59 protein-coding genes and 1 pseudogene (2 of these 60 running past the window's edge) are annotated in these 54,473 nt (G+C 70.3%); 17 read left to right on the forward strand and 43 right to left on the reverse strand.

Annotation, left to right across the window (positions count from 1 at the left end; translation table 11 throughout):
- From EDF27_RS07185 to EDF27_RS07230, 10 genes are all read right to left on the reverse strand, one after another.
- Positions 1 to 1,015, reverse strand: the 5' portion of a protein-coding gene (locus tag EDF27_RS07185) for an NAD(P)/FAD-dependent oxidoreductase (protein WP_123702169.1). 788 nt of this gene lie to the left of the window's left edge; 1,015 of the gene's 1,803 nt are visible here — the first part of the coding sequence; its start codon is at positions 1,013 to 1,015; the stop codon falls past the left edge of the window.
- An 80-nt stretch (positions 1,016 to 1,095) separates the two neighbouring features.
- Entirely contained in the window at positions 1,096 to 1,290 is a 195-nt protein-coding gene (locus EDF27_RS07190) for a ferredoxin (protein WP_123293772.1), read from the reverse strand.
- Complete coding sequence (locus EDF27_RS07195) at positions 1,287 to 2,552, reverse strand: cytochrome P450 (RefSeq protein ID WP_132047940.1); 1,266 nt, start codon at positions 2,550 to 2,552, stop codon at positions 1,287 to 1,289. Before EDF27_RS07195 ends, EDF27_RS07190 begins: the two co-directional genes overlap by 4 nt.
- A gap of 22 nt (positions 2,553 to 2,574) precedes the next feature.
- Positions 2,575 to 3,774 carry an FAD-dependent oxidoreductase gene (locus tag EDF27_RS07200; RefSeq protein ID WP_123702165.1) on the reverse strand — a complete coding sequence of 400 codons (1,200 nt, stop codon included), beginning with the start codon at positions 3,772 to 3,774 and terminating at the stop codon, positions 2,575 to 2,577.
- Positions 3,775 to 3,935: 161 nt separating this feature from the next.
- On the reverse strand, positions 3,936 to 4,601 hold the full coding sequence (locus EDF27_RS07205; protein ID WP_123702163.1) for a TetR/AcrR family transcriptional regulator: 666 nt from the start codon (positions 4,599 to 4,601) through the stop codon (positions 3,936 to 3,938).
- A gap of 138 nt (positions 4,602 to 4,739) precedes the next feature.
- Positions 4,740 to 6,950 carry an MMPL family transporter gene (locus tag EDF27_RS07210; RefSeq protein ID WP_123340196.1) on the reverse strand — a complete coding sequence of 737 codons (2,211 nt, stop codon included), beginning with the start codon at positions 6,948 to 6,950 and terminating at the stop codon, positions 4,740 to 4,742.
- Between the two features lie 152 nt (positions 6,951 to 7,102).
- Positions 7,103 to 7,762, reverse strand: a complete 660-nt coding sequence (locus EDF27_RS07215; protein WP_207909577.1) for a response regulator transcription factor — start codon at positions 7,760 to 7,762, stop codon at positions 7,103 to 7,105.
- Positions 7,759 to 8,931, reverse strand: coding sequence for a histidine kinase (locus tag EDF27_RS07220; protein WP_132047942.1), 1,173 nt, complete (start codon positions 8,929 to 8,931; stop codon positions 7,759 to 7,761). The genes EDF27_RS07215 and EDF27_RS07220 overlap by 4 nt, the downstream gene beginning before the upstream one ends.
- 111 nt (positions 8,932 to 9,042) lie before the next feature.
- Entirely contained in the window at positions 9,043 to 9,291 is a 249-nt protein-coding gene (locus tag EDF27_RS07225; RefSeq protein WP_132047944.1) for a hypothetical protein, read from the reverse strand.
- Complete coding sequence (locus tag EDF27_RS07230; protein WP_123702157.1) at positions 9,288 to 9,494, reverse strand: hypothetical protein; 207 nt, start codon at positions 9,492 to 9,494, stop codon at positions 9,288 to 9,290. The genes EDF27_RS07225 and EDF27_RS07230 overlap by 4 nt, the downstream gene beginning before the upstream one ends.
- 611 nt (positions 9,495 to 10,105) lie before the next feature.
- Between EDF27_RS07230 and EDF27_RS07235 the strand changes: the two genes are divergently transcribed.
- Positions 10,106 to 10,633: a CPBP family intramembrane glutamic endopeptidase gene (locus EDF27_RS07235; protein WP_123702155.1), complete on the forward strand. Its 528-nt coding sequence runs from the start codon at positions 10,106 to 10,108 to the stop codon at positions 10,631 to 10,633.
- A 92-nt stretch (positions 10,634 to 10,725) separates the two neighbouring features.
- On the opposite strand, the gene EDF27_RS07240 is transcribed toward EDF27_RS07235, so the two are convergent.
- Positions 10,726 to 11,691 (reverse strand): hypothetical protein, encoded by a 966-nt coding sequence (locus tag EDF27_RS07240; RefSeq protein WP_132047946.1) that lies wholly within the window; start codon positions 11,689 to 11,691, stop codon positions 10,726 to 10,728.
- Between the two features lie 436 nt (positions 11,692 to 12,127).
- On the opposite strand from EDF27_RS07240, the pseudogene EDF27_RS07245 reads away from it, so the two are divergent.
- A pseudogene (locus EDF27_RS07245) lies at positions 12,128 to 12,445 on the forward strand (low temperature requirement protein A); the annotation flags it as partial.
- 337 nt (positions 12,446 to 12,782) lie between these two features.
- Here EDF27_RS07245 and EDF27_RS07250 read toward each other — a convergent pair.
- From EDF27_RS07250 to EDF27_RS07260, 3 genes are read right to left on the reverse strand one after another with little or no spacing between them, the layout of a single operon-like run.
- A complete protein-coding gene (locus EDF27_RS07250) occupies positions 12,783 to 13,088 on the reverse strand; it encodes a hypothetical protein (RefSeq protein WP_132047948.1) in 306 nt (101 codons plus the stop codon).
- Positions 13,085 to 13,735, reverse strand: coding sequence for an Asp23/Gls24 family envelope stress response protein (locus EDF27_RS07255; RefSeq protein WP_132047950.1), 651 nt, complete (start codon positions 13,733 to 13,735; stop codon positions 13,085 to 13,087). The genes EDF27_RS07250 and EDF27_RS07255 overlap by 4 nt, the downstream gene beginning before the upstream one ends.
- Entirely contained in the window at positions 13,732 to 14,298 is a 567-nt protein-coding gene (locus tag EDF27_RS07260; RefSeq protein WP_123655588.1) for an RNA polymerase sigma factor, read from the reverse strand. The genes EDF27_RS07255 and EDF27_RS07260 overlap by 4 nt, the downstream gene beginning before the upstream one ends.
- Before the next feature lie 141 nt (positions 14,299 to 14,439).
- Between EDF27_RS07260 and EDF27_RS07265 the strand changes: the two genes are divergently transcribed.
- The gene (locus tag EDF27_RS07265; RefSeq protein ID WP_123655589.1) at positions 14,440 to 15,093 is read left to right on the forward strand and encodes an MOSC domain-containing protein; all 654 of its coding nucleotides are present in this window, start codon (positions 14,440 to 14,442) and stop codon (positions 15,091 to 15,093) included.
- Between the two features lie 73 nt (positions 15,094 to 15,166).
- Here the strand turns inward: EDF27_RS07265 and EDF27_RS07270 are convergent, their stop codons facing one another.
- Both EDF27_RS07270 and EDF27_RS07275 read right to left on the reverse strand, forming a co-directional pair.
- Positions 15,167 to 15,913 carry an ASCH domain-containing protein gene (locus EDF27_RS07270; protein WP_207909578.1) on the reverse strand — a complete coding sequence of 249 codons (747 nt, stop codon included), beginning with the start codon at positions 15,911 to 15,913 and terminating at the stop codon, positions 15,167 to 15,169.
- A gap of 60 nt (positions 15,914 to 15,973) precedes the next feature.
- A complete protein-coding gene (locus tag EDF27_RS07275; protein ID WP_132047952.1) occupies positions 15,974 to 16,357 on the reverse strand; it encodes an MmcQ/YjbR family DNA-binding protein in 384 nt (127 codons plus the stop codon).
- A 114-nt stretch (positions 16,358 to 16,471) separates the two neighbouring features.
- Between EDF27_RS07275 and EDF27_RS07280 the strand changes: the two genes are divergently transcribed.
- Complete coding sequence (locus tag EDF27_RS07280) at positions 16,472 to 16,771, forward strand: excalibur calcium-binding domain-containing protein (RefSeq protein WP_123655591.1); 300 nt, start codon at positions 16,472 to 16,474, stop codon at positions 16,769 to 16,771.
- Positions 16,772 to 16,929: 158 nt separating this feature from the next.
- Here EDF27_RS07280 and epsC read toward each other — a convergent pair whose 3' ends face one another.
- Together epsC and cysK are read right to left on the reverse strand one after the other, a co-directional pair.
- Positions 16,930 to 17,511 (reverse strand): serine O-acetyltransferase EpsC, encoded by a 582-nt coding sequence (epsC, locus tag EDF27_RS07285; protein ID WP_243698248.1) that lies wholly within the window; start codon positions 17,509 to 17,511, stop codon positions 16,930 to 16,932.
- Positions 17,508 to 18,446 carry a cysteine synthase A gene (gene cysK / locus EDF27_RS07290; RefSeq protein ID WP_123655592.1) on the reverse strand — a complete coding sequence of 313 codons (939 nt, stop codon included), beginning with the start codon at positions 18,444 to 18,446 and terminating at the stop codon, positions 17,508 to 17,510. The genes epsC and cysK overlap by 4 nt, the downstream gene beginning before the upstream one ends.
- Before the next feature lie 289 nt (positions 18,447 to 18,735).
- Between cysK and EDF27_RS07295 the strand changes: the two genes are divergently transcribed.
- Positions 18,736 to 19,395 carry a DUF899 family protein gene (locus EDF27_RS07295; protein ID WP_123702616.1) on the forward strand — a complete coding sequence of 220 codons (660 nt, stop codon included), beginning with the start codon at positions 18,736 to 18,738 and terminating at the stop codon, positions 19,393 to 19,395.
- A 70-nt stretch (positions 19,396 to 19,465) separates the two neighbouring features.
- Here the strand turns inward: EDF27_RS07295 and EDF27_RS07300 are convergent, their stop codons facing one another.
- Positions 19,466 to 20,494 carry a dipeptidase gene (locus EDF27_RS07300; RefSeq protein WP_132047954.1) on the reverse strand — a complete coding sequence of 343 codons (1,029 nt, stop codon included), beginning with the start codon at positions 20,492 to 20,494 and terminating at the stop codon, positions 19,466 to 19,468.
- 35 nt (positions 20,495 to 20,529) lie between these two features.
- Between EDF27_RS07300 and EDF27_RS07305 the strand changes: the two genes are divergently transcribed.
- Positions 20,530 to 20,994, forward strand: a complete 465-nt coding sequence (locus EDF27_RS07305) for an SRPBCC family protein (protein WP_132047956.1) — start codon at positions 20,530 to 20,532, stop codon at positions 20,992 to 20,994.
- A gap of 333 nt (positions 20,995 to 21,327) precedes the next feature.
- Here the strand turns inward: EDF27_RS07305 and EDF27_RS07310 are convergent, their stop codons facing one another.
- From EDF27_RS07310 to EDF27_RS07350, 9 genes are all read right to left on the reverse strand, one after another.
- Positions 21,328 to 22,161 (reverse strand): MurR/RpiR family transcriptional regulator, encoded by an 834-nt coding sequence (locus EDF27_RS07310; RefSeq protein WP_123655595.1) that lies wholly within the window; start codon positions 22,159 to 22,161, stop codon positions 21,328 to 21,330.
- Positions 22,158 to 23,435: an allantoate amidohydrolase gene (locus EDF27_RS07315; protein WP_132047958.1), complete on the reverse strand. Its 1,278-nt coding sequence runs from the start codon at positions 23,433 to 23,435 to the stop codon at positions 22,158 to 22,160. The genes EDF27_RS07310 and EDF27_RS07315 overlap by 4 nt, the downstream gene beginning before the upstream one ends.
- On the reverse strand, positions 23,432 to 24,712 hold the full coding sequence (locus tag EDF27_RS07320) for an alanine--glyoxylate aminotransferase family protein (RefSeq protein WP_132047960.1): 1,281 nt from the start codon (positions 24,710 to 24,712) through the stop codon (positions 23,432 to 23,434). Before EDF27_RS07320 ends, EDF27_RS07315 begins: the two co-directional genes overlap by 4 nt.
- 40 nt (positions 24,713 to 24,752) lie before the next feature.
- On the reverse strand, positions 24,753 to 26,264 hold the full coding sequence (locus EDF27_RS07325; protein ID WP_243698249.1) for an AtzH-like domain-containing protein: 1,512 nt from the start codon (positions 26,262 to 26,264) through the stop codon (positions 24,753 to 24,755).
- Entirely contained in the window at positions 26,261 to 27,304 is a 1,044-nt protein-coding gene (locus EDF27_RS07330; RefSeq protein ID WP_123702131.1) for an acetamidase/formamidase family protein, read from the reverse strand. The genes EDF27_RS07325 and EDF27_RS07330 overlap by 4 nt, the downstream gene beginning before the upstream one ends.
- The gene (allB, locus tag EDF27_RS07335; RefSeq protein ID WP_132047962.1) at positions 27,297 to 28,628 is read right to left on the reverse strand and encodes an allantoinase AllB; all 1,332 of its coding nucleotides are present in this window, start codon (positions 28,626 to 28,628) and stop codon (positions 27,297 to 27,299) included. The genes EDF27_RS07330 and allB overlap by 8 nt, the downstream gene beginning before the upstream one ends.
- Positions 28,625 to 29,371 carry an aspartate/glutamate racemase family protein gene (locus tag EDF27_RS07340; RefSeq protein ID WP_132047964.1) on the reverse strand — a complete coding sequence of 249 codons (747 nt, stop codon included), beginning with the start codon at positions 29,369 to 29,371 and terminating at the stop codon, positions 28,625 to 28,627. Before EDF27_RS07340 ends, allB begins: the two co-directional genes overlap by 4 nt.
- 143 nt (positions 29,372 to 29,514) lie before the next feature.
- Positions 29,515 to 31,074 carry an NCS1 family nucleobase:cation symporter-1 gene (locus EDF27_RS07345; RefSeq protein WP_123655601.1) on the reverse strand — a complete coding sequence of 520 codons (1,560 nt, stop codon included), beginning with the start codon at positions 31,072 to 31,074 and terminating at the stop codon, positions 29,515 to 29,517.
- 174 nt (positions 31,075 to 31,248) lie between these two features.
- Positions 31,249 to 32,130: an NAD-dependent epimerase/dehydratase family protein gene (locus EDF27_RS07350; protein ID WP_123702123.1), complete on the reverse strand. Its 882-nt coding sequence runs from the start codon at positions 32,128 to 32,130 to the stop codon at positions 31,249 to 31,251.
- An 83-nt stretch (positions 32,131 to 32,213) separates the two neighbouring features.
- Between EDF27_RS07350 and EDF27_RS07355 the strand changes: the two genes are divergently transcribed.
- Positions 32,214 to 32,792 (forward strand): TetR/AcrR family transcriptional regulator, encoded by a 579-nt coding sequence (locus EDF27_RS07355; RefSeq protein ID WP_132047966.1) that lies wholly within the window; start codon positions 32,214 to 32,216, stop codon positions 32,790 to 32,792.
- 66 nt (positions 32,793 to 32,858) lie between these two features.
- Here EDF27_RS07355 and EDF27_RS07360 read toward each other — a convergent pair whose 3' ends face one another.
- The 4 genes from EDF27_RS07360 to EDF27_RS07375 all read right to left on the reverse strand — a co-directional run bounded on the left by EDF27_RS07360 (position 32,859) and on the right by EDF27_RS07375 (position 36,797).
- Positions 32,859 to 34,211, reverse strand: coding sequence for a fibronectin type III domain-containing protein (locus EDF27_RS07360; RefSeq protein WP_165931391.1), 1,353 nt, complete (start codon positions 34,209 to 34,211; stop codon positions 32,859 to 32,861).
- Between the two features lie 392 nt (positions 34,212 to 34,603).
- Entirely contained in the window at positions 34,604 to 35,098 is a 495-nt protein-coding gene (locus EDF27_RS07365) for an N-acetyltransferase (RefSeq protein ID WP_132047968.1), read from the reverse strand.
- A 4-nt stretch (positions 35,099 to 35,102) separates the two neighbouring features.
- The gene (locus tag EDF27_RS07370; protein WP_260233386.1) at positions 35,103 to 36,521 is read right to left on the reverse strand and encodes an LLM class flavin-dependent oxidoreductase; all 1,419 of its coding nucleotides are present in this window, start codon (positions 36,519 to 36,521) and stop codon (positions 35,103 to 35,105) included.
- 81 nt (positions 36,522 to 36,602) lie between these two features.
- Entirely contained in the window at positions 36,603 to 36,797 is a 195-nt protein-coding gene (locus EDF27_RS07375; RefSeq protein ID WP_132047970.1) for a hypothetical protein, read from the reverse strand.
- 150 nt (positions 36,798 to 36,947) lie between these two features.
- Here EDF27_RS07375 and EDF27_RS07380 point away from each other — a divergent pair, with 150 nt between their 5' ends.
- Together EDF27_RS07380 and EDF27_RS07385 are read left to right on the forward strand one after the other, a co-directional pair.
- Positions 36,948 to 37,586, forward strand: a complete 639-nt coding sequence (locus EDF27_RS07380; RefSeq protein ID WP_132047972.1) for a hypothetical protein — start codon at positions 36,948 to 36,950, stop codon at positions 37,584 to 37,586.
- 68 nt (positions 37,587 to 37,654) lie between these two features.
- Positions 37,655 to 38,611 carry an NADP-dependent oxidoreductase gene (locus tag EDF27_RS07385; RefSeq protein ID WP_207909579.1) on the forward strand — a complete coding sequence of 319 codons (957 nt, stop codon included), beginning with the start codon at positions 37,655 to 37,657 and terminating at the stop codon, positions 38,609 to 38,611.
- A gap of 29 nt (positions 38,612 to 38,640) precedes the next feature.
- On the opposite strand, the gene EDF27_RS07390 is transcribed toward EDF27_RS07385, so the two are convergent.
- Entirely contained in the window at positions 38,641 to 39,552 is a 912-nt protein-coding gene (locus EDF27_RS07390) for an aminoglycoside phosphotransferase family protein (protein WP_165931392.1), read from the reverse strand.
- 112 nt (positions 39,553 to 39,664) lie between these two features.
- Here EDF27_RS07390 and EDF27_RS07395 point away from each other — a divergent pair, with 112 nt between their 5' ends.
- Genes EDF27_RS07395 through EDF27_RS07410 form a run of 4 tightly spaced genes read left to right on the forward strand, consistent with a single transcriptional unit; the run spans position 39,665 to position 41,962 of the window.
- Positions 39,665 to 40,009, forward strand: coding sequence for a PadR family transcriptional regulator (locus tag EDF27_RS07395; protein ID WP_123702109.1), 345 nt, complete (start codon positions 39,665 to 39,667; stop codon positions 40,007 to 40,009).
- Between the two features lie 2 nt (positions 40,010 to 40,011).
- On the forward strand, positions 40,012 to 40,395 hold the full coding sequence (locus EDF27_RS07400; protein WP_123702107.1) for a DUF1048 domain-containing protein: 384 nt from the start codon (positions 40,012 to 40,014) through the stop codon (positions 40,393 to 40,395).
- A complete protein-coding gene (locus tag EDF27_RS07405; RefSeq protein WP_132047976.1) occupies positions 40,392 to 41,201 on the forward strand; it encodes an ATP-binding cassette domain-containing protein in 810 nt (269 codons plus the stop codon). The genes EDF27_RS07400 and EDF27_RS07405 overlap by 4 nt, the downstream gene beginning before the upstream one ends.
- Positions 41,201 to 41,962, forward strand: a complete 762-nt coding sequence (locus EDF27_RS07410) for an ABC transporter permease (RefSeq protein ID WP_132047978.1) — start codon at positions 41,201 to 41,203, stop codon at positions 41,960 to 41,962. The genes EDF27_RS07405 and EDF27_RS07410 overlap by 1 nt, the downstream gene beginning before the upstream one ends.
- A gap of 86 nt (positions 41,963 to 42,048) precedes the next feature.
- Here EDF27_RS07410 and EDF27_RS07415 read toward each other — a convergent pair whose 3' ends face one another.
- Genes EDF27_RS07415 through EDF27_RS07430 form a run of 4 tightly spaced genes read right to left on the reverse strand, consistent with a single transcriptional unit; the run spans position 42,049 to position 47,217 of the window.
- The gene (locus EDF27_RS07415) at positions 42,049 to 44,004 is read right to left on the reverse strand and encodes a beta-L-arabinofuranosidase domain-containing protein (protein WP_132047980.1); all 1,956 of its coding nucleotides are present in this window, start codon (positions 44,002 to 44,004) and stop codon (positions 42,049 to 42,051) included.
- A complete protein-coding gene (locus tag EDF27_RS07420) occupies positions 44,001 to 44,972 on the reverse strand; it encodes a carbohydrate ABC transporter permease (RefSeq protein WP_123655614.1) in 972 nt (323 codons plus the stop codon). The genes EDF27_RS07415 and EDF27_RS07420 overlap by 4 nt, the downstream gene beginning before the upstream one ends.
- Positions 44,969 to 45,919 carry a sugar ABC transporter permease gene (locus tag EDF27_RS07425; protein ID WP_123655615.1) on the reverse strand — a complete coding sequence of 317 codons (951 nt, stop codon included), beginning with the start codon at positions 45,917 to 45,919 and terminating at the stop codon, positions 44,969 to 44,971. Before EDF27_RS07425 ends, EDF27_RS07420 begins: the two co-directional genes overlap by 4 nt.
- The gene (locus EDF27_RS07430; RefSeq protein ID WP_123655616.1) at positions 45,916 to 47,217 is read right to left on the reverse strand and encodes a sugar ABC transporter substrate-binding protein; all 1,302 of its coding nucleotides are present in this window, start codon (positions 47,215 to 47,217) and stop codon (positions 45,916 to 45,918) included. Before EDF27_RS07430 ends, EDF27_RS07425 begins: the two co-directional genes overlap by 4 nt.
- 151 nt (positions 47,218 to 47,368) lie before the next feature.
- On the opposite strand from EDF27_RS07430, the gene EDF27_RS07435 reads away from it, so the two are divergent.
- Together EDF27_RS07435 and EDF27_RS07440 are read left to right on the forward strand one after the other, a co-directional pair.
- Positions 47,369 to 48,367, forward strand: coding sequence for a LacI family DNA-binding transcriptional regulator (locus EDF27_RS07435; protein WP_207909580.1), 999 nt, complete (start codon positions 47,369 to 47,371; stop codon positions 48,365 to 48,367).
- The gene (locus tag EDF27_RS07440; RefSeq protein ID WP_243698250.1) at positions 48,364 to 49,332 is read left to right on the forward strand and encodes an aminoglycoside phosphotransferase family protein; all 969 of its coding nucleotides are present in this window, start codon (positions 48,364 to 48,366) and stop codon (positions 49,330 to 49,332) included. The genes EDF27_RS07435 and EDF27_RS07440 overlap by 4 nt, the downstream gene beginning before the upstream one ends.
- A gap of 1 nt (position 49,333) precedes the next feature.
- Here EDF27_RS07440 and EDF27_RS07445 read toward each other — a convergent pair whose 3' ends face one another.
- Positions 49,334 to 50,047 carry an MBL fold metallo-hydrolase gene (locus EDF27_RS07445; RefSeq protein WP_123702089.1) on the reverse strand — a complete coding sequence of 238 codons (714 nt, stop codon included), beginning with the start codon at positions 50,045 to 50,047 and terminating at the stop codon, positions 49,334 to 49,336.
- 54 nt (positions 50,048 to 50,101) lie between these two features.
- Here EDF27_RS07445 and EDF27_RS07450 point away from each other — a divergent pair, with 54 nt between their 5' ends.
- Positions 50,102 to 50,638, forward strand: coding sequence for a TetR/AcrR family transcriptional regulator (locus EDF27_RS07450; RefSeq protein ID WP_123702087.1), 537 nt, complete (start codon positions 50,102 to 50,104; stop codon positions 50,636 to 50,638).
- A 43-nt stretch (positions 50,639 to 50,681) separates the two neighbouring features.
- Here the strand turns inward: EDF27_RS07450 and EDF27_RS07455 are convergent, their stop codons facing one another.
- A complete protein-coding gene (locus EDF27_RS07455; RefSeq protein WP_123655621.1) occupies positions 50,682 to 51,503 on the reverse strand; it encodes an ornithine carbamoyltransferase in 822 nt (273 codons plus the stop codon).
- Positions 51,504 to 51,598: 95 nt separating this feature from the next.
- On the opposite strand from EDF27_RS07455, the gene EDF27_RS07460 reads away from it, so the two are divergent.
- The gene (locus EDF27_RS07460; protein WP_123702082.1) at positions 51,599 to 51,871 is read left to right on the forward strand and encodes a hypothetical protein; all 273 of its coding nucleotides are present in this window, start codon (positions 51,599 to 51,601) and stop codon (positions 51,869 to 51,871) included.
- Between the two features lie 70 nt (positions 51,872 to 51,941).
- Here EDF27_RS07460 and sufU read toward each other — a convergent pair whose 3' ends face one another.
- From sufU to EDF27_RS07480, 4 genes are all read right to left on the reverse strand, one after another.
- Positions 51,942 to 52,391, reverse strand: coding sequence for a Fe-S cluster assembly sulfur transfer protein SufU (gene sufU, locus EDF27_RS07465; RefSeq protein ID WP_123702080.1), 450 nt, complete (start codon positions 52,389 to 52,391; stop codon positions 51,942 to 51,944).
- A complete protein-coding gene (locus EDF27_RS07470; protein WP_132048448.1) occupies positions 52,388 to 53,689 on the reverse strand; it encodes a SufS family cysteine desulfurase in 1,302 nt (433 codons plus the stop codon). The genes sufU and EDF27_RS07470 overlap by 4 nt, the downstream gene beginning before the upstream one ends.
- 182 nt (positions 53,690 to 53,871) lie before the next feature.
- Positions 53,872 to 54,084 (reverse strand): Rv0909 family putative TA system antitoxin, encoded by a 213-nt coding sequence (locus tag EDF27_RS07475; protein ID WP_123655625.1) that lies wholly within the window; start codon positions 54,082 to 54,084, stop codon positions 53,872 to 53,874.
- Between the two features lie 96 nt (positions 54,085 to 54,180).
- Positions 54,181 to 54,473 carry the final stretch of a chloride channel protein gene (locus tag EDF27_RS07480; RefSeq protein WP_123702076.1) on the reverse strand. It continues 991 nt past the right edge of the window, so 293 of the gene's 1,284 nt are visible here — the last part of the coding sequence; its start codon lies off the right edge, out of view; its stop codon occupies positions 54,181 to 54,183.

Here is a 54,473-nt window from a genome sequence, read left to right on the forward strand (position 1 = left end):
TATCGATCGTCTCGTCGCTCTGGCCGGTGAGCATCGTCCGTTGTATGGCAGCGGTGGAGGTCCACCCGTCCTGGACGAGGTCGACGTCTGTCTCCTCGCCGGACACGACCGCGAGGAAGTTCTCCATTCGTTCTTCCTGCCAGCCGGGCGGCAGCGACTGGGTCCAGCCAGGCGGCAGGTCTCGGTTGTCCCGGACATCGACGCTGGACGGGGTGCGCTGGAACACGAAGAGGTGCTCAGCGGAGCGAGCGACCTGAGGAATGACCTGAATCCCGGTGGCGCCGGTGCCGACGACCGCGACCCGCTTGTCACGCAGCCCTCCGAGGTCGCCGTCCTGCGTGCCCCCCGTGTAGCCGTAGTCCCAGCGGCTCGTGTGGAAGGTGTGACCGCGGAACGTCTCGATGCCAGGGATCGCGGGGAGCTTCGGCTGCGAGAGTGTCCCAGACGAGACGACGACGTACCGTGCACGGAAGCTGTCACCACGATCGGTTGCGACCTGCCACTCGGCGTCGTCCTCGTGCCATCGCAGTTCCGTCACGCGGGTGTGGAACAGGACGTCGTCGTACAGGTCGAACTTCCGGGCGATGGCCATCGCGTGCTTTCGGATCTCCTCACCCGGCGCGTAGCGCCTGGAGGGGATGGTGCCGACGTCCTCGAGCAGTGGCATGTAGATCGACGACTCGATGTCGCAGTGGACGCCGGGATATCGGTTCCAGTACCAGGTGCCACCGAAGTCGCCGCCCTCCTCGGACATGCGAATGGACGTGAAGCCGGCCTGCCGCAACTTCGACGCGGTGAGCAACCCACCGAACCCGCCTCCGACGACGAGCACTTGGACTGCACCGTGTTCCACGGTCCGTTCCTTGCGCGGCGTGTAGGGATCGGTCTCCCAGTATCCGAAGGACCCGCGGGTTCGTCGGTACTGCCGGAGCCCATCTGGCCGGATGCGACGGTCGCGCTCCTGCGCGTACCGCGCGCGGAGCGCAGGCATGTCGTTGGCGGTGGGGTCGGTCATGTTCCTCCAGAACGGGACGATTGGTGACGATGCGTGACCGCCTCGGTCGACGGCCGGTTGGTCGACGGTGAGTTCGCTCGTCAGTCTTCAAGCGCGATCGCGAGAGCCGGGCAGACCGCGACGGCGTCGCGGACTTCCTCGACTTCTTCTCCGGTCACGTCGTCCTTGAGGAGAAAGGCGATACCGTCCTCGTCTCGTTGGTCGAAGACGTTCATGGCAGCCATCACGCACTGACCGCTTGCGACGCACTTGTCTTGGTCGAGGATGACCTTCATCGGGCCTGCTCCTTCTCTTCCTTCTGGGGGTGAGCCGGGCACCAAGTGACCGGGAGTTCGTACACCCCGTAGACGGATCCGTCGTGCTTGAAGGGGATCGCGTCGAGGGTGGTGGCGAGTGTCAGCGTGGGGATACGTCGGAGCAGCGTGGCGTAGGCGACCTGCAGCTCCATTCGTGCCAGCGGTTGGCCGAGGCACTGGTGCACGCCGAACCCGAACGCAACGTGCGTTCTGGGGTTCCGTCCCACGTCGAGCCGGTTTGGGTCGCTGAACACGGCGTCGTCCCGGTTGCCGAGGTCGGTCGCCACGATGATCCCGTCGCCAGCGCGGATGGTGACGCCGTCGATTTCGATGTCCTCGACAGCGACTCGCTTACGCCCGTCGTGCGTGATGGTGAGGTAGCGCAGAAGCTCCTCTACCGCGGACGCCACGAGCGCGGGGTCGGGATCGTCGCGGAGTCGCGCCAACTCGTCAGGGTGTTCGATGAGCGCGAGGGTGCCGAGGGCGATCATGTTCGCCGTTGTCTCGTGACCGGCGATGAGGAGCAGGATGCCCATCTGCACAGCGTCAGCCATCTCCAGCTCGCCGTCGGTGACGCGGCGGCCGAGGTCCGAGAGCAGGTCCTCGCCTGGTTCGGCGATCTTTCGGTGCAGGAGCTGCGCGAGGTAGGCGCCGAGCGATTCGAAGGCGCGACGCTGTTCCTCACGAGCGACACCGCGCTTGATGATGGTTCGACTGTGCTCCTGGAAGTCGTCGTGATCGCCATAGGGCACGCCGAGCAGCTCGCAGATCACCAGCGACGGGAGCGGAAGCGCAAATTCTTCGACGAGGTCGACTGGTCCGGTGTGGGAGAGCATCGAGTCGATCAGGTCGTCTGCGATCCGTTGCACTGCCGGTCGCATGACCTCGATGCGCTTCACCGCGAACGGCGCCGTCACCATCCGGCGCAATCGCGCGTGGTCGGGATCGTCCATGAGGATGAAGCTCAGACCGGAACCGCCGCCGTCGACAGGAGCCGGGGATGGGTAGCCGGGTCGGCTGATGTCCGCGCTGATGCGGGCATCAGCAAGGATCGTCCGCGCTTCAGCATGTCGAGTCACGTACCACGGCGTGGAACCGTCCCAGAGGCGAACCCTTCGAATCGGTCCCTGCTGCTGTTCATGGGTTGCCGTTGGAGATGGGTCGAACGGACATGCGCTCGCTCGCCGCATGGGGAATGCTGGCGGTTCAACCTGCTGCGTCGATGCAATGACATCAGTCATCGGGTTTCCTTCCTCTCGGTGTTCAGATGACAGCGGCTTGACCGGCGAAGCGGTCAGTGAGCAGCGCGCTCGCGAGGCGTGCCTGCTTCGGCATCCCCCACCCCAGGACACCGACGGGTTGACCGGCCCGTGTGGCGAGCGCGACAAACCGACCTTCCTCGATCGATCCCTCGATGACTGCGCTGTCATCTGCGTCACCGGGGAAGCCGTACGCCTGGATCTTGGTCCCGTACTGATCAGACCAGAAGTACGGAACTGGCACGTAGGGTGCTGCCGCGTCCGCGTCCAGGATGTTTCGGGTCACTGCCGCCGCTTGTTCCGTTGCGTTGGTACGGTTCTCGAGTCGAAGGTCCCTGCCGAGGCCTTCGTGACGCCAGCGTGCGACATCACCAACTGCCCAGATCCCGGGTGCAGCGCGACAAAGACCATCACACAGGACGCCGTCAGACACATCGAGGCCGCTGTCGCTGAGCCACTCCGTGTTCGGTGTCGACCCGATCGTCACGATCACTCGACCAGCCTGAAGCTGTGTGCCGTCGTCGAGTACGGCGCCGGCCACGCTGCTGCGATCCTGCAGGAGTGATCTGACGCGGGACTCACCACGCAGGACGACGCCCGCGTCTTCATGGCGGCTGCTGAGCAGGGCGGAACCGACGGAGCCGAGCTGGGCGAGCATCGGAGTCGGCTCCGGGCCGACAAGTGTGGTTGCGGACCCAGAAGCGACTGTCGCCGCGGCGATCTCGCTGCCGAGGACCCCGTTCCCGACGACGAGTGTGGGCACCTTCGATCGGAGCGACTCGCGGAGTTCGCGCGCGTCATCGAGCGAGCGAAGGACATGGACGCCGAGGAGGTCGTGCTGGAGAGGAAGCTGACGAGCACGGACACCGGTCGCGATGACGATGTTGTCGGCAGCGATGGCCTCGTTGCCCACCGATACTGTTCGGCGCGCCACGTCAAGTCCGCTGGCGGAGTGCCCGAGACGGAAGACCGCGCCGAGGCCATCCAGCGACCGTTGCGGCCGGAGCATCACCTGCTCGAGGTCCCAGTGGCCGCTCAGGTACTGCTTCGACAGCGGCGGGCGGTCGTACGGGGTGTGCTGTTCGTTGTCGAGCAACGTCAGCGGGCCGCTGTGCCCTCGCCGTCGTAGACCTTCCGCAACAGCGATCCCCGCGGCGGACGCACCGACGATGAGCACGCTGCTGTCGATTGCAGATGTCGTCATGTATGCCTCCGCACGGAAGCCGAATCTGCGAGTCAGAGACGCTCCGTCAGGGGGTAGTCAACTCCGACGAGCAAGATTTTCAAACACGTGATTTAGATTCTCACCGCTTTCTCACCCGTCCTTGCCCCACGGTCCCCTCAACGGAGGACCCACGGCCCAGGTCACGGCAGACGGTCAGTCGTGGGCAGATCGACGAGCCACAGCGCGGAGATCGCGTTGGTGAGTGCTGCTGCGACATCGGACCAGTCGGACCAGATCCTGGGCCCTCCGCGCTCAAGGGACCGTTCGTGCTCCGCGATCATCTGCGTCAACAAGATCCGGCCCATGGCATTGCGTTCCGCCCGCACCTGCCGAGGGAGGTCGGGTAGGCAGCTCCTGATGCCTTCAGCGATGCGAAGGAGGCTCGGAGTCTCGCGCGCCTCGTCCATCGCGATGTCTGCCCACGCCGGGTCGGTGGCGACCTGTGCGCTGAACCGGCCGTACCAGGTAGGTGACCCGAGTGCTGCGAGATGTGTCGTTGTTGCTCGCACGAAGCATCCGATCCAGTCACGAACGTCGGTAGACCCGTCGATGCGCTCAAGTTCCAGGAGGCGCAGCTCGTTGATGCGCCGCTGGTGTCGTCCGAGGATGGCGCGGATGAGTTCATGCTTGCTGCCGAAGTGGTAGCTGACGACTGCGGTGTTTCCTTGGCCCGCAGCCTCTCCGATCTGCCTGTTCGAGATGTGTGCGATGCCGTACTCCGCGTAGAGACGCTCGGCGGCCGTCAGGATCAGTTCTCGCGTTGCTGTGACGCGCTTGCTCCGAGCGCCTTCTTCACCGGTGGTCATCGCGATTCCTCTCCGCGATGAGATCGTAGCGACTGCGCTCGTTGGGCTGTGCCCGAATGGGACCTGCCGGTCAATCGCAGGCAGACGACAGCGGGGGTACCGACGAAAGACTCGTCGATACCCCCGCTGGCGGGAATGTCAGGAGGCCTTGATCGCCTCTCGCTGCGGCTCAGTGTTGGCAGCCGTTTCGTCCTCGGTCAGGCTGTGACCCTCGGTGTCGAGATTCGGCACGATTCGCTCCAGCCACTTCGGCATCCACCATGCGGCGCGTCCGGCCAACGCCAGGAGCGCCGGCATCAGGACCATGCGGACGATGAACGCATCCGCTAGAACGCCGATCAGGAGTCCGAACGCGGTCTCCGACGCGAACGTCATCTCGCTCGACGCGAAGCCGCCGAACACGAAGGCCATGATCAGGGCTGCGGCGACGATCACCGGGCCGGACTTGCTGAAGCCCGCGAGGATGGCTTCCTTGGGCCGGAGCCCGGAGACGTACTCTTCGCGGATCCTGGAGACGAGGAAGACCTGGTAGTCCATGGCGAGTCCGAAGAGGACGCCGACGAGGATGATGGGGAGAATGCTGCCGAGGGGGTCGCCCTGGGGTGCGGCGATGATGAAGTCCAGCCACTTCCACTGGAACACCGCAGTGAGTGCACCGAGTGCGGCACCCAACGACAGCAGGTAGCCGAGGGTCGCGAACAGCGGTACGAGGAGTGACCGGAACATCACGACCAGCAGCAGGAACGACAAGACGACGATCACGACGACGTACTGGATCAGTGCCTTGTTCATCTGTGCGGTCGTGTCGAGACCGATTGCAGTTTCGCCGGTCACTTCGAGGTGCACACCACCGACAGAATCGGCTTGGTCGCGGATGTCGTGGACAAGGTCCTTCGTGCCGTCGTCGATCGGGCTGCCGTTCGGGATGACGGTGAACAGGGCCGTGTCACCGGAGGTGTCGATCTGGGCAGGGGTGACCATCCGAACGTGAGCGAGGTCATCGAGCGCGTTCTGCACGTCAGGAGCCTTGTCCTGAACGTCGTTGCCTTCGGCGAGGACGAGGAGCGGTGACTGCGTGCCACCGAACTTGTCCACGATGAGGTTGTACGCGTGGCGCTGTGTGGAGTCCGGGTTCGAGCCGCCCGGGATGTTTGCGGCGGTCTTCATGCTGAACAGCGGGATCGCAACGATGGCGAGAACTGCAACGCCTCCGATGAGCATGAGCAGGGGGTGCCGGGTGTTCGCCGTTCCCCAGCTGCGCAGGAACGAACGCTTCTTCGGGGCGACGTCGATCGTTCCGCCGGCGCGGAGCGTTTCGCGGTCCTTCTTCGGCAGGGCGCGAAGGCCGAGGCTCCGCAGGATGACGGGCAAGAGGGTGAGGGCTGCGAGCACGGCGATCGCGATTGCGAAGGCTCCTGCGAAGCCCATGTCCTCGATGGTGCTGATCCGAGTGACGACCAAGCCGACGAGCGCGATGATCACGGTGAGGCCAGCGAAGACGACGGCTGTGCCGGCCGTGCCCGTGGCGTGAGCGACGGCGTCCTCGACCTTGCGCCCGGCACGAAGCTCAGCGCGGAAACGTGTGAGGATGAAGAGCGAGTAATCGATGCCGACCGCGAGGCCGAGCATGCCTGGCAAACTGATCACGGTGGTGTCGAGAGGGTGAATTGCCGACCATGCGAGCACGCCGAGGATGCCTGCTCCGACGCCGCTGAGGGCGACAAGCATGTTGGCGCCGGCGGTGATGAGCGATCCGAAGGTCAGGAAGAGGATCAGGAACGCAACCAGGAGGCCGACGATCTCCCCGGCTCCGCCGATCGGGTAGCTGTCCTCGGCGATCTGCCCGCCAACTTCGATGCGAAGATCTGCGTCGTGCGAGTGAACGAAGGAGAGGACCTTGTCATAGGTCTTCTCAGCGTTGCTGTCCGTGATGCCGCTGAACGTCAGCGTGGACACGGCGGTGGTCTGGTCCTTCGACACGTAGGGCTGCTGCTCGTCGAACGGGGAGGTCACAGACTCCACGTGCGGGAGGTCCCCCGCGGCGTCCACGATGCGAGTGACTCGGGACACGGAATCGGCGTCCGTGATGTTGGCGCCGTTGCGGCCTTCCATCACCAGCTGCAGGGTCTTTGCCTCCGAGCCGGAGGATTTCATGCCGGGGAACTTGTCTTGGAGTGTGTCCAGCGCCTTGGACGCGGGGGTGTCAGGGGCAGTGGTCTTTCCGCCGCCGAGGTCAGCTGATGTGGCGGTGATTCCGGTGAAGACGGCGATGATCAGCAGCCAAGCTGCGATCACGATCAAGCGGTGTCTGGCGCTGAATCGCCCGACAGCGGCGAGGAACTTCGGCATGAGTGCTCCTGAAGAATGAGGTGCCGCCCTGGAGGAACTCGGGCCGGCAGTTGATGTCTCAATCCTCGGGTGACGCAGTCGTCGGGGCGTCGTCTGTGCGAAGCGCCGTTTCTACTTCATCTGCAGTAGATGACGCTCCGATGTCCGGAGGGTCAGACGAGTCCAGCGCGGTAGGCGAAGGCGACGAGCTGAGCGCGGTCGCGCGCTGCGACCTTCGCCATCGCGCGGGTGGCGTGAGTCTTGATGGTGAAGGGTGAGACGAACATCGCTGCGGCGATCTGCTCGTTGTCATTGCCCGCGGCGACGGCGATCACGACGTCGAGTTCGCGGGGCGTCAACGCTGCGAACCGCTGCGCGAGTTCGGCGTCGACTGGTCGTCGGGGACCAGTTTGGACGTGTTCCACGACCGCGCTCGACGCAGCTGGGGAGAGCACTGCATCACCCTGCACCGTTTGCCGGAGTCGCTCGAGGAGCGCGGCTGGTCCGACGCCTTTGCCCAGGAACCCGTTGGCACCGGCCTGGAGTGCGTCGAGAACCACGGCGTCCTCCTCGAAGGTGGTTAGGACGATGATTGGGAGTTGCTGCGCTGATCGTGTCGCTCGCACCCGTCGGGTTGTCTCGACTCCGTCGATCCCAGGCATCCGAACGTCCATCACGATCAGGTCTATGGACTCGTGGTCGAGAACCCGTAGGGCCTCGAATCCATCGGATGCTTCGGCCACGACAGCGAAGTCCGGGCTGGAATCGATGATGGCTCGGAGACCGAGACGGATCATCTCCTGGTCGTCGACGAGTAGTACGCGACAGATCATGCTTGCTCCTCGGGGATGGTCACGAACACGGCGAATACGTCATCTTCGACATCAATCCGAACGGTGCCCTCAACAGATTTGACGCGCTCCTGCATGCCCATGATGCCGAACCCCGTTCCATGAACATTCGATGCGTCCGGGCGGGTTGGGTTCGTCACCTCCACGTGCAGCGCACCGGCCGCAGCGTGGAGCGTGAGTGCTGCCTCGCCGGCGCCGTATCGATGAGCGTTCGTGAGCGCCTCTTGCACGACTCGGTAGACGGTCACGCCCACCGCGTCCGAGGTTTTCGGCAAGGGCGTTGGGATCTGTGCGTCGACGTTGAGACCGATCTCGGAGAACGATCGAACAAGCGCGGCCATGTCCTGGAGGGTCGGCAGCGGGCTCGATGCCGCGGCTGCGTGCTCGTCTGCGCGGAGAACCCGCAGGGTGTGCTGGGTTTCTGCGAGGATGCGTTGCGTGGCGGTCTGTGCGGCCTCGACGGATGCGGCAGTCCGTGAGTCAGTCGCCAGCCCGGATACGGCAATCGCCCCGAGATGCATGTTCACGACTGCGGTCTGATGTCCGATGATGTCGTGGAGATCACGAGCGATACGGATGCGCTCCTCAGCGACTCGGCGAGTTGCCTCAATGTCTCGGGTGACGATCGCGTCCTCGGCACGTGCTCGCAGCGCCTCCCAGGACCTGTACTGCTGGAACAACGCCGATCCGATGGCACCTGCCGCGACGACGCTCAGAACTCCCGCAGCTCCGTCCCACTGGACAACCCGACCGTGGTCGAGGTAGCCGCTTGCGGCGACGATCCCCGCAACCACTCCCGCCGACAGCAACGTCGATCGGAACGCCGGGGTGCCGGTAGCCGTGATGGCGAACAACGTGAATGCCACCACCGTGAACTCAGCGAGGGCGTCACGGTGCCCCAGTGTTGCCAGTGCGGTCCCCAGGAGGACTGCCCCGATCCCGACGTAAGGTCGCCGACGTGCCGCTACGGCACCTACCGCGCAGACCACGGCTCCCATGTATCCGAGGAACGACCCCCCGAGAATGATCGCGGTGGCGATCTCGACCAGCATCGCCGTGACGCTGATGTACGGCATGGAGCGAGGTACCGCGCGCTGCGCACGCAGCCATCGGGGCGACTCGATCTCAGGTCGCTGAGGTTCGTCGTTCACGGTCTGATTGTGCCTGGACAAGATCGGCGCGCGGCCTACAGACGTCACATGCCTCGGATGTTCGGGCGACGTCGCCCTCTGAGCCCTATTCACCGCCGCGCGCCGGACCGTTCACCGATCGCCAACGGCAGCCTCGCGTTCGTCGGAGACCGGAGTGGCTGAGGTGGTGTCGCGCGCCGTGGTTTCTCGCTCTGACGCTCGGCGCTCCGCGGGTTCCGCGCGTTCTTCGGGCCTCGAGTACTCGAGCATCACGGCGGTCATGTCGATCGGAACGGTGTCCTGCAAGAAGAGATCGTCCGGGCGGACGGTCTGTCGCAGCAGTACGGATTCCGCATCGGAGCGGCCGAAGCTCATCGTCATCGCGAGATCACCGTCACAGCGAGCTTCTCGACACCCATGGCGACGAGCACAACCATGAATCCGGCAAACCGGACCACCTCGGAGACGGTCATGAGTGTCCCCCAGGCGACCAGCTTGGGAACTCGGGCAGTGCGCGCCACGGCACCCTCAGCGGGACGGATGCGTTGCGCAGTTGGCGCTGCGGCGGACTGAATCACGGTCATGATGACTCCTTTGCGCAGGGGCTCGCCCTGATGAGTTCATCCTCAGTGCCGGCGGACGATCCGTCGTCGTTCAGCAAGACTCGATCGCCTACTCCAGATGGAGTAGACGCCGTAGTGTGATCGTCTTCGGTATCCGAGGCCGCGCCACCTTCCTCGGTGTCCGAGAGTGAGACGTTCAAGGCGGCGCCGAAGGGTCCGTACTCCGGATGGACCACACGGATGGAGTGCTGCGGGAGTACGCGGCTCATCCATGCGCCTGTGAAAGTAGTCGACAAATGATTCGACAGGTGAGCAACGTTGTGGCGCAAGACATGAGTACCGGGATCCTCCGCGATCAAAGCCGGTCTGGATCGTGTTCGACAGCAGCTGGACTCCAGTCCAGACGAACTCGCCGACCAGCTTCTTGCGCTTGGCCCGCTCATCACCGAATTGGGTCGCGGACGATTTGCTCGATGTGTGGGTGACAATCCCAGAAGGAGTCGACGGCGTCGTCCGCCTGCCTGGCACCGCCGATCAACGGATCGGCTCCGGAACCAGCCGCATCGGTGCTGCGGCACGTCGGATGGTCGCGGACCACCTTCGAACGACAGCCAATCCGCAGCCGGGGGTGGATGTGGATCGCGATCGTGGTCGTGCTGCTGTTCAACGTGCTGCGGCTCGCGACCGTCGACTACTCCGCCGCAGGGTTCGACTGGGTCGCTGCGTGGTTACTGGCCGGACTCGTCATCGGCTTCTCCGAAGAACTCCTCGCCCGCGGCTACGTCGTCCGGATCATGCGGTCCTCGGGGCATTCTGAGGTTGCTGTCGGCCGGGTCTCGGCGGCGCTGTTCGCCCTCCTGCACGGGAGCAACCTCTTCACGAGTCAGCCGCTCGGACCCACGCTGCTGCAGATGGTCTACACGTCCTTCTTCGGCTTCTGCATGTACCTCGCGTCGCGGGTGACCCGCATGATCGTCGCGCCGATCCTGCTGCACGCCCGACCGACCCCAGCATCTTCATGCAGGGCACCCACCCGGCGACCGGCGGCATCACCGCCCTCGCCCAGCTCGGCAACATCGCCCTGGTCCTCGTCGGAGCCGTTCTCCTCATCGTCTTCCTCATCACGGAACGACGCGCACTGCACCACGACCGGAGCGTGATGTCGGAGTCCGTCAAAGTCTCCTGACCGGGCGCGCACAGGGCGACGGTTCAGCGCAATACTCCGCCGCAAATCGATGGATCTCGCGTCTGTTCAATGCTCAGTTCCGGGCATCTTCGTGCGGTAGTCGGGCCAGTTTCGCCAGATCGGGTTCATGAAACGCGGCACGAATTGTCCTGTGGCGTCGTCCGTGAGCGGCCCCCAGACGATCCCGTCCTTGGTTCTGCCAAACGGTTGAATCAAGACTCGAGATCGGCCATCGTTTGCGAGCCCGATCACGATCAGTGCTTCTTCCCTCCCTGCCGCAACAGAGACCGTGAAGTACTCATCGTTGCTGTCAAGTAACTCTTCGGGCGGTACACCCAGAAGACTGCCTCTCGGCACTCCAAGCCAGGTCTCAGAGGAATACACCGCGCCGGTGAAGGGCCAGACACCGACCATGTCCACGCTCGCAGCGATCTTCAGTTCGCGAGGCTCATCGTCGTCGAACCAGACACCCAGCAGTCTCACTTCTTCTTCGCGGCTCAACACCAGCATTGGACCGCTGTACCCGTCCGCCAGCAAGAACTGCTTGGAGTACTCCAGGCGCTCCGGTGCGTGCTCAATCGGGTCGGAGGAGTGCTTCTCGGGCAGGGGACCGTAACGCTCCAAGCCGACCTGCATGAGGTCTTCATCCTTCTCGATCGTTCCGTAGCGGAACCCCATGCGTTCGCCCGTCGCGAGGTCATACAAGCCGTCGGGAACAGGAGCACCGGGTCCCACGCACCGCAGCTCAGGCTCGATCAAAGCGGTCACGCAGTCACGCGGGAAGTGCTCGATACCACAAGGCTCAACAGCACCGCTGGCCTTGTGCGCGAGGCTGACCACGTTGGCAACTCCGCGGTACATCTCACTCAACGCGGCGACGAGTTCGTAGTCAGGCAGCTGATCGTCGACCCAGCGCCTCTGTACGCGGATCACACCCTTCCGGGTGCCGGAAGCCTCACGCGCCTGGTGGAACACGGCCAAGATGTCGTCAGGTGTGTACTCCGGTGGCACGACCAAGACGTCTTCTGCCACGCTGAGCCGCTCGCCGTACAGCGTGATGCGGGCCTCACTCAGCGTCTTCAGGTCTTCTTCCTTGACGACTCGGTTCCGAGCGGTGACGCCCCAACTGAGGATCGAGTTCTCTCTGGACTTCGACTGCCAGGATCCCTACCACTGGTCGAAGTCGGGCCACTTTGCCTTGCGCTTCTGAAGGAGGAACGTCACTCCCCTCGAATTCTGGATAGCTGAATTCAGGAAGCGCCTGAACTCGTTGGGCTCCATGTATGCCTCGATGGCGCGATGCACGTCTTCGTGAAGGTCCTGGAGTCGCCGATGCGCGTCGATACACGGGCAGGCGGGAGCTGTTGCGGGCACGTCGAGACCGTAGTCGGCCTCCCTACCGAGCCGCGAGCGCGTTGCCCACTTCGAGGAGAGCAACCTCTCCTGGAGGCATAACCAGGTCGGCCACTACTTCGTGTTCGCGGCCGCCGCGGCGCTGCCCGCCGGGATCGAGGTCGCCGTCAGCGCCGACGCGGGCGAGGCGGACCTGTCCCACGCGTCCGTCGCCGCCACGATCGCGGTGCCGGTCGCGCTGTTCGTCGCGTCGATCTGGGCGCTCGCGCTCCGGCCGTCGCTGTCGGTCCGCTCGAACGTCGTGGTCGTGGTGCTGATGCTCGCGATCCTCGCGAGCATCGCGGTGCCGGAGCTCTCACTCGTGGCGACCGCCCTGTTGGTCGCGGCGATCGTCGTGGTCCTGGAGGTCGCGGCCCTGCGGCCCACCCGCTGACGGACGGGAGGCTCGTGGCGGCGCCGCCACGGGCCTCCCGTCCGGCGTCGTGGCCGCCGGTCAGCGCTCCCGACGCGCGTCTTGCGCTCGTGGGGCGCGTCCTGCGCTCCCGACGTGCGTCCTGCGCTCCCGACGCGGAACGACAACCTCGCTGTCGTACGACAGCGACCTCGTCGTCACCGCGCGCCTGCAACTGTTGCGGACGCGCGATGGCGACGATCTCGTTGTCGTACGACGACGGCTCTGTCGCTCCTTCGCGGCGCAACGACCTCGGTGCCGACGCGGAACGACCCGGTCCCGACGCGGAACGACGACCGGCGGGCCCGCGGAGCGGCGGTCAGCCGACGCGCGCGATGCGGACGTCGACGCGCGCCAGCGTCAGGCCGTGCTCCGCACACTGGGCGAGCACCGCGTGGTGCACCGCCCGCGCGACCTGCGGAGCCGGCAGCACGCCGTCGGTGCCGATGACGACGCGGAGGACGTCGCCGTCGAGGACGACTCGCGCCGCTTCCGTGACGTGCCGGACCGCCGCGACGGTGCTCTGCAGCGTCGGACGGGCCCGGTAGACCTCGGCGACGCCGGGGACCGCGAGGACGGCCGCCTCGACCGCGGCGAGTGCTGGTACCTGCTCGACGTCGCTCATGCGCCCGCCTCCCCGGTGGTGTCGGTGCTGTCGGTGCTGTCGGTCGGTGCCGGGTGCCCGACGATGAGGTCGCGGACCAGCACGTCGATCGCCTCGACGACCAGGTCCGTCTGCTCCCGGAGTGCCGAGTCGACCGCTGCGCGGACCAGGTCGGCGGTAGCCGGGATGGAGGGGCCCGCGACGATCGCGACCTCGACCGTGACCCGGACCGGCGCCGCGAGCTCGGTCACGTCCCCGTCGATCGAGCACCGTGCGACGACGATCCCCGGGACAGCGTCTCCGGCGCGGCGGACCAGGGAGCGGATCGCGCCCTCGGTCATCACCGGGTGCTCGGTGGCGGCCTCCGCACGCAGCGGGACGTCGCGGCCGGAGCGTGCCTCCAGCGAGATGTTCGCCAGGACGCCGCCGATCCACGAGTCGTCGGCGGGCGCTTCGTCCCGGGCGGCCGCCTCGAGCGAGCCGAGCGACGCCTGCCGGAGCCGGATGATCGCGGCGAGGGCGTTCTGGCAGGCGGGCGAGCCGTCGATGCTCGGGTCCACCGGCTGCATCCCGGCGTCCAGGTAGTCGGCGAGCTCGTCGATCGTGTGGCCGTCGAGGTCTTCGGGTTCGAGTGCCGAGAGGACCACGTTCTCGGGTGCGTCGGTCATCGCCATCCCTCCATCAGTCGGATCATGTTCTTCCTGGCGCGGGAGAGCAGTCCGCGGACGGTCGAGAGTGGCACACCGAGCTCCTCGGCGATCTCCTCGTAGCGGTACTCCAGCACTTCCTTCATGAGCCAGCACCGCCGTTGCGCCTCGGGCAGGGCCGCGAGCGCGACCTCGACCGCCTGTTCACGGTCGTGCGCCTCGGCGACGCGCTCGGGCGCGCCGTCGTCGGGCGCCGCGACCTCGAGCTCGGTGACGTCGTCGTGGTCACGGCGGGCACGGATCCGGTCGAGGCACTTCCGGCTGAGGATCCGCATCAGCCACGCCTTGACGTGCGCACGGTCCTCGAGCGAATCGAGGCGGTTCCAGGCCGTGATGAAGGTCTCCTGGACGACGTCGTCGAGCTCGTCGGTCGAGCCGAGGGTCCGCCGAGCGTAGGCACGGAGCAGCGGGGTGTGCCGACGGATCAGGATCTCGAAGGCACGGACGTCGCCGTCGGCGGACCGACCGGCGAGGACGCCGTCGTCGAGTTCCGCCAGTGGCGTCCGGTTCGGTGGGTGTTGCACGGTTTCCTTCTACTGGTCGCAGTTGCGGGATCGCTGGTGTTCCCGTCCTCGCATCTGGGACGGTCCCCGGACGGCATTCGTCACGCCGGTCCACGAAGTGCCAGGTTCCGCTCGGGGTCCCGGATGCGGCAGGCTGGGCGCATGTCGCTCGTCACCGCCGTCTGCCGCGTCGACCGCCTGCTCCCCGACTCGGGCACGATCGGGATCACCGCGATCGACAAGCGCCCCGTCGACGGCCCCGTCCGGGTACGGCCGCTCGGGCTCTACGCGGACGTCCAGGCGGACCGCAAGCACCACGGCGGCGAGGACCAGGCCGTCTACGCGTACGCCGACGAGGACGCCGCGTACTTCGCCGAGGTGCTCGACCGCCCGGTCCCCGCCGGGCTCTTCGGCGAGAACCTCCGGACCACCGGGATCGACGTCACCGGAGCCGTCACCGGGGAGCGCTGGCGGGTCGGGGCGACCCTCGAACTCGAGGTCACCATCCCCCGGATCCCCTGCGGGACCTTCGCCCGCCGGATCGGCGTCGACAAGTGGGTCAAGCGGTTCACCGAGGAAGGACGTCCCGGTGCGTACTTCCGCGTGCTGAAGTCCGGGCCCGTCGCAGCGGGCGACCCGATCGAGGTGCTGTCCCGACCGGAGCACGGCGTGACGATCGGGGACGTGTTCGCCGGACTCACGCCGGCGCAGGCGCAGGCCGTGCTGGACGCGTCGGCGCCGGGCGCCGGGGGCCGTCCGCTCGCGCCGAAGGTGCTCCGCGAGGTCACGAAGGTCCTGGCACGCGTCGACGCGTGAGTCCAGGGGCGCGTCGGCGTCGACGCGTGAGTCCAGGGGCGCGTCAGCGTCGGCGCGTGAGTCCCCGGCTGCGTCAGCGCACGACGCGGAAGCGGGCGACCTCGACCAGGTCGTCGTCCCCGAGCGACGGGTAGTGCGCCAGGAGTCCGGCGCGCAGGTCCGCGACGCTGCCGGCGTGCTCGTCGCGGGCGTCGTCGGCATCGATCTCGTCGACGCGCTTCCGGACGACGGACTCGACCACCGCGCCGGTCGTCGTGAACTCCTCGGCGTGCTCGTCCTCGAACACGAAGGTGGTCGGACCGGTGCCCTGCGGGTCGTCGTGGCGGATCGTCGCGGTCTTCCGGCCGGCCAGCACGTCGTTGCGGTAACGGCCGTTGAACCGGACGATCCTCGGGGCGGGACGGTCCGGCCAGGCGTAGGCGTGCGGCAGGAGCGTCCGGACCGGGACGCCCACCGGCTCGCCGTCGCCTTCCCCGCCCGCGTCGGCGCCGGGCACCAGGACCAGCACGTGCGGGTGCAGGTCGAGCAGCACCTGTCGGCAACGCCCACACGGGGCGAGCACCCCGCGGTCACCGTCCCCGACCGCCACGATCGCCATCACCGGGTCGTCCGAGACCGCCGCGGCCGCGCCGAGCACCGCGAGTTCCGCGCACGGGCCACCCGTGAAGTGGAAGACGTTCGCCGCGGTGTGGACGCGTCCGGACAGGTCGATCGCCGCCGCGGCGACGGTGTGGGTGCCGCCGTGCGTCCCGTCCCCGGGGAGTCGGGCAGCGGCAGCCGTCGCCGCGTCGAGGATCATCCTGTCGGTGCGCCAGAGCATGCCCCCACCCTGCCAGGAGTTCCGGCCCGCGTCAGCGCTCGTCGCGCAGCGCTCGTCGCGTCAGCTTTCGTCGCGTCGCCGCTGCGGGTCGATCGGCCGCTTCGCCCGGGGCAGCCCGGCGACCACGAGCTCGTACGCGTTCGCGACGAGGTCCTCCACGAGGGTCTCGTCGATCCCCGCACCCGGTGACAGCGTGATCCAGTGCCGCTTGTTCATGTGCCACCCCGGCGTGATCTCCTCGTGGTCACGCACCAGCGCCGCGCCGTGGGGTGGCGCGCACTTGAGGTTCACGATCGGCACCCCGCGGAGCTCCGAGGTCATCACGAACATCTTCCCGACGACCTTGTAGACGAGGGCGCCCTCCCCGAACGGCTCTGTCGCTTCGGTCGCCGGCAGCGCGAGCGCCGTGCGGGCCGCGACCTCGTGCAGTGCTTCGCCGTCCATGTCCCCAGCATGCCGCAGGCTCCCCTGGACTGGGGAGGGCACCCGGAACCGAGGGATCGTTACGATCGGCTCTGCCGCGTACCCGACGCGGCAGTGACCACCCGTGGGGGAACCATGCGCATCATCCGGACCATCGGCATCGCGGCGACCGCGATCGTCCTCGCCACCACCGTCTCCGTCGGCACCGCGGTCTCCGCCGAGGCCGCGACGACCACCTACAAGAACTGCGATGCCGTGCACAAGGTGTACTCCGGCGGGATCGCGAAGAAGGCCACGAAGGACAACACCGTCCGTTCTGGCGGCAAGGTCACCCACCGTGCGTTCAAGGGCACCGTGAAGAAGGACGACGCGCTCTACAAGGCGAACAAGAAGCTCGACGCGGACGCCGACGGGATCGCCTGCGAGAAGAGCTGACGCGCGCCGCGCGCAGCCGCCGCCGTTCTACCGAGACGCCGCTGATCTGCCGAGACGCCGCCACTTTCCGCGGCGTCTCGAGCGGACGGCGGCGTTTCGCGCGCCCGGAGACGCGCCACCCGCGCCCGCGCCGCGCGCCGCGCGCCCCGCGCCCTGCGTCAGAGCGTCGGCACGCCCTCGCCGCCGGACCGCGGCCGCGCCGTCCCGGCGACGCCGGTCACGACCGACCCCGCCGGGACGTCCTTCGTGACGACCGTGTTCGCCCCGACGACCGAGTCGTCCCCGACGGTGATCGCACCGATGAGCGACGATCCTGCGCCGAGCACCACGCGGTCCCCCACCGTCGGGTGCCGCTTCGCGCCCGGCCCGTGGGCACCGCCGCGCCCGCCGAGGGTCACCCCGTGGAACACCAGCACGTCGTCGCCGACCACGGCGGTCTCGCCGATGACGACCCCCATGCCGTGGTCGATGAAGAACCGCCGGCCGATGCGGGCGCCCGGGTGGATCTCGATGCCGGTCAGCGCCCGCGCGGTCTGCGCCACGACCCGGGCGGCGAACCGGGACCCGGGCAGGTCACGTGCGATCCAGAGCCGGTGCGCGATCCGGTACGCCCAGATGGCGTGCAGCCCGGAGTAGACGACGGCGTTCTCGAGGTCGCCGCGGGCAGCGGGGTCTCCACGGCGCGCTGCAGCGAGGTCCTCCCGGACGGTCCGCAGCACGCCTCGTCGGCGACGGGTCACGCAGTGAGTCCCTCGAACAGCACGGTGGACAGGTAGCGCTCACCGGTGTCGCACACGATCGCGACGACGCGCTTGCCGGCGTTCTCGGGCCGCGCGGCGATCTCGAGCGCCGCGTGGATGATCGCGCCGGAGGAGATCCCCGCGAGGATGCCCTCGTCCGTCGCGAGCGCCCGGGCCACGCGCAGGGCGTCGTCCAGTTCGACGTCGAAGACCTCGTCGATCACCGACTGGTCGAGCACCTCCGGGATGAAGTTCGCACCGATGCCGGCGATCTTGTGCGGGCCGGCCTTGCCCTCGGTGAGCAGGGGCGAGTCCTTCGGCTCCACCGCGACGATCTGCACGCCGGGCACACGCTCCTTCAGGACCTGGCCGACGCCCGTGATCGTGCCACCCGTGCCGACGCCCGCGACGAACACGTCGACGTGACCTTCGGTGTCGCGGAGGATCTCCTGCGCCGTCGTCTTCCGGTGGATCGCGGCGTTTGCAGCGGTCTCGAACTGGTGGGCGAGGATCGCGCCGGGCGTCTCGTCGACGATGGACGCCGCCTTCGACACGGCGCCCTTCATGCCCTCGGCGCCGGGCGTCAGGACGATCTCCGCCCCGTAGGCGCGCATCACGGCGCGGCGCTCGACGCTCATGGTCTCGGGCATCGTGATGACGACCTTGTACCCTCGGGCAGCGCCGACGAGGGCGAGTGCGATGCCCGTGTTGCCGGACGAGCCCTCGACGATGGTGCCGCCGGGCTCCAGCTCGCCGGACTCCTCTGCCGCGTCGATGATCGCGACGCCGAGCCGGTCCTTCACACTCGCACCCGGGTTGTAGAACTCGAGCTTCGCGAGCACCTCTGCGCCGCCGTCGGCGGGCAGCCGGTTCAGCCGCACCAGCGGGGTGTTGCCGAACGCCTGCGAGATGTTGTCGTAGATGGTGCCGGTCATCGGTTCCGTCCTCACTCGGGTCACGTCCGCGACCCTGTCTGGAGGCGCGGTGTGCGCCCGATCCTAGCCACCGGAACCGACCCGGCCCTGTCCATGACGTGCCCCGCGTCGGCGACGCGGGTCGGGCCTCCAGGCCGCTGGTACCAGCCAGCGGAGAAAGCGACAGCGCGGACACGATCGCGCGCCGCATCTTGCCGCTCGCTGTCGCTTTCGACGCTGTCTCCTTCGTGGACGACGTCCGCCGTCGTGGGTTGCGAGTAGGTTGCGCCGCAACGACGAGGAGGTCGCCATGTACGCACCCGAGCAACCCGAGGCTGCACCACCCGTGGTCGACCGAGCCGCGTTCGACGACGCACTCGCCGCGCAGGTCCGCGACGAGAAGGAACTCACCCGCCACGGCGACCGCGTCTCGGCGGGGCGACGCCGCCTGCCGATGGTCCGGGTCGACGACTACGCGTTCACCGGACCGGACGGCCCCGTCCGGCTGACCGAGCTGTTCGGCGACCGGTACATGCTGCTCGTGCAGAACGTCATGTACGCCCCGTCGTGGGACGAGGCCTGCCCGGCGTGCACGTGGGGCGTCGACAACCTGCCCGCGGACATGGGGCGGCTCGAGGAGGAGGGGATCGCGTTCGCGATGATCGCGCAGGCCCCGATCGAGAAGCTCGACGCGTGGAAGGCGTCGCACGGCTGGCCGCACACCTGGGTGTCCTCCGGCGGGACGAGCTACCACGACGACTGGGGGTGGACGCAGCCGGAGGGCCCGGTGCCCGGGTACTCGTACTACCTGCTCCGCGACGGCGTCCCCTACCTGACGTACTCGACGACCGCCCGCGGCACCGAGGCGATCAGTCCCGTCGCGCACATCATGGACCGCACGGTGTACGGGCGGCAGCAGGAGTGGGAGGACAGCCCGGCGGGCTGGCCGCAGTTCCCCACGTACGGCTGAGCCGGGTTCGGCGCGTCCACTCGGCTGTGCGGCGCTCGGCTGCCCGGCGCTCGGCTGCCCGGGCTGCTTGCTACCGCACCAGTGCGGTCCGGCCGAACCGCTCGTCGGTCGCCTCGAGCACGCGGAGGACGTTCCCGCCCGCCAGCGCCTCGAGGTCCGACGCGCCCCACCCCCGGCGCTCCAGTTCCGCGGCGAGCACCGGGTACCGCGACACGTCCCGGACGTCCGGCGGCAGCACCGGCGTGCCGTCGTAGTCCCCACCGAGGCCGATGTGCTCCGCACCGGCGACCTCCCGCGCGTGTTCGACGTGGTCGGCGACGTCGGACACCGTGACGAGCGGGCCCTCACCCACCGAACCCGCTTCCTCCCAGTCCGCCCACGCGCGGGAGACGAACTTCGGCACGAACGTGATCATCACGACGCCGCCGTTCTCCGCGAGGCGCCCGAGCACGTCGTCCGGCACGTTCCTCGGGTGGTCGTTGACCGCGATGGTCGAGGAGTGGCTGAACACGACGGGCTGCGTGGCGACGTCGAGCGTGTCCCGCATGGTCGCGGGCGCGGTGTGGGACAGGTCGACGAGCATGCCGATCCGCTCCATCTCGGCGACGACTGCACGCCCCCGGTCCGTCAGGCCGCCGTGGGCCCGTGCGCCGGTCGCGGAGTCCGCCCACGGGGTGTCGTCGTTGTGCGTCAGGGTCATGTAGCGGACCCCGAGCCGGGCGAAGTCGCGGAGCACCGCGAGGTCGTCGCCGATCGAGTGCCCGCCCTCGGCGCCGAGGAGCGACGCGATGCGGCCGCTCGCGATCGCCGCACGGACCTCGGGGGCGGTGCGCGCGAGCGCGAGGTCGTCCGGGTACCGCTCGACCAGCCGGTGTGCGACGTCGATCTGCTGCAGGGTCGTCCGGACCGGGTCGGGCTCGTCCGCGGGGACGAACACCGACCAGAACTGCCCCACGACGCCCCCGGCGCGGAGCTTCGGGATGTCGGTGTGCAGCGAGCCGTCCTCGGTGTCCACGCCCTCGACCCCGGAGCCGTGCGACTCGCGGCGCTCCCAGGGCAGGTCGTTGTGGCCGTCGATCACCGGGAAGGGAAACGTCATGCCACCGACGCTACCGGTCCGGGCACAATGGCCCCGTGACCGTGTCGTTCCGCCTCGTGACCCACCTCGACGCGCCCCCGGCGGAGGCCTTCGCGCTGTCACTCGACATCGGTGCGCACGAGCGGTCGCTCGCCGCGACCGGGGAGCGTGCCGTCGCCGGCACCGTGTCGGGACCCATCGGCCTCGGCGAGACGGTCACGTTCCGCGCGCGGCACCTCGGGGTGGTCTGGCGGTTGACGAGCAAGATCACCACGCTGGAGGCTCCGGCCCGCTTCGTCGACGAACAGGTCCGTGGTCCGTTCGCCCACTTCCACCACGAACACCGGTTCGAGCCGTCGGGTCCCGGCACACGGATGGTCGACGACGTCACGTTCCGCGCGCCGCTCGGCCCGCTCGGGCGTCTGGCCGAGGTGCTCGTGCTCGCGCGGTACATGCCCCGCGTGCTCGCGGCGCGGAACCGGGTGCTGGCGGCGGAGCTGCGTCGGCCGGGTGCCGCGTAGGAAGTCGAATCGCGCGTAGGTGGTCGATTCGCGCGTAGGTGGTCGAATCGCGCGTAGGCGGTCCGAAGTTCCGACCCCCTACGCGCGATTCGACTTCCCATCGCACGCGGTGTGGGAAGGAACGCGCGTGGTGAGTGTCCCGGCGCGGGCCTGCCGGGCCGGCGGCCCGCCGGGCCGGCGGCCCGCCGGGCCGGCCAGGGCGGCGCGGGCCCAGCGCGCCCGCCGGTTCCGATCGCCGGCGCACAACCAAGAACACTCCGCACCACGCGATTGCGTGGTGCGGAGTGTTCTTGGTTGGGCGAAGTGCTCGCGCAGCGCGCAGCAGCCGCGCGCTCAGGGGGCGGCGAGCTCGCCGAGGGAGTCGTACGCCGCCGCGACCGCGTCGACCCGGGCACGCCCGGCGGGCCCCGACGCCTCGTACACGTCGTTCGCGATCGCCGCGACGACCGCGAACAGCGCCGCCAGCGAGTCGAAGGCGGACGGCGAGTCCACCGGGCAGAGGATCGTGGTCGCCGCCGGGGCCGCGATCACCGCAGCGGTCGGGTCACCGATCACGACGACGTCGGCACCGGATGCCACGCAGTGCCGCACCAGCCGGTCGATCCCGGCCGCGTGCCGCCGCACGGTCACGACGACGACGAGGTCGCGGCGGTCGAGGTCCGCCACTTCTTCCCCGAGGCGCTGTCCCGGCGCGGGTCCCACCCGGACGTCCGGCCGGACCTGCGCGAGTTGCGCCCGGAGCTGCAGGGCGATCGGGTGCGCACCGCGCTCCCCGAAGACGAGCACCCGCCGCGCCCGCATGATGCGGCGCGCGAGCCGGGGCCGCTCGGCACGCGCGAGCGAGGCGAACGCGGCATCGAGGTTCCGCGACTCCACGGCCCGCTGGTCGACGTGGGCAGCGTCCTCCGCAGCCCACGGCAGCCCGGTGCCCCGGGCGGACATGAGTTCCTGACGGACCTCGGCGGCATCCTGGAACCCGAGGGAACGGACGAGCCGCGAGACCGTGGCCTTCGAGGTGCCCGACTCGGCCGCGAGCTGCGCCGAGGTGCCGACGAGCAGGAGTTCCGGGTCGTGCCGGACCATCGCGGCCACGCGCCGCTCGGCGGGCGAGAGCTGCTCCCACACGGAGTCGATGCGCCCGCGGACGTCGGGCTGCACGGCGGTCACGACGCCGCTCCGGACGAGGGGGCCGCAGCGAGGTGCAGGACGGCGGCCGCGAGCGCGTCGAGCCCGAGGGCGATGTCGTCCTCGGAGACGAACTCGTCCGGGTGGTGGCTGATGCCGTCCGGGTTCCGGAGGAACAGCATCGCGACGTCGGTGACGAGCCCGAGCGACATCGCGTCGTGGCCGGCGCGGGAGAACAGTTCGAGGGGCTGCTGCTCCCCCGTGGCGACGATCCCCGCGCGGACGGCGTCCATCAGGCGTGGGGCGCAGAACACCGCCGGGGCACGGTGCACCTCGGTCGGTTCGACGCTGACACCCCGGCGTTCGCCGATCAGCACGAATGCCTTCGTGATCTCGTCCCACACCCGGTCGCGTCCGTCGTCGAACTCACCGCGGAGGTCCACGGAGAACCGTGCGAGGCCGGGGACGACGTTCACGGCGCCGGGCTCGACCGTCATCGTGCCGACGGTGCCGACGTGCTGCGACGCCCGGCAGATCCGCTCGACGGCGAGTGCCGCTTCGGCCGCGGCGAGGAGCGCGTCGTGCCGTCGTTCGTACGGGGTGCCGCCGGCGTGCCGGGCTTCGCCGACGGCTTCGACCGTGAAGCGCCGCGCGCTCGCGATGCTCGTCACGACGCCGAGAGCCTGCCCGGCCGCTTCGAGGTACGGGCCTTGCTCGATGTGCGCTTCGAGGTACCCGACGAGCCGGGATGGGTCGACCGCGGCGTCGGCGACCCGCGCGGGGTCGAGCCCGAAGTCGGTGAAGGCCTGACGGAGGGTGACGCCGTCGTCGTCGGTGAGGTCCCACCAGGAGTCGTCCCAGACCCCCGCGACCGCGGAGGACCCGAGGAGCGCCTTGCCGAACCGCGTCCCTTCTTCGTCGGAGAACGCGATCACCTGGATGCCGAACGGCAGCGGACCGGTGGCGGCGAGCCGGGCCACGGTGGCGACGCCCATGAGCACGCCGACGATCCCGTCGTACCGGCCGGCGTCCACGACGGTGTCGAGGTGCGACCCGATGAGCAGCACCGGCGCGTCCGGGGTGGCTCCGGGAACGCTGCCGTGCAGGTTCCCGGCGTCGTCCTGCCACGTGGTCAGCCCGGCGTCCTGCATCCACCGCGCGACGATCGTGTTCACGCGGGCGTGCTCCGGCGAGAGGTAGACGCGGGTGAGGTGTCCCGGCGTCGCGGACACGGCGGCGAGGTCGTCGCACCAGCCCACGATCGTCGCGGCCTGCTGCCGGGCGAGTGCCGAGGCGGCGAGCGTCGCGGCACTCACGAGCGCACCAGCGGAGCGGCGGCAGCCGCAGCAGGGGCAGGGGCAGACGCAGCAGAAGCGGGGGCAGCGCCGGCGTAGACGTCGAGTGCCGCGTCCACGCCACCGCCCTGCGGCACCGCGAACCCGCCGCGCCGCAGCGCCTGCTCGAGCGCGGCGAGCGTCGTCACGACGGCGTCCTTGCGGGCGTTGTAGCCCATGGTCCCGATGCGCCAGACCTTGCCGTGCAGCGGTCCGAACGACGTGCCGATCTCGATGCCGTGGTCTTCGAGCAGGGACCCGCGGACGGCGTCCCCGGAGACGGCGGACGGGATCGTGACGGCGACGACGTTGTGCATCTTGTGCGCGACGTCGCCGAAGACCTGGAGCCCGAGGGCCTGCACCCCGGACAGCATCGCCCGACCGGCGAGTTCGTGCCGCGCGATCACGGCGTCACGCCCTTCGTCGAGCAGGATGCGGGCGCACTCGTTCGCGGCGTAGAGCATCGACGCCGCCTCGGTGTGGTGGTTCAACCGCCGCGGTCCCCAGTAGTCCAGGATCATCGCGAGGTCGAGGTAGTTCGAGCGGATCGGGTGCTCGGACACGTCGTCCCCGGGTTCGCGGATACCGGCCTCGACGCTGCGTCGGCCGTCGAGCACCGAGACGGCCCGCGGGGACAGGGTCAACGGCGCGCTCCCGGACGGGCCGCCGAGGCACTTCTGCAGCCCGGCGCTCACCGCGTCGATCCCCCACGCGTCGGTCTCGAGCGGGTTGCCGCCGATCGTCGCCGTAGCATCCGTGTAGAACAGCACGCCGTGCCGTTCGCAGATCGCCCCGAGCTCGTCGAGCGGCTGGTTCATCGTGGTCGAGGTGTCGCCCTGCACGATCGCGAGCAGCTTCGGCCGGACCCGGACGATCGCGTCTTCGATCACGGAGGTCGGGAACACCTGCCCCCAGGTCGTCTCGATGGTGTGCACGTCGGCTCCGGCACGTCCGGCGATCTCGGCGAGCAGGTGCCCGAACCGGCCGAACACCGGGACGAGCACGCGGTCCCCCGGTGCGAGGAGCGACACGAGCGCCGCTTCGATGCCGGCGCGGGAGGTGCCGTCGACGAGCACGGTCGCGTCGTTCTCGGTGCCGAACACCTGCCGGTACAGCGCCTGCGTCTCGGTCATCGCCCCGGTCATCCAGGGGTCGTACTGTCCGACGAGCGGCGTCGAGAGCGCGCGCAGCACGCGGGGGTCGGCGTTGATCGGGCCGGGGCCCATGAGGAGCCGGGCGGGTGGGTTCACCGGGTGCATTGGTCTCTCCGTTCCGTGATCGAGACTACTGGAACGATCGTTACAGCAGTGTTTCGGCGAGCTCGACGATCGCCCGGTCCGAGCCGGCCGGGCCGACGAGGCAGACCCCGACGGGAGCGCCGTCGACGGTGAGGAGCGGCGCACTCACGGCGGGCAGGCCGCCGACGCCGGCCACGGCCGTCATCCGCAGGGTGGCGGCGCGCGTGCGCAGGACGGCGTCCCCGGATGCGGTCCGCAGCGGGGCCGGTCCCGGAACGGACGGGAGGCACAACACGCCACCGCCGATCGCGTCCCGCACCAGGGTGCGCAGCTCCTCGAGCCGCACGCGCGCCGCACCCTCGGCCGCCGCCGTGATCGTGGCGGCCGTGGCGAAGCGCGCTGCCACGTCGTCGCCGAGGGCCCCGGGATGCTCGGCGATCCAGGGTCCGTCGTTCCGCCAGGCTTCTGCTGCCTGCACGACCCGGAGCGTCTCCGCGAGGTCGTCGAGCGCCGGCAGCTCGATGCGCCGCACGGCCCGTCCGTGGCGCTGCAGCCAGGCGTCGAACGCCGCGCGGGTGTCGGGTTCGACGGCGGCGAGCAGGGCGTCGCTGACCAGGAGTTCCTCGTCGTCGACCGCGGTGCAGCGCCCCGGCAGCGAGATCGCGGCGGCAGCGGCGAGCACCGATGACGAGCGGGCGATCCACCCGACCGTGTCGAACGACTGCGCGAGCGGCAGCACCCCGTCGCGCGGGACGGCGTCGTGCGTCGTCCGGAGCCCCCACAGCCCTTGGTACGACGCCGGCACGCGGAGGCTCCCGGCGGTGTCCGTGCCGAGACCGAGGTCCGCCTCCCCCAGCGCGACGGCAGACGCCGAACCCGAGGTCGATCCGCCCCCGATCCGCATCGGGTCGGCCCCGTTCGGCGGCGACCCGAAGTGGGCGTTCCGGCCGGCGAGCGCGTACGCGAACTCGTCGGTGCGGGCGATCCCGGTGACGACCGCGCCGGCGTCGAGGAGCACCTGCACCGCCGATGCCGACCGGGTCGACACCGGTGCCGAGCGCTCCCAGGTCGGGTTGCCCGCGCCGACGACGTGCCCGGCGACGGCGAACAGGTCCTTGACGGCCACCCGGACCCCGGCGAGGGGACCGTCGGCGGCTCCGTGCACGAGGGGGTCCCCGACGACCCGCCAGATCGACCGGTCGAACGCCTTCGGCCGACCGGTGACGTGGGCCGTGCGGATCCGCCAGCGCCCCTCGGTCCGGCACCAGAGCTGGGTCTGCAGGCCACGACCGCCGCCGACGAACTCGGACTCCCCCACGACGAGCGCGGCGTCCGGGGCGAGCTGGTGGACGTCCACGGCCGTGATCACCCGCCGCGCGACGCCGCCCCGACCACCCCGGAACGCGCTGATCCGGTCGTGCCCGCGGAGGAGTCCGGTGTCGTCGCCGCGGAGCGTCTCCGGGCCGGGCGCGAACAGCGCGTCGAGCGCTGCGGTGTCGTCCGCCATCAGGGCGTCCTCGTAGGCGGTGAACGCCGGCTCGAGGCCGTCCGGCCACACGCCGGTCAGCATCATGCGCCGACCGCCGCGAAGTCGCGCTTGCGCACGGTGGCGTGGGCACCGCACACCAGGTCGACGACCTGCGAGATCCGGAAGTCGGTCGCCGCGCTGAGGTACGCGTACGCGATGTGCTCGTCGACACCCCACCGCGCCCGGAGCAGTGCGATCGCGGCACGCACGCAGCGGCGGACTGCTTCGTCGAGGTCCTCGTGCATGCCGGTCGGGACGAGGTACTCGGTCGTCTCCGCGATCGGGCCGACGAGCGCGCCGAATCGTCGGAGCGCTTCGGTTCTGGGAACGAGGTCCAGGCGCAGGGTCAGGCGGAGCGAGGCTTCCATGGCCGTGAGTGCCACCTCTCCGTCGCCCTGCGCGAAGTGCGGGTCGCCGACGTACACGCCGGCGCCCGGGACGAACACGGGCAGGTGCAGCGTGGCGCCGGCGGTGAGCAGGGCGATGTCGACGTTCCCGCCGTGCGGCCCCGGCGGCACCGAGTGCGCCCGCACGTCGGAGTCGGGTGTGACCCCGACGATCCCTGGGAAGGGGGCGAGCGGGAACGTGATCGTCCGGGGTCCGCCCTCGACGACGGGGAGCCGGCCGTGGTCGACCCCGTCACGCGAGACGACGTCGGCGAACACCGACACCGGTTCCTCGGCACGGGGCAGCTCGCCGGGCAGGGCGCCACGACCGTGCCGGTTCGAGATGACCCCGTACGGCACCCGCGGCTCGGCCCGGAGGATCGTGACCGAGACCACGTCCCCGGGCTCCGCACCCGTGACCGCGATCGGCCGGGACACCACGTGTGGGCCGTCGGCGGGGTCACGGGTGAGCGTCCGCGCGATGTCGACGGCGTCGGTGAGCACCTCCGAGGCGGCGACACCGTGCCGGCCGAAGTACCCGACCGGGTCCGATCCCTGGTCGGCGAGGATGCCCTCGTGCGAGACGGTGTCGATCGTCACGACGGTCCCCGGCGCGACGGACAGCACCGGCGCGTCCGTCCGGGACGGCAGCCGTCCCCACAGCACGTCGTCGGGCGTGGACCCCAGGAACTCACCCACGTGGCACCAGCGCTCCGGCGATCACCGAGACGGACGTGACGCCGTCGGTGGTGGTCGTGATCCGCTCCCCGCGCAACCAGGTCTCGGTGACGCGCCCCAGTGCATCCAGCCCGGCGAACGCGGAGACCGCGTTCCGGTGCGCGAGCCCGGCCGCCTCGATGACCGCGGTGGCGGCGGGGTCGAACACGGCGAGGTGGGCGAGGGCTCCGGGGGCGATCCGGCCGCGGTCGGTGAAGCCGGCGAGCGACGCCGGGCCGGTCGTGAACCAGGGCAGGACGCGCTCGAGCGGGATGCTGCGTCGTGACGCTTCGGTCCAGACGGCGCGGAAGCCGACCTGGAGCCCGGCGATCCCGCCCCATGCGAGCCCCCAGTCGTCGACCTTGAGGTCGGCGGTGGACGGGGAGTGGTCCGAGACGACCATGTCGATCGTGCCGTCGAGCAGGCCCTGCCAGAGCGCGTCGCGGTTGGCGTCGTCACGGATGGGCGGGCAGCACTTGAACTCGGTGGCGCCGTCCGGGATCGTGGCGGCGTCGAACGCGAGGTAGTGCGGGCAGGTCTCGACCGTGATCCGCACGCCGTCGTCCTTCGCGGCGCGGATCATCCCCAGGGCGCCCGCGTCCGAGAGGTGCAGGACGTGCACGCGCGCGCCGGTCGCCCGCGCTCCGTCGATGACCTGCGCGATCGCCGACCGCTCGGCGCGGGCCGGCCGGGTCGCCAGGAAGTCCGCGTAGTGAGCGCCGAGCTCGTCGTGGTCGATGAGGTGCTCCGGGTCCTCGGCGTGCACGATGAGGAGCGCGTCGATCGCGGCGACCTCTTCGATCGCGCCCTGCAGCTGCGCGGCGTCGAGGTGCGGGAACTCGTCGACGCCGGACGGTGCGGTGAAGCACTTGAACCCGAAGACGCCGCGGTCGTGCAGGGCGTCGAGCGACCCGAGGACCTCGGGGACCGCACCGCCCCAGAAGCCGACGTCGACCGCGACGCGTCCCTCGGCGCTGGCCTGCTTGACGGCCAGCGCCCCGGGCGTCGTCGTCGCGGGGATCGAGTTGAGCGGCATGTCGATGATCGTGGTCACGCCGCCGAGCGCCGCGGCCCGGGTGGCGGAGGCGAAGCCCTCCCACTCGGTGCGACCCGGCTCGTTGACGTGCACGTGCGTGTCGACGAGCCCGGGGAGCAGCATGTGGCCGTCCGGGACGACCTGCACGTCCGGGTCGGGGACGGTCGCGTCGAGCGGCAAGATCTCAGCGACCCGCCCGTCCCGCACCACGACGGTGGCCGGCCGGAACGCCCCGTCGATCCACGCGCGCTCGGCGCGGAAGACGGTCATGCGTCCACCCGCGCGGCGCGCTCGAACGGGGCCAGCAGCCCGGACATCGCCTTGGACGGCGGGGCCGCGTACTCGCCGCGCTTGCCCGTCGTGAGTCCCAGCCGCACCAGGGACTCCGCGAGCACCGTCGCGGCGGCGACCCCGTCGACGACCGGCGCACCGATCGCCCGCGAGACCTCGGCACAGAAGTCCGCCATCCCCGCGCACCCGAGCACCACGGCGTCGGCGCCACCGGCGACGACGGCACGGCACTCCGCGGTGACGAGGTCGCGCGCGCCGGACGCGGGGTCGTCGAGTTCGAGCACCGGGACCTCGCACGCACGGATCTCGGTGACGAGCGGGGCGAAGCCGTAGCGCTCCGCGAGCTCGTGCGCCCGGCCCGTCGTGCGGGCGAGCGTGGTGACGACCCCGAACCGGCGACCGAGCATCGCCGCAGCGTGGAACCCGGCTTCCGCGATCCCGATGACCGGGCCGCTCGCGAGTTCCCGAGCGGCGTCGAGCCCCGGATCGCCGAAGCAGGCGACGACGTAGGCGTCCACGCCGTCCTGCTCCCCCAGGGCGATCTGCTCGAGGAGCCCCGGGACCGCCAGGGCTTCTTCGTAGTGGCTCTCGATCGAGGCGGGCCCCATCGTCGGGTTCACCGCTTCGACCACGGTGCCGACGCCGGCGACCGCCGATGCGGCGGCGCCGATCGACCGGGTCATCGAGGCGGTGGTGTTGGGGTTGACGACGCGGATGCGCATCGGGGTCCTTCCGGTGGAGCGGTGGAACAGGTGGTCGTGACCATCGTTGCGGGGCCGAGCCGAGCCTCCAGGTCGGAGTGCCCGGACTGTGGACGGACGGACGCCGCGACCCGTCTGTGGAGGACGGGTCGCGGCGTCGGCGCTCAGGCGCGACCGATGGCGGCGCCGTCGTCGACGGTCGGGTCGTCGGCGTCGAGGACCGGCATGCTCGGGCGGACCCGCTCGAGGCCCCAGAACACCAGGAGTCCGAGGCCGCAGCCGATGAACCAGCTGTAGTTGCTGAGGCCGGGCAGGATGCCGAGGGCCGGCGGCAGCACCGCACTCGCCACGGAGACCAGCCCGGTCCCGACCAGCGTCCACACCGCGTTCGGGTTGAACCCACGGCGGTACCAGTACCGGGCGCCGGTGTTCTTCGTGTACATGTCGTCGACCGCGACGCGCTGCTTGGCGACCAGGTAGTAGCCGGCGATGAGGATCCCGAACAGCGGGCCGATCAGCGCACCGAGGATGCCGAGCGTGTACAGGATCGCCTGGTCGTTGCCGTACCAGTTCCACGGGGTGAGGAGCACGGAGCCGACGGCGGCGATCATGCCGCCCATCCGCCAGCTGATCTTCCGCGGGGCGACGTTGGAGAAGTCGAACGCGGGGCTGATGAAGTTCGCGACGATGTTGATGCCGACGGTCGCCGTGACGAAGGTCAGGCCGCCGAGCAGGATCGCGAACGGTGCGTCGATCGCCTGCACCGTCTGGATCGGGTCGGTGATGAGCTTGCCGAAGACCGGCACCGTGGCGCTCGCGCAGAGGACGGTGAGGATCGAGAAGAACAGGAAGTTGACCGGCAGACCCCACATGTTGCCGCGCTTGACCGCCTGGAACGACTTGCCGTAGCGCGAGAAATCACCGAAGTTCAGCATCGGGCCGGAGAAGTAGCTGACCACGATGGCGACCGCGGACAGCATCACCGGGATGCTCGCGCCGAACGACAGGGGCTTGCCGGCGGAGAGGTTGAACGAGATGTTCCCGATGCCGGCCTTGCTCACCAGGTAGATCGCCAGCGCGATCATCACGACGTAGACGGCGGGACCGGCCCAGTCGATGAACTTCTTGATCGCCTCCATCCCCATCGAGAAGAGGGCGGCCTGCGCCACCCACAGGATCGCGTAGGAGATCCACCCGAGTGCGGACAGCCCGAGGAACGAGTGGTCCAGCAGGCCGGCCGAGGCGGGGATGAACTTGAGGAAGATGATGTTGAGCGACTGCGCGGCGAGGAACGTCTGCACGCCGTACCAGGCCATCGCGATGAGGCCGCGGATGATCGCGGGGACGTTCGCGCCGAGGACGCCGAACACCGCCCGGTTGATCACCGGGTACGGGACCCCGGTGCGCTGCGACGGCTTCGCGACGAGGTTCGCGAACACCTGCACGATGAGGATGCCGACCACCAGGGCGATGAGCACCTGCCAGCTCGCGATGCCGAGGGCGAAGAGCGACCCGGCGGTCACGTACCCACCGACCGAGTGCACGTCGGACATCCAGAACGCGAAGATGTTGTAGCTCGTCCAGGACTGCTTGCGGAGCGGGGCGAGGTCCTCGTTGGTGAGGGCCGGGTCGTACCCGGGCTTGATGACGCCGGCGCCCGCGGGGGCGTCCGGCGTGACGGGGGCGTGGGGCGCTGCGACGGGTGTCGCGATCTCTGTAGCCATGGCGTCCTCCGATGGGAGTGGGAAGCGGGGCGGTGCTTGCTTGTCGAGAAAGCTACGGACCCCGTTCGCCCCGGCCGTTTCCCCCTTGTAACGACCGTGTGTCACGCCACCCACCCTGAAACGCTCGTTCCAGGGCAGGCCAGCGCGCCCGGGCCGCACGCCCGGGCCAGCACGTCAGGGCTGCACGTGCTCCAGGTCTGCCAGCAGGCTCGGGTGCACCGGCTCCCATCCGAGCGTCCGGCGCGTGATCTCGCTCGACGACGGCTGGTCGGTGGCGAAGATCGGGGCGAACGCGCCGAACGTCTCGTCCGCGACGCGCTCGACCGGCAGGCCGAGGCGCCGTCCGATCACCGCGGCGATGTCCCGGACGCGGTCCCCCTCGTCCGCCACGGCGTGCCAGGCCGTCCCCGCCGGCGCGCCCTCGAGCGCGAGCCGGAACAGGACCGCGGCGTCGCGGGCGTGCACCGCCGGCCACCGCTGCTCGCCGTCGCCCGGGTACCCCGCGACCCCGCTCTGCCTGGCGGTCTCGGTGAGGATCCCCGCGAAGCCACCGGCACCGTCGGCGTGCACGGTCCGCGGCAGCCGGATCGCCGACGTCCGGACGCCGCGAGCGGCCAGTGCGAGCGCGGCGCCGACGGAACGGGCACGCCCGGCCACCGGGCCCTCCAGCGGCAGAGGGTCCGTCTCGACCGACCGACGTCCGGTGATCCAGGGCGTGCCGGACACGACGACGAACGGACGGTCGGTGCCGACGAGCTCCCCGCCGAGGGCGGCCATCGCCGCGGACTCCTCCTCGATGGCGCGGGTCAGGGCCTCCGGGGAGCTGAAGTCGTTCGAGAACGCCAGGCTGACGACACCGTCGGCGTCGCGGGCGCCGGCCCGCAGCACGTCGAGGTCCGTGATCGCGCCGGGGACGGGCGTTGCGCCGGCCGCGGCGAGCGCCGCTGCCGCGCGGTCGGAGCGGGCGAGCGCAGAGACGCTGTGGCCAGCCGTGATGAGCTCGGCGACGACCGCCGTGCCGATGGTGCCGGTGCCGCCGGTGACGAAGACGTGCATGGGGACTCCTCAAGTGATGGGACTGTTGTGCCATCACCATACGCCCGTGATGGCACTCTTGTCCCATCGCTTAGGATGGGCCCATGGCGCGATGGGAACCCGGTGCACGTGAGCGGCTCGTCCTGGCCGCCGTCGCCCTGTTCTCCGAACAGGGCTACGACGAGACGACGGTCACCCAGATCGCCGAACGCGCCGGGGTCACCAAGAGCACCTTCTTCCGGCACTTCCCCGACAAGCGCGAACTCCTCGCCGCCGGCCAGGAGACCCTCAGCCGCCTCCTCGCCGAGGGCATCGCCGACGCACCCGCTGGCAGCAGCCCGCTCGACGCCGTCGCCGCCGGGCTCGACCGCGCCTCCGGCGAGATGGGCCCGATGAACCGGGAACTCGGACCACGACTGAAGGCCGCCGTGGCCGCCAGCGCCGAGCTGCAGGAACGTGACGCCCTGAAGAGCGTCGGGATGGCCGCCGCCATGACGACGGCACTCGTCGCCCGCGGTGTCGCCGAGGCCCCCGCACGACTCGCCAGCGAGATCGGCGTCCTGGCCTTCAAGCAGGGCTTCGACCGGTGGTCGGGCACCGCGCGGAACGACGACGACGGGCTCGCGCGGCACACGCTCGCGGCGCTCGCCGAGCTGCGCGCCGCCACCGCGGCCCTGGGCTGACCCCGTGACGGACGGGAGGCCCGGTGCCAGCTGGCACCGGGCCTCCCGTCCGTCACGTGGTGACGATCACATCACCAGCAGGCGCGTGAACTGCGCTGCCGACACCTGCTGCGCAGGGCCACCGGCCGCGGGCACCCGCCAGAGCCCGGCAGTCGGGGCCTGGTCGATGTCGATGTACACGTCACCGGACTCGGTCGCCGCACCGATGTTCGCACCACGGGAACCCGCCGTGATCCCGGAGACCGGCACGGTCTTCGAGGACCCGGTCGAGCCGAGGACGAGCATGTTCGGGATGCTCCGGTCGATCGCGCAGCCGCCGGGGGTGCCGTACTCCGCCGGGCTCGTGCACCACTCGGCGGACTGCAGGAGCGAGAACGTCCCGGAGTTCGTCGCGGCGTACTCGAAGGCGATGTGCGTGCCGATGTGCTGCTGCACCGTCGCACCGGGCTTCAGGAGGTACCAGCCCCAGTAGCCGGCACCGCCGGGCGAGCGCTCGTTGAGGTACAGGTTCCCGTGGCCGTCGACGACGACCGCCGTCGCGTAGCCGAGCGTGTCGTTGCCGCCCGCGTAGGTGAGTGTGCGGGAGGTCGTCGTCCCGGACGGGGACGCCGTGTTCACGACGAGCGAGTCGCCGTTGCCGGCCTGGGTCGCGACGGTTCCGTCCCGTCCGACGCCCCAGGCGCGCTGGATCGAGGCACTCGGGGCGCCGAACCCGAGCAGCGTCTTCGGAGCACCACCAGTGACGGGCAGCTTCACGATCGAGCCGGACACCGAGTCGACCCAGTAGAGGTTCCCGGGGACGTCCGAGCGGAGGTCAGCGGTCAGGTGCAGGCCCGTCGCGACGGTCTTCGCCGCGCCGCCGCCCGCCGGGTACATCACGATGGACGTGAGGTCCGCAGACGGCACGAACACGTCACCCCGGTCGTCAGCGGTGAAGCCGGCGCCCTTCGCCGCGATCGTCGTCGGAGCGCCCGTGCCGCTCACCGGGAAGCGCACCACGGCACCGGCCGCGTTGAGTGCGAAGAGGGACTGCACGGTCGGGTCGGTCGTGGCGCCGGTCGCGGTGTGCTTCACCGTGACCGCCGGGCCGAGGCCCTTCGCACCGACCGCGCGCACCGCGAACGAATACGTCGTCCGAGCCGTGAGGGCGCCGAAGTGGTCCGTCCGCGCCGACGCCTTGAGCTTGTCGACACCGTGGGTAGGCTGGTTCTCGGCCGGCGAGATCGTCACGCGCCAGCCGGTGATCTTCGGGCCGGTGCGCGGTGCGCTCCAGCTGACGTCGGCATCGCCGCCGACGCCCGTGACCTTGACGGCGGTCGGAGCGCCGGGCGTCGCGGCCGCTGGTGCGGCCTGCGCGGGCAGTGCTCCTCCCACGATGAGCGCGACCGCTGCGACAGCGGTCAGTGCGGCTCTGTACATGTCGGACCCCTTCTCGTGCCTCGGCTCCCTGTGCCGGGGCTGCGCACATGCTGACACCGGGTGGTGTCCCGCCGGAACGCGTTGTCCGGAACGTGCGGCATCGCGCAACCGCACGATCCGGGGGCGGGGTGGGGTCGTCCCGCGCTCGGTCGTTTCGCGCGTAGGGGGTCGTCCCGCGCTCGGTCGTTTCGCGCGTAGGGAGTCGTTTCGCGCGTAGGAGGTCGAAAGTTCCGACCCCCTACGCGCGATTCCACTTTCCATCGCGGGCAGTGTGGGAAGGATCGCGCGTGGTCGCCGAGGCGCATCGGCACCCGCTGCACCCGGCCTGGAGGCTCGGCGCACGCCCGCAACGCGCCCGCCGGTCCGGCAGGCGGCCCGGCAGGCGGTCCGGGTCAGGGCCGCGCGACGTACGTCCGCGTCGCCACGCCCGTGATCACGTGGGGGAACTCCTCGCCGGTGGGGACGAACCCGCCGGCCTCGTACAGCCGCACCGCGCGGTCGTTGTCCGCCAGGACGTGCAGTGCGACGGCGGGGTGCCCCTCCGCTCGTGCTGCGTCCTGGGCACCCGTGAGCAGGGCACGACCGACCCCGCGCGCCTCGAGCCCCGGACGTACGGCGAGCAGCGACAGGTACGCAGCATCGACGGGGTCCGTCGGCCGCCCGGTCCCCGGCGCCGTGACGAGCGCGAACCCGTCCACGACACCGTCCGGCCCCGCGGCCACCAGGCACGCCACCCGGGGCGCGGCGAACTTCTCCTGCGCCCGGGCCCGCGTCGCCGGGTGCTCCGGGATCTCGTCACGCGCAGCGACCGCGGCAGCCCACAGGTCGATGCACGCGGGGACCTCGTCCGGGGCGGCGGCACGCACGACCACGGACGACTCGATCACCCGATCAGCCTACGACCGCGTCGCTGCCGATCCGGTACCCGGCCCCGCGGTGCTCCGCGGGCAGCCGGTCCCCGCGTCCGTGCAGCTTGTGCCGGAGCGACCCCGCCTCGTACGCCTCCGGGTACACGCCCCGAGCGCGGAGCTCCGGGACCACGAACTCGATGACGTCCTCCCACGTGCCCGGCGTCACGGCGTACGCCAGGTTGAACCCGTCCACGTCCGTCTGCTCCTGGATCTCCTGCAGCTGTGAGGCGATCGTCGCTCCCCCACCCACCGCGACCGGCCCGAGCCCGCCGATCGCCGTGTGCCGCGCGAGGTCCCGGATCGTCCAGGCGCTCCCGTCCTCCCCCGTCGCTGCCGAGATGTTCGCCGCCGCCGACTGGATCGCGTTCGACTCGACGTCCCCGAGCGGCTCGTCGAGGTCCCACTGCGACAGGTCGACGCCCATCCACCCGGAGTTGAGCACGAGCGCGCCGAGCTCCGACGCATAGGAGAGGTAGTCCTCGTACTTCGCCTGCGCCAGCTCGTCCGTCGCATCCGTGATGATCGTGAGCAGCGTGTAGATCTTCGCCGCGTACCGGTCCCGCCCGGCCGCCTCGAGTGCATCGCGGATCTTCGTCACCGTCGACGCGAGCTGCGGCAGCGTCGGCGCACCGACGAAGATCGCCTCCGCGTTCTCCGCGGCGAAGGCGATCCCCCGCGGCGACGCCCCCGCCTGGTAGATCACCGGCGTGCGCTGCACCGACGGTTCGGAGAGGTGGATCCCCGGCACGTCGAAGTGCTTGCCGTGGTGCTCGATCGGGTGCACCTTCGCCGGGTCAGTGAAGACGCCGTTCTCCTTGTCGAGCACGACGGCGTCGTCCTCCCACGAGCCCTCCCACAGCTTGTAGAGGACCTCGAGGTACTCGTCGGCGACGTCGTACCGGTCGTCGTGGCTCAGCTGGTCCGTCTGCCCCATGTTCCGCGCCGCGCTCGGCAGGTACCCCGTCACCACGTTCCAGCCGACGCGGCCCTTCGTGAGGTGGTCGAGCGTGGACACCCGCCGCGCGAACGGGTACGGGTGCTCGTAGGCCGTGCCCGCCGTGATCCCGAACCCGAGGTGCTCCGTCACCGACGCCATCGCCGACACGAGCAGGATCGGGTCGTTCACCGGGACCTGCGACCCCGTGCGCAGGGCGGCTTCGTTCGAGTCCCCGTACACGTCGTACGTGCCGAGGACGTCCGCGATGAAGATGCCGTCGAACGCCCCGCCCTCGAGCGTCTTCGCGAGGTCGGTCCAGTACGTCAGGTCGCGGTAGTTGCGGGAGCGGTCCCTCGGGTGCCGCCACAGGCCCGAGGACTGGTGCGCCACGCAGTTCATGTCGAACGCGTTGAAGCGGATCTGCCGCGGGGTCGTCGGGGTCGGGTTCGTCGAGTCCGTCACGGTCGCGACGCTACGGATGGTTGCTCCGCGGGTCACGCAAGGTGACGAACCGTGACGAGACGGATCCCGACGTCTGCACTGCTACGGCCGGTAGTCCCGGTTCTCGTCGGGCTGGTCGAGCGGGAGCTGTCGTGGCCACTGGCGACCGTCGGTCCCTGCGCCGACGCCGGTGATCGCCCGGACGACAGCGATGAGCACAGTGGTCGCCCACCCGTGCTTCTTCGGGTTCGTGAACCCGTCGTCACCGAACGGGCGATCGCGATCAGGTCCGGACACTTCGCCTCCGAGCAGCAGCTGACGGTGCACAGACTACGTGCGTGCGGCGAATCAGCAACGAGGTCGAGACGGGAGGATCCTCGGACCAGACACGGCCGCCGTCACCGTCGATGACGAATGTCAGAAGTTCAATATCTCTTGTATCAGCGTATGCATGCCGACATCCTTGTCATGGGCTGGGCCGCACAGCGCGGCCAGCACGACGGTTCCGACGAAGGAGATGCAATGTTCGACGCACCACGGCGAGTGGCCGCCGCCACGTTCGCAACGGGGATCATGACTGCGGCTCTCGGTTTGGGGGCACCTGCGGTCGCCACGACGGCCACCTTGGCGAGTGACGCCAACCACGTCACCACTGTCGGAGACACGATCGTTTCGTCCAGGACCGAGATCACCACTGAGGCTCAGCTCAGTGCGCTCGAGCAGAGCGAAACGCCGAAGGTCATCACGATCGACCCATCGACGAACACTGTCGTGTCTGTGGTCGAGCAGACGGATGCCGCAGCGCCGACGGCAGTCACCAACGGATGCGCGTCGGGTGCGCTGTGCTGGCAGGCAGCGAAGGTCCCGTACGCGAACTTCGGCTTTTCCGGTGTCGGGAACCACAACGGCGGATGGGAGTGGCGAAGCACGATGAAGTCGAACAACTGGGGTGGGCAGCTCACCTATACGGTCAACAACAGCGGAGCATCCTCGAGCACGCCGGTCTTCGGCCACAACTCGGAGATCAAGTTCACCAAGCCGACGGTGAACAACATCAAGGGCTTGAAGGTGGCTGTCCGGAAGTAACAGGGAGGATCCTCGGATCAGGCACGGTCGCCGTCACCGTCGCCGCGCACCGAGGAGAGGACCAGCCCATGGCCGAGGAACCGATCACCACGATGACCGCGGTGCGAGCGCACCGCCGCGGCGGACCCGAGCAACTCGTCGTCGAACAGGCTCCCGTGCCGGAACTCGCCGCGGGCGAGGTCCTCGTGCGGGTCGAAGCCGCCGCGATCACCGTCGCCGAGCTGACCTGGCCGGAGACGTGGGAATCGGGAGGCGTCGACCGCACCCCGATCATCCCGTCGCACGAGTTCGCCGGCCGGGTCGCCCGCGTCGGCGGCGCCGTGGAGGACTTCCACGTCGACGACCGGGTGTTCGGGCTCGTGCCGTTCGACCGCGACGGCGCGGCAGCAGAGTTCGTCGCGGTCCCGGCGACCTCGGTGGCGCACCGGAGCGCATCGGTCGCTCCCACCGTCGCGGCAGCAGCCGTGCTCCCCGCACTGACGGCCTGGGAGGCGCTGGTCGACCGGGCGGCGATCGGCCAGGGGACCCGGCTGCTCGTCCGCGGCGGGACCGGAGCCGTCGGGTCGTTCCTCGTCCAGATCGGCGCGAGCAGCGGCGCGGAGGTGACGGCCACGGTCTCGTCGGAGGCGGCTGCATCGCGAGCCCGTGCGCTCGGCGCCGCCCACGTCGTCGTGGTGCCACGCGGCACCGCTCCGGCACACATCGGGGACTTCGACGTCGCGATCGATGCGGTCGGTGACGACCTGCCGGAGTGGGTGTACGCCGCCGTCCGTCCGGGAGGCGACCTGGTCGTCCTGCAGCAGCCACCGGCGCAGGACGTCGCCGAGCGGTACGGCATCCGCGCGACGTTCTTCGTGGTCGACACGAACCAGGACCGACTCCGTGAGCTCGACACCCTGCTCGCGACCGGACGACTCCACGTCGCGGTCGCAGCGACGTTGCCGCTCAGCGCCGGCGGCGAGGCGTTCGTCGCGGCGACCGCTGCGGGTCGGCCATCGGGCAAGACGCTCTACGTGCTGCCCTGACCGCTCCGGCTGAGCCGCGTTCCGGTCGGCTACCCGACGACTTGCCGGATCCGCTCGAGGCCCGTTCGGCAGCGATCCCGGTACTCGTCGTACAGGTCCGGCCGCTTGTCGAGCGCCCAACGGGTCACGTCCAGCAGGTGCAGTTCCGTCATCGTGGCGAGGCGCCGGTGATCGGCGGCCGACGCCAGCCCCGCAGCGGCAGCGAACTCGGCATGGTCCTGGAGGGTGATCGACCCGTCGACGAACGCCCATTCGAAGACCCGTCTGGCGTCGGTCCAGGGTGACGGTCCGGTCTCGGCGGCGCCCCAGTCGATGAGCACGGGCGGCTGGTCGGGACCTCGGGAGAGCAGGTTGCGCGGCGCGAGGTCGCCGTGCGCGAGTCCGAAGTCGTGCGCATCGTCCTGCAACGAGCCGAGGCGATCGCGCAGGCGCTCGGGCTCCGTGTACGCGCCGTCGCGGAGGAGCCGGTCGTCGTCCCCGAGGGCGCGGATGTTGTAGTCGAGGTGTGCCGACCAGGCACGCGGCACGTCGGCGCCGAACCGCGAGTAGAGGGACGGCGGCGCATCGCGGAGCGGGATCCCGGCGACCGCGCGGGCGTAGGTGCCGAGCCACGTCCAGGGGTGGTCGATCGCCCGTGCGTCCGGCGGCACGTACTCGGACACGGCGAACGGCACCCCGCGTTCGACACCGTGCGCGAGCGGCATCGCGACCGGGATGCCGCTGCGACCCGCCTCTGCCGCGGCCCACGACTCGACGGGGTACTCGTCCGCGCGGAGCGGGTCGACCGGGAACCGGAGGACCACGGGGTCGGCGTCGACGCGTTCCACCAGGTACGTGTGGTTCACCGCGCCGCCGCGCAACGGCACGATGCGGTCGACGGTTCCGCCGACACCCCGCACGACGACCCGCAACCATTCCTGGTCGATCCCCTCGTGCGGCACGGCTCCATCATGGTCCCCCGGCTCGGACACCGGCTCTTGCGCAACCGGTACTCAGTGTTACTATCTACCGGTAGTCAGCAACGCTGAGTACCACTTCGACCAGGAGGTACGCATGGCCAAGCAGGAGACGGAGATGCTCAAGGGCATCCTCGAGGGGATCGTCCTCGCCGTGCTCGTCGGCCGTCCGGCCCACGGGTACGAGATCACCGCCTCGCTCCGGGAGCAGGGCTTCACCGACATCGCCGAGGGCACCGTCTACGCCCTGCTCGTCCGCATCGAGCAGCGCGGCCTCGTCGACGTCGAGAAGGTCCCCTCCGAGAAGGGGCCGCCGCGGAAGGTGTTCACCCTGAACGCCCGCGGCCGGGAACAGCTCGACGACTTCTGGTCGGCGTGGACCTTCCTCGCCGACCGCCTCGAGCACCTGCACAACGCGACCAGCACGAACGGACAGGACTGACCATGGCCATCTCGATCTCCGACATCACCACCAAGCTCATCGGCGACAAGAAGCGCTGGCGGGCGTACAAGGCCCGGACGGCGACCCTGCCGGCGAGCCACCGCACCGCCGTCGACGGCATCGAGCGGTACCTCATGTACACGGGCCCGAGCGACGGCGACCAGCTCATGCGCATGCTCGACGACCTCGCGGACCTGTTCGAACAGAGCGCCGCGGACGGCACGAGCGTCCGCACCGTCGTCGGCGAGGACCCGATCGCGTTCGCCGAGGACTTCAAGGCGAACTACGGGCTCGGCTCGTGGCTGAGCAAGGAGCAGCAGCGCCTGGTCACCGCGATCGACGAGGCAGACCAGGCGGACGCTCATCGAGGAGGTGAACCGTCGTGACCAACGCCATCCGGGTCCGGGGCCTCACGAAGTCCTTCGGCGACCTGCACGTCCTCCGCGGCGTCGACCTCGACGTCGAGGCCGGCACCGTCTCGGCCCTGCTCGGCTCGAACGGTGCCGGCAAGACCACCGCGATCCGCATCCTCGCGACCCTCGCCGCGGCCACGGGTGGCACGGCCACCGTCGCGGGGCACGACGTCGCTGCCGAACCGGGCGCGGTCCGCGAGGCGATCAGCCTCACCGGACAGTTCGCGGCCGTGGACGAGGTGCTCACGGGCCGCGAGAACCTCGTCCTCGTCGCCCGGCTCCGGCACCTCCCGCACTCCGGCCGCATCGCCGACGAGCTCCTGGGACGGTTCTCGTTGACCGAGGCCGGTTCGCGTCGGGCGGGGACCTACTCGGGCGGCATGCGCCGTCGACTCGACATCGCGATGAGCCTCATCGGCGATCCGCAGGTGGTGTTCCTCGACGAGCCGACCACCGGACTCGATCCCGAGGCCCGGCTCGAGGTCTGGGATGCCGTCCGCGCACTCGTAGCGAGCGGCACGACGGTCCTGCTCACCACGCAGTACCTCGACGAGGCCGAGCACCTCGCGGACCGCATCGCGATCCTGCACGAGGGACGGATCATCGCCGACGGCACCCTCGCCGAGCTGCGACGCCTGCTCCCGCCCGCGCGGGTCGAGTACGTCGAGAAGCGTCCGACGCTCGAGGACGTCTTCCTCGCCGTCATCGGTCACGGCCCAGCCACGGCTGCGCCACACGAAGAAGCCACCACCGCGCCGCACCAGGAGGAGGTCGCCTGATGTCCACCCACCCGATCCACGACACCGCCGTCCTGACCGGCCGCTCCCTCAAGCACGTCTGGCGGAGCCCGGACACGATCATCACGACCGCCGTGATGCCCATCGCCTTCCTGCTCCTGTTCGTGTACGTCTTCGGCGGCGCGATCGACACGGGCAGCACCTCGTACGTCGACTACCTGCTGCCCGGGATCCTGCTCATCACGGTCGCGTCCGGCGTCGCGTACACCTCGTACCGGCTGTTCCTCGACCTGCAGTCGGGCATCGACGAGCGCTTCCGGTCCATGCCGATCGTCCGCGCGGCGTCGCTCTGGGCGCACGTCCTGACCTCGCTCGTCGCCAACCTGGTCTCGGTGACCGTGGTGGTCGGGGTCGCCCTGCTCATGGGCTTCCGGAGCAGCGCCGGCATCGGCGCGTGGCTCGGGGTGCTCGGCATCCTGGTGCTCTTCACGCTCGCACTCACCTGGATCGCGGTCGTGGCGGGCCTGTCGGCGAGGTCGGTCGACGGGGCGAGCGCGTTCTCGTACCCGCTGATCTTCCTGCCGTTCATCAGCTCGGCCTTCGTCCCGACGGACACGATGCCGGGTCCGGTCCGCTGGTTCGCGGAGCACCAACCGGTGACGTCCATCGTGGACTCGATCCGAGCCCTGTTCGCCGGGCAGTCCCCGCAAGCGGACCTCTGGATCGCGCTTGCCTGGTGCGCCGGCATCCTGCTCGTCGCGCTCGGCGCCGCGGTCCTGGTCCAGCGTCGCCGGGTCGGCTGACCCTCGAGCGCAGGCCCGGGGGTGCGGACCACCGCACCCCCGGACCACCGCACCCCGCGGACCACCGCCCTCCCGGGGCGCCCCCGTCACCGCCCCGTCGGCTCCTCCAGGTCGTCGACGTCCCGCCAGTTCCCGATCACCGGGAACTCCGTGACCCGCAACCGCGCGGACCCGTACGGCACCAACCGCAGGTCGTCGTCCGGCCCGTGGTCGAGCACCGGGCTCGCCGGCGGCACCGACGCCTGTGCGCCGTCCTTCCGCCACTCGGTCGCCCGCGCCCCCGGTGCGTGCAGCACAACGGCCGCGCTCCGGCGGTCTCGCAACGACCACGGCGCGCTCGGTACCGTGCCACGCGTGACGCGCCACTCCCCCGCGTCCCGGACCTCGGCGAGCGCCCAGTTCCACGACCCGCGCGGGTGCAGTTCCCACTCCCCGATACCGGGTGCCCCGTCGTGGGACACCCACCGCTCGCCGGGCGAGTAGACCATCGTCAGCGGGCCGAGCCGGACGGCTGCGGCCTGACGCTCCCGCCGGACGACCCGGGCACGCATCGGCAGGACGAGCACGACGTCCCCCGCGGCGGACCAGTCCCGCACCAGCGTCACGTACCCGTCGACGACGGAGACGCCGAGCGGCACCACCACCCCGCCCACCGTCAACGACGCCTCAGTCGCCCACTCCGGGATCCGGAGTCGCAGCGCGAACGGCGTCGTGCGCGCGGTCGACACCCGGATCGTCACCGTCTCGTCGAACGGGTACTCGGTGTCGACCGTGATCGCCACCGGGTCCTCGTCGACGGTGGTCGCGACCTCGGACGGCGCGTACGCGACGGCCCGCAGCCCGTCGTCGTCGCGCAGCCACAGGTGCGACACGAACTTCGGCCATCCCTGGTGCAGGTTCGCCGTGCAGCACCCGAAGTGCGGTTCGAGCCCGAAGATGCCGGCGTCGTCGGAGGAGAAGCTCCACTCCCGCCGGGCGACGGACACCTCGACCTGGTTCGTCTGCTGGTGGTACTGGTGCCCGCGCATCTCGGGGTCGCTCGACGCCGGCAGCAGGTTGTAGGCGAGGGACTCCAGCCGGTCGCCGTCGACCCCGCGCCCGTACACCTGGGCGTGCACCGCCGCGGTGAACATCATCTCGACGACCTGGCAGGTCTCGATGCCGGCGGTGGCTTCGCGGCCACCGAGCCACTCGTCACCGGAGAACCACCCGTTCGCCTGTCCGTGCCACCGGTCGAGCGCATCGAAGGACGTCTCGGTCCGGTCCGCGTGCCCGGCGAGGTCGTGGTCGCGGAGTGCGGCGACGGCTCCGGTCTTCAGGCCCATCGCGACGTTCGGTCCGTGGGTGCGGTGCGAGAACGTCCGCGCGGGCCCGGTGATGAGCTCGTCCGCCAGGTAGTCGTCCCACCGCGTGGTCTGCGCCGCGAGCAGGTCGACCAGGTCGAGGAGCCAGGCGTCGCCGGTCCGCTCGTACAGCCACCAGACCGACAGCGCGTTGTCGGCACCACGGGCACGCCCCCACGACGTCAGCGGCCGGCCGGGCAGGTGGTCGAGCTGGTGGCGGAAGTACCGGGACAGGAACGGCGCGACCCGCTCGTCCCCGGTCGCCTCGGCGTGCTGGGTGAGGACCTTGAGGGCGACCATCCGCGGCCACCAGTCGTCGTTCCCGGTCGGACCGAAGAAGCCGTCGTCGCGCTGCGACCCGAGGATCCACTCGATCCACGGTTCGGCCAGCGCGGTCAGCCGCGCGTCCTGCAGCACGTGCGCGAGCGGGACCAGCCCGTCCAGGTAGTACGGCCCGCGTTCCCAGTTCTCGCCGGGCCCGCCACGCCAGCCGCTGTCGGGGCCGACGTCGGGCCAGATCGCCTCGAGCTGCCCGGTGATGTTGTCGGCCTGCAGCCGGAGCTGGTCGAGCAGCCAGCCGCGCGGGGTGATGCTCCCGAGCGGGAGCGGACGGTGCGGCCGACCGGCGGTGCCGGCGGAGACGCCGGTCGAGCTGCCGGCGGTGCTGCCGGTGGGGGTCGACGTGTAGGACATGGTCATTTGATGGATCCTCCGATGAGACCTCGGGTGTAGTACCGCTGCAGGGCGAGGAACAGCACGACCACCGGCACGGTCGCGACGCACGCGACGGCGGTGAGGAGTCCCGGGTCGATCACCGGGACGCCGGGGATCTTGAAGGACGTGCTGATGCTCGAGAGCGCGAGCGGAAGGGTGTACTTGCTGTCGGTCGACAGGAACGTGACCGAGCTGAGCAGGTCGTTCCAGCCGGCCATGAAGCCGAACAGTGCGGTGGTGACGAGCCCGGGCCACGCGAGCGGGAGCATCACGGAGCGCAGGATCCGCCCCGTTCCGGCGCCGTCGATGGCCGCAGCATCCTCGAGCTCGGACGGGATCCCGTCGAACGTGTTCCGCATCACGAACACCGAGAACGGCAGCTGCAGCGTCACGAGGACGAGCACCACGCCGACCAGGGAGTCGAGCAGCCCGAGCTTGCCGAGCACGATCGACAGCGGCGTGAGCAGCCCCTGGAACGGCACGACGAGCGGCGCGAGCAACAGCACGAACACGATCGACGACCCGCGGAACCGGATCTTCGACAGCGCGTAGGCGGCGAGCGTCGACACGAGGGCGACGAGCACGGCGACCGCGATGGCGACGACGAACGAGTTGACGATGTTCTGCCGCAGGTCCACCGACGGGTCGAACACCTTCGCGTAGTTCCGGAGCGTCAGCGTCGCGATCGACTCCAGCCCGATCCCCCGGGCGTCGGCGTCGGCCGGCAGGAACGACCGGAACAGGATGTAGACGATCGGCGCGATGAACAGGAAGGCGAGCACCGTGCCGACGGCGACGTACGCGACGCCACTCGCGTGCACACGACGGCGCCGTGGCCCGGGACGGGTCACGTCCGGTGCGTCGGTCCGGTCCACCGCATCCGGTCCGGAGGCTCGACCCGCCCCGCGTCGAGACGCTGCGGTCGTGCGCTTGGTCACGTCCGTCGCGCTCATCGGTCGTCCTCCGCTCCGGTCGAGCGCAGCGCCCGCAGCTGGACGACCGCGATGGCGAGGATGATCACCGTGAGGATCATCGACAGGGCGGCGCCGTAGCCGAGGTCGTACCGGACGAACGACTGCTGGTACGTGTACATGACCGTCGTCGTGGTGGATCCGCTGGGGCCGCCCTTGGTCAGCACGTAGAACTGGTCGAAGACCAGGATCGAGCCGGAGACCGCGAGCAGCAGGCAGAGCGCGAACTGTCGTCGGACGAGCGGGAAGATCACGGATCCCTCGCGTCGCCACCAGCCGGCGCCGTCGATCTTGGAGGCCTCGATCACCTCGGTCGGCACCGCCTGCATGCCGGCCATCAGCAGGATCATCGCAACGCCCATCGACTTCCACACGGTCAGGACGATGACCGCCCAGAACGCGGAACCGGGCGCCGTGAACCAGGCGGTGTCCCCGTCGGTGAGCCCGACCGACTTCAGGAGCACGTTGATCACCCCGGTGCCGGGGACGAGCAGCACGTTCGCCATGTACGCGGCGGCGGTGAAGCCGATGACGACCGGCATGAAGAACGCCGTCCGGACGAAGGAGACGAACCGGCCCTCACCGCGGACCATCGTCGCCGCACCGTAGCTCACGGCCATCCCTAGCGGCACGGCGACCACGGTGAACAGCAGCGAGAAGACGAGTGAACGCCAGAACGCCGCGTCCTGGAACGCCTGCGCGTAGTTCCCGAAGCCGGCCAGGCTGACCTTGCCGAGCAGCGGCCAGTTCGAGAACGACATCCCGACGAGCAGTACCATCGGGACGACGAAGAACACGAGCGCGAGGACCAGCGCGGGGGCGACGAGCACCCACGCCAGCGTCTGGCGGCGCCGGCTCCCGGGCCGGGGACGGGAGCGTGTGCTCCCGTCCGCGACCCCGGCGAGCGCCGTGGAGGTGACGGCTGTCACTGCCCGACCTGGCTGTACGCCTGCTCGATGAGCGAGTTCGCCTGCTTCTCCGCGCTCGCGAGGGCGGTCGTCGCGTCCGCGCCCTGGAAGATGACCTTCTGGGACTGCTGCGCCCACGGGCCGTTCGGGTCGTTGATGACGGCGTTGTAGGCGATGCTCTTCGGGAGCTTGCCGATCGCGAGCGTGTCGACGATGTCCTTCGACCACTCGTCGGTCGCCAGGCTCTTCGCCACGGTGAGGTCCGGCGCGATCCAGCCCTGCGACAGGTCGATCTTCGCCGCTTCCTTCGAGCTGACCAGCCACTTCATGAGCGACCAGGCGCCGTCGGTGTTCTTCGCACCGGCGGTCATGCCGATCTCGTCACCACCGAGGAACGAGCCGGAGCCGCCGTCCACGCCGGGGATCCCGACCGCGCTGCCGAAGTCGGCCTTCTTCGCGGTGAGCGTGTTCGCACCGCCGAAGAGGATGCCGACCTTGCCGTTCAGCGCGTTCTCCTGCCCGACGTTGCCCGGGTCCTGGTTGGGCTGGTCGGTCTTCTGCATGAGCCCGGACTTCCACATGTCCTGGTACCAGTCGACCATCCCGACGAGTTCCGGGCTGGTGAACTCGGCCTTCTGGTCCTTCCCAGCGGCGGTCAGGACGCTGCCGCTCTTGGCCCACGAGCTCGGGAAGCCGGTCCAGGCCTGGCCGACGCCGCCGAGGGTCGAGAACCCGGTGACCCCGCCGCCGAGCGCCTGGATCTTCTGCGCGTCCGCCTTGACCTCGGCGAGGGACGTCGGCGGCTTCGTCGGGTCGAGTCCTGCCTCCTTGAACAGCGACTTGTTCCAGAACATCTGCGAACCGGTGAGCGCGACCGGGAGCGCGAAGTTCTTGCCGTCGAGCGTGCCGATCTCGACACCGGCCGGCGCGAGGTCGCCCTTGTCCGAGAGCCCCTTCACCTTGTCGGTGACGTCGGCGAGCAGGCCCTGCGTTGCGAGGAGCGGGGTGTTGACGATGTCGTAGCTGACGAGGTCCGGCACCGACCCGGCACGGGCGGAGTTGGCGAGCTTGGTGAGGTACTGGTCGGCCTGGATCGTGGAGAGCTTCACGGTGACGCCGGGGTGGGACTTCTCGTACGCCTTGACCTGCGCCGTCAGGTCGACGCCGCCGTCGCGCTGCCAGAGCGTGACCGTGCCCTTCGCCGCGCCGCCGGTGTCGGCCGTCCCGCTCGAGGAGCACCCGGCCAGCCCGATCGCCGCGACGGTCAGAGCGGCTGCCGCGATCGCGGTCCGCCGGATCGTGGATGTCTTCATCGTCATCTCCGCATCTCTGCTTGCCGCGTCGTTGCGGCAAGATTTGCTGTGTTTGCCGAAGGTAGAACCTGGCGATGGCCGTGTCAATGCTTGACGTCGCAATCGTGATACGGCAAGGTTTGCCGAGTGCCGTACGATGCATCGCAAGGAGGACGCCGTGGTCAATCGACGTGAGGTGACGCTCGCCGACGTCGCCGCGCAGACCGGTGTCTCGGTCGGGACGGTCTCCAAGGTCCTCAACGGCCGCGGACAGATCGCCGAGGCGACGCGGCAACGTGTGGCCCTGGTGGCGAGCGAGCTGGGACTGGTCGTGCGCGCCGAGACGCGAGCACAGCCTCCCGGCCGCTCCTTCCTGGTCGGCGTGCTCTCGACGGATGCCTACGGGCGCTTCACCATCCCGATCCTCACCGGGGCGGAGGACACCTTCGGCCCCGGCGAGGTGTCCATGCTGCTCGCCGAGAGCCGCGGCGACCCCATCCGTGAAGCGCACTACGTGCAGACGTTCCTGAACCAGCGGGTCGACGGCATCGTGGTGACCGGTCGCTCCAGCGACCCCCGACCGTCGATCACCGGACTCCTCGGGGTGCCGGCCGTGTACGCGCTCGCGCCGTCCCTCGACCCGGACGACGTCTCCATCGTGCCGGACGACGAAGCCGGCGCCGCCCGCGCGATCGACCACCTGATCGGGTCCGGACGCCGCTCCATCGCGGTCGTCTCGGGTGCCCGGCGGCACACCGCGAGTTCGCACCGCGTCGAGAGCGCGAAACGGGCCATCGCCGCTGCCGGAGCGACGCTCGCCGGTGGCGACGCCCTCTACGGCGAGTGGAGCGAGCGCTGGGGGTACGAGGCGGCGACCCGGCTGCTCGGGAGCGAGTTCGACGGCGTCTTCTGCACGAGCGACCAGATCGCGCGCGGCGTCGTGGACTGCCTGCGCGAAGCCGGGATCGTGGTGCCCACCCAGGTCGGCGTCGTCGGCGTGGACAACTGGAGCGTCATCACCGACGCGGCGCGGCCGAGCATCACGTCCGTGGACCTCAACCTGCGCGAGGTCGGCCGCCGCGCGGCAGCCCTGCTCATGCGGATGATCCAGGGCGACCAGGTCGCGGGCGGCGTCCGCACCGCGGAGTGCTTCCTCGTGCCCCGGCAGTCGACGTGAACCCCACGGCGGATCCGCGCCTGGCGCGCGCACTGGCGGCCGCCGGTCTGCCGACGACGGGTCACTTCGTCGAGAAGGGCGGCTGGGTCAGCCACGCCTGGATCGGCGACGACGTCGTCGTCCGGGCGAGCAACGGCGCGATCCGCGACGCCTACCGCCACGAAGCCGAGGTCGTCGACCTGCTCGCCGGCAGCGACGTCCCGCACGCTCGACGCATCGCGCACGGCGACGAACCGGACGGCGCCTGGTCCGTGTCGACGCGACTGCCCGGTCGCACGCTGCAGGACGCCTGGCCGACCGCCTCGCCGGAGGCCCGCCGGACCATGATCGAGAGCCTCGGATCAGCGCTCCGCGAGCTCCACCGCGTCCCGGCACCCGCGGACCTGATGCCGCCCTGGCTGGCCGATGCCCTCGCCGGCGGATCGTGGCCCGCGTACCACCCGCCCGTCGTCGGCGCGGCCGAGCAGCTGGTCGACGAGGCCCGTCACGCCGGCGGCGACGCCGGGCTGTTCGAGCACGTCGCGCGCTGGGTCGACGCGCGACTGCCCCTCTTCGCCGACGACCGGCTCGTCCTCGTCCACGGTGATCTGCACGGGTCGAACGTGATGGTCGACCAGGGGCGCGTCACCGGGCTCATCGACTTCGCCGAGGCGGTGGCCCAGCCGGCCGACGTCGAACTCGACACCATCCTGCGCTGGTGTGCTCGACCGCTGGAGTTCCCGGCCACACCCGACGGCCGAGGGCTCGACGCATCGACCCTGACAGAGGTCCCCGGGTGGCTGCGCGGCGCGTACCCGGAGCTGTTCGCGCGCGAGCACCTGCGCGAGCGACTGCGGTTCTTCGACATGGAGGTCGAGCTCGCGATCCTCGCGCACCACCCCGACCCCACGGTGCGTGAGGTGGCGCGAGGACGCGTCACGCGACTGCTCGAGGGGCACGACCACCTCGACGGGCTCGTCTGGTAGGTCAGCGCGCCGCCGCTTCCACCGCGGCGACCGCAGCAGCGACCCCACCGTGGAACGGTGCCCCGTGCCCCGGCAGCACCCACGTTGCCCCGGTGGGCAGCAGGGCGCCGAGCGACGCGATCGCCTGGGCCGGCTCGTCGGTGAACGGCGCGGGCGCGGGGCCGACGGCTCCGGTCAGCACGTGCCGGGTGGTGAGCCCGTCGCCGACGAACACCGCGTCGACCGCCGGTACCCACACCGCGATGCTCCCCGGCGAGTGTCCCGGCATGCCGATGACCTGCGGCGCACCCGGCAGGTCGAGGACGTCGCCGTCGTGCACCTCGACCACCTCCTGCAGCCACACCGGCCGTGCGCCGCCCTTGCGCAGCGAGTAAGCCACGAAGCCGAGGAGTGCCCCGATCCGCATCCGCTGCTTCCCACCCTTGGGCTTCGGACCGCCCTTGGCGCGCTCGGCGTCGGCGGCGTGCACGTACACCGGCACGCCGTGTTCGCGACGCAGCCGTTCGGCGAAGCCGACGTGGTCGGAGTCGCCGTGGGTGAGCACCACGCCCCGGACGTCATCGAGCGAGCGCCCCATCGACGCCAGCTCGGCGACGAGGTCACGCCAGTGGCCGGGGAGGGCGGCGTCGATCACGGTGATGCCCTCGGGCGTCTCGACGAGGTAGGCGGAGACCACGTCGCTGCCGATGCGGCGGAGGTTGGGTGCGAGTTCCATGATGGCTACGCTACATAGCCATCATGGCTACTGTCAATAGCTATACTCGGGTCCATGCCCACTCCGGACCGGACCACCCTCGACGCCATCGTCGCCGCCGCGCGCGACCTGCTCGAGGAGGACGGGCTCGCCGGCGTGACGATGCAGGGCGTCGCCGTCCGCGTCGGCGTGCGCGCACCGTCGCTGTACAAGCGGGTGGAGAACCGCGACCGGCTGATCCAGCTCGTGGCCGAGGAGACCCTCCTCGAGCTGACAGCACGCCTGGACGCCGCCGCGGATGCTCGCACGCTGCTCGACACGTACCGCGCGTTCGGGAAGGAACGACCAGCGGCCTTCCGACTGGTCATGACGCCCGGTGCAGGAACGCCCGTCGCCGACACCGCGGTGCAGGCGGCAGCGAGCACCGCGATCCTCCGTATCTCCGCCGGGCTGGCGGGCGAGACCGATGCGCTCGAGGCAGCGCGCCTGCTCACCGCGTGGGCCACGGGCTTCATCAGCATGGAGCTGAACGGCGCGTTCCGCCTCGGCGGGGACATCGACCGCGCGTGGGACTACGGCATCGCCCACCTGGTGGACGCGATCACCCGGTAGTCGCCGGCGGACGCGGTCAGCAGCACCGGCGCGCCTCTGAGCGTCATCCCAGCCCCAGACAGGTCGCCATCACGGCCTGCTGCACCGGCAGCAGCGACGCCTTGAACGCGTGCCCCACGAACGCCGGGTGCTCCAGGGCATCCGCGCTGACCTCGCGCCCACGCAGGAACGGCGGGCACGGGTTCAGCCGGACGCCCGACGGCGCCGCATCGAGGAGCGCCGCGGTGATCCGGTACGGCGCCAGGAGTTCGGCGTGCGGGCCCGGACCGTCGGTGAGCACCACGTCGGCGGAGCGGATCGCCACGTCGAGGTCGTCCGTCCACCGCGCACCCGGGGTCGCGACCTGCGCCGGGCAGCACTGGACGAGGTCGAGCTCCATCGCCCGTGCCGCTTCCTGCCAGGCACGCGCGATGTTGCCGTCGGCGCCGACGAACAGGAACCGCAGCGACCGGAGTTCCGCACCGAGCCGCAGGGCGTACAGGTCCGACAGCACCTCGCACGGGTGGTTGCCGTCCGTCATGGCGTTCACGACGGGGAGGGACGGCACCGAGTCCAACCCGTCGAGGACCGCGAGATCGGGGTGCCGGGCGACCACGATGTCGGCCCAGGCGTCGAGGTACCCGGCGACGTCGGCGAGTGCCTCGGGCTTGTCGAGCGTCGTCTCGGGGAACACGATCGGCTGCAGGCCCATCAGCGCCGCCCCCCGCTCGAACGTCACCCGCGTCCGCAGGCTGGAGGCGGGGAAGAACAGCACCGCGCACCCGGAGGTGACGGGACCGCGGCCGTCGCGGTAGGCGTCGGCGAGGTCGAAGACCCCCGCGATGTCCGAGTCGGACCAGTCGTCGAGGCGGATGAGCGAGCGCATCAGATCACCGTAGCGACACGTCGGCGAAACACCGGATGTCGTCTCCTGGTCCTGCACGGCGTCACCGAGGCGTCGACGAAACGAAGGAGAACACCATGCCCGTCACGAAGAAGCTCCTCGCGAGCGGCATCGTCCTCACGGCCGTCGGAGCGAGTGTGCTCGGCGGAACGGCGGTCGCCTCCGCCGCGTCCGTCGGTCAGGAGGCAGGGACACTCGCCCGTCCGACCGAGGACGCGCTCATGCTGACGCCGCACTCCGGTGATGGCGATGCCACGTTCACGGTCGACCAGGACGCGGTGGGGGATCCTTCCGTGGTCCTCGAGCCGGGTTCCGGCGACACGGTCATCGGTCAGCCTGTCGGGTCGTAGACGCGGACGATGACGGACGGGAGGCCCGTGGCGGCGCCGCCACGGGCCTCCCGTCCGGTTCCGGGTCGTGTCAGCGGGCCGCGCTCGCCTCGCGCACGGCGGCTTCCGCCGCGACCCACGCGAGCATCCCGCACTTCACGCGCATGACGAACTTCGAGACCCCGTGGAAGGCGATCAGGTCCTCGAGGACGTCCTCGTCCGGTTCGCCGACACCTCTGGACCGCATCATCGCGCGGAACTCCTCGGTGAGGGCGAGCAGCTCCGGGGTGGTCCGGCCGACGGCCATGTCGGTGAGCACCGACGCGGAGGCCATCGAGATCGAGCACCCGTCACCCTGCCAGGCGAGCCCGGCGATGCGGTCCGAACCGGGCTCGAGCCGCACGCTGACGGTGATCTCGTCGCCGCACGTGGGGTTCCGCTCGAAGTGCGACGCGTCGGCATCGGCGAGCGCACCGTCGCCGTGCCGGGCCTTCGCGTGGTCGAGGATGACCTGCTGGTACAGGGAGTCGAGGGAGTTCACGAGGCCGCTCCGTCCGCACCGAAGTAGCCGCGGATCTCGCTGACGGCCTGCACGAAGCGGTCCACGTCCGACTCGGTCGTGTACACGTACGTGCTCGCGCGGCTGGTGGCGGTGAGACCGAGGCGGCGGTGCAGCGGCTGGGCGCAGTGGTGCCCGGAGCGGACGGCGATGCCCTGCGCGTCGAGGTACTGCGCGACGTCGTGCGCGTGCACCCCGTCGACGTCGAACGACACCAGACCCGAGCGCGGGATGCCCGCTGCCGGACCGACGACGGCGATGCCCGGGACGGCGGCGAGCCCGTCGAGCATCCGCTGGGCGAGGTGCTCCTCGTGCATGCGGACCCGCTCCATGCCGATGGCCTGCAGGTAGCGGACCGCCTCGGCGAGCGCCACGGCCTGGGAGACGGGCTGCGTGCCGGCCTCGAAGCGCTCCGGCGCCGGCATGAAGTCGGTGTGCTCCATCGTCACGGTGGTGATCATCGAGCCGCCGGTGCGGAACGGGGGCAGCGCGTTCAGGAGTGCGCTGTGTCCCCAGAGCACGCCGATGCCGTTCGGGCCGAGCATCTTGTGCCCGGAGAACGCGGCGAAGTCGACGCCGAGGGCCTGCACGTCGAGGGGGCGGTGCGGTGCGGACTGGCAGGCGTCGAGGACCACCAGGGCACCGTGCGCGTGTGCCGCCGCGACGATCTCGGCGACGGGGGCGATCATCCCGGTGACGTTGGAGACGTGCGCGAAGGCGACGACCTTCGTGCGGTCGGTGATGAGCGCGATGGCGTCGGCAGCGCTCCAGCAGCCGTCGTCGTCGACGGGCACCCAGCGGAGCGTCGCGCCGGTTGCGATGGCGAGCTCCTGCCAGGGCACGAGGTTCGCGTGGTGCTCGGCCTCGGTCACCAGGACCTCGTCACCCGGGCCGATCCGGAAGCGTTCGGCGTCCGCTCCCCCGCGGCCGCGGCTGGCGTTCGCGATGCCGTACGCGACGAGGTTGAGGGCGTCGGTGGCGTTGCTCGTCCACACGACCTCGCTCGGGTTCGCGGCACCGATGAAGCCGGCGACGGTGGCGCGGGCGTCCTCGTAGGCGTCGGTGGCCAGGGCGGCGAGGGTGTGCGCGCCACGGTGGACGGCCGCGTTGTCGTGCTCGAGGAAGCGGCGTTCGGCGTCGAGCACCTGGCGGGGCCGTTCGGCGGTGGCGCCGGAGTCGAGGTACGCCAGCGGCTCGCCGTTCACCTGCTGCTGCAGGATCGGGAAGTCGGCCTTGATCCGCTCGACCTGGTCGTCGGTGAGCGGCTGGTTCGGTGCCACGATCGTCACTGCGCTTGATCCTCCTGGTCGTCGGGGACGACTCACTGTCGTCGGGGACAACTCACTGTCGTCGGGGACAACCGCTCCATGGTCCCGGTTGTTCCGCCAGGAGTCCACCCGGTCCCCCGACAGCGAACGACCCCGGCCCCGTTGCCGGGGCGGGGCCGTTCGGTGTGCGCACGCTACTCGTTGCCGACGTGCTTGTCGGCGGAGTCGCGGGCGCCGTCGATCTTGTCGTCGAACTTGCCGCCGGTGGCCTTCTTCACGGCGTCGGCGACGCCGTCGAGCACCTTGTCGCTGATGCCCTCGGCCTTCTCGCTCTTCAGGGCGTCCTGGACCTTGCCGTCCTTGAGGAAGTCCTGCGCCTTCTTCGTGATGTCGTCGAACCCCGCCATGTCCGTGCCTCTCGTTCGGCGCGGAGCCGGTCGCCCCGCCGCGTGCCGCCGATGGTAGGCCGGTCGGGTCGCGCGCGTGTGGGTCGGGTGCGGCGGTCAGGCCATCTGGGCGCTGCGTCGGCGCGCGAGCACGTAGCCGACCGCGACGGACCCGGAGACCGCCAGGAGCGACGGGATGAGGATGTCGGTGCCCTGCTCGGTGAACTCGACGACGAGCACGAGCGCGGTGAACGGCGCACGCATGGTCGTCGCGAGGAACGCCGCGGCGCCGATGAACGCGAAGGACGCCAGACCGGGGCCGTCCGCCGGCCAGAGCAGGATCCACGCACCGCCGAGGAACCCGCCGAACGCCGCGCCGATCGCGATCGAGGGCGTCAGGGTGCCGCCGA

This window comes from Curtobacterium sp. PhB136, from assembly GCF_004346855.1.
Classification (GTDB): Bacteria; Actinomycetota; Actinomycetes; order Actinomycetales; family Microbacteriaceae; genus Curtobacterium.

Bases quoted from the DNA above. Each gene is read 5' to 3' on its own strand.
- EDF27_RS07190 (WP_123293772.1), bottom strand. From the start codon at position 1,290: ATGAAGGTCATCCTCGACCAAGACAAGTGCGTCGCAAGCGGTCAGTGC.
- EDF27_RS07195 (WP_132047940.1), bottom strand. From the start codon at position 2,552: ATGACTGATGTCATTGCATCGACGCAGCAGGTTGAACCGCCAGCATTC.
- EDF27_RS07200 (WP_123702165.1), bottom strand. From the start codon at position 3,774: ATGACGACATCTGCAATCGACAGCAGCGTGCTCATCGTCGGTGCGTCC.
- EDF27_RS07205 (WP_123702163.1), bottom strand. From the start codon at position 4,601: ATGACCACCGGTGAAGAAGGCGCTCGGAGCAAGCGCGTCACAGCAACG.
- EDF27_RS07210 (WP_123340196.1), bottom strand. From the start codon at position 6,950: ATGCCGAAGTTCCTCGCCGCTGTCGGGCGATTCAGCGCCAGACACCGC.
- EDF27_RS07215 (WP_207909577.1), bottom strand. From the start codon at position 7,762: ATGATCTGTCGCGTACTACTCGTCGACGACCAGGAGATGATCCGTCTC.
- EDF27_RS07225 (WP_132047944.1), bottom strand. From the start codon at position 9,291: ATGACGATGAGCTTCGGCCGCTCCGATGCGGAATCCGTACTGCTGCGA.
- EDF27_RS07230 (WP_123702157.1), bottom strand. From the start codon at position 9,494: ATGACCGTGATTCAGTCCGCCGCAGCGCCAACTGCGCAACGCATCCGT.
- EDF27_RS07235 (WP_123702155.1), top strand. From the start codon at position 10,106: ATGTGGATCGCGATCGTGGTCGTGCTGCTGTTCAACGTGCTGCGGCTC.
- EDF27_RS07250 (WP_132047948.1), bottom strand. From the start codon at position 13,088: ATGAGCGACGTCGAGCAGGTACCAGCACTCGCCGCGGTCGAGGCGGCC.
- EDF27_RS07255 (WP_132047950.1), bottom strand. From the start codon at position 13,735: ATGACCGACGCACCCGAGAACGTGGTCCTCTCGGCACTCGAACCCGAA.
- EDF27_RS07265 (WP_123655589.1), top strand. From the start codon at position 14,440: ATGTCGCTCGTCACCGCCGTCTGCCGCGTCGACCGCCTGCTCCCCGAC.
- EDF27_RS07270 (WP_207909578.1), bottom strand. From the start codon at position 15,913: ATGCTCTGGCGCACCGACAGGATGATCCTCGACGCGGCGACGGCTGCC.
- EDF27_RS07275 (WP_132047952.1), bottom strand. From the start codon at position 16,357: ATGGACGGCGAAGCACTGCACGAGGTCGCGGCCCGCACGGCGCTCGCG.
- EDF27_RS07280 (WP_123655591.1), top strand. From the start codon at position 16,472: ATGCGCATCATCCGGACCATCGGCATCGCGGCGACCGCGATCGTCCTC.
- cysK (WP_123655592.1), bottom strand. From the start codon at position 18,446: ATGACCGGCACCATCTACGACAACATCTCGCAGGCGTTCGGCAACACC.
- EDF27_RS07295 (WP_123702616.1), top strand. From the start codon at position 18,736: ATGTACGCACCCGAGCAACCCGAGGCTGCACCACCCGTGGTCGACCGA.
- EDF27_RS07300 (WP_132047954.1), bottom strand. From the start codon at position 20,494: ATGACGTTTCCCTTCCCGGTGATCGACGGCCACAACGACCTGCCCTGG.
- EDF27_RS07320 (WP_132047960.1), bottom strand. From the start codon at position 24,712: ATGCACCCGGTGAACCCACCCGCCCGGCTCCTCATGGGCCCCGGCCCG.
- EDF27_RS07325 (WP_243698249.1), bottom strand. From the start codon at position 26,264: ATGATGCTGACCGGCGTGTGGCCGGACGGCCTCGAGCCGGCGTTCACC.
- allB (WP_132047962.1), bottom strand. From the start codon at position 28,628: ATGACCGTCTTCCGCGCCGAGCGCGCGTGGATCGACGGGGCGTTCCGG.
- EDF27_RS07340 (WP_132047964.1), bottom strand. From the start codon at position 29,371: ATGCGCATCCGCGTCGTCAACCCCAACACCACCGCCTCGATGACCCGG.
- EDF27_RS07345 (WP_123655601.1), bottom strand. From the start codon at position 31,074: ATGGCTACAGAGATCGCGACACCCGTCGCAGCGCCCCACGCCCCCGTC.
- EDF27_RS07350 (WP_123702123.1), bottom strand. From the start codon at position 32,130: ATGCACGTCTTCGTCACCGGCGGCACCGGCACCATCGGCACGGCGGTC.
- EDF27_RS07355 (WP_132047966.1), top strand. From the start codon at position 32,214: ATGGCGCGATGGGAACCCGGTGCACGTGAGCGGCTCGTCCTGGCCGCC.
- EDF27_RS07360 (WP_165931391.1), bottom strand. From the start codon at position 34,211: ATGTACAGAGCCGCACTGACCGCTGTCGCAGCGGTCGCGCTCATCGTG.
- EDF27_RS07380 (WP_132047972.1), top strand. From the start codon at position 36,948: ATGCATGCCGACATCCTTGTCATGGGCTGGGCCGCACAGCGCGGCCAG.
- EDF27_RS07385 (WP_207909579.1), top strand. From the start codon at position 37,655: ATGGCCGAGGAACCGATCACCACGATGACCGCGGTGCGAGCGCACCGC.
- EDF27_RS07395 (WP_123702109.1), top strand. From the start codon at position 39,665: ATGGCCAAGCAGGAGACGGAGATGCTCAAGGGCATCCTCGAGGGGATC.
- EDF27_RS07400 (WP_123702107.1), top strand. From the start codon at position 40,012: ATGGCCATCTCGATCTCCGACATCACCACCAAGCTCATCGGCGACAAG.
- EDF27_RS07410 (WP_132047978.1), top strand. From the start codon at position 41,201: ATGTCCACCCACCCGATCCACGACACCGCCGTCCTGACCGGCCGCTCC.
- EDF27_RS07415 (WP_132047980.1), bottom strand. From the start codon at position 44,004: ATGACCATGTCCTACACGTCGACCCCCACCGGCAGCACCGCCGGCAGC.
- EDF27_RS07420 (WP_123655614.1), bottom strand. From the start codon at position 44,972: ATGAGCGCGACGGACGTGACCAAGCGCACGACCGCAGCGTCTCGACGC.
- EDF27_RS07430 (WP_123655616.1), bottom strand. From the start codon at position 47,217: ATGACGATGAAGACATCCACGATCCGGCGGACCGCGATCGCGGCAGCC.
- EDF27_RS07445 (WP_123702089.1), bottom strand. From the start codon at position 50,047: ATGGAACTCGCACCCAACCTCCGCCGCATCGGCAGCGACGTGGTCTCC.
- EDF27_RS07450 (WP_123702087.1), top strand. From the start codon at position 50,102: ATGCCCACTCCGGACCGGACCACCCTCGACGCCATCGTCGCCGCCGCG.
- EDF27_RS07455 (WP_123655621.1), bottom strand. From the start codon at position 51,503: ATGCGCTCGCTCATCCGCCTCGACGACTGGTCCGACTCGGACATCGCG.
- EDF27_RS07460 (WP_123702082.1), top strand. From the start codon at position 51,599: ATGCCCGTCACGAAGAAGCTCCTCGCGAGCGGCATCGTCCTCACGGCC.
- EDF27_RS07475 (WP_123655625.1), bottom strand. From the start codon at position 54,084: ATGGCGGGGTTCGACGACATCACGAAGAAGGCGCAGGACTTCCTCAAG.